The organism is Methylocystis sp. ATCC 49242 (assembly GCF_000188155.2).
Lineage (GTDB): Bacteria > Pseudomonadota > Alphaproteobacteria > Rhizobiales > Beijerinckiaceae > Methylocystis.
On the sequence record NZ_KE124774.1, the window covers coordinates 1,799,522 to 1,856,822 of the forward strand.

The 57,301-nt window shown below is 64.4% G+C and carries 50 protein-coding genes, 3 tRNA genes and 3 pseudogenes (2 of these 56 cut by a window edge); 26 read left to right on the forward strand and 30 right to left on the reverse strand.

The genetic code is table 11. The features are described 5' to 3' along the window. The 3 genes in view from MET49242_RS10985 to MET49242_RS10995 are tightly spaced (at most 17 nt apart) and all read left to right on the forward strand, a layout consistent with a single transcriptional unit that may run on beyond the window. Nucleotides 1-1,210, forward strand: the final stretch of a protein-coding gene (locus MET49242_RS10985; protein ID WP_244430788.1) for a hypothetical protein. 3,887 nt of this gene lie to the left of the window's left edge; only the last 1,210 of its 5,097 coding nucleotides appear in the window; its start codon lies off the left edge, out of view; its stop codon occupies nt 1,208-1,210. Between the two features lie 17 nt (nt 1,211-1,227). After that, nucleotides 1,228-7,059, forward strand: coding sequence for an MG2 domain-containing protein (locus MET49242_RS10990; protein WP_244430789.1), 5,832 nt, complete (start codon nt 1,228-1,230; stop codon nt 7,057-7,059). 2 nt (nt 7,060-7,061) lie between these two features. Then, nucleotides 7,062-9,287, forward strand: a complete 2,226-nt coding sequence (locus MET49242_RS10995; protein WP_036282931.1) for a transglycosylase domain-containing protein — start codon at nt 7,062-7,064, stop codon at nt 9,285-9,287. Here the strand turns inward: MET49242_RS10995 and dapE are convergent, their stop codons facing one another. The 10 genes from dapE to rpmH form a co-directional block, all read right to left on the reverse strand. Continuing rightward, nucleotides 9,288-10,448 carry a succinyl-diaminopimelate desuccinylase gene (dapE, locus tag MET49242_RS11000; protein WP_036282933.1) on the reverse strand — a complete coding sequence of 387 codons (1,161 nt, stop codon included), beginning with the start codon at nt 10,446-10,448 and terminating at the stop codon, nt 9,288-9,290. Next, complete coding sequence (locus tag MET49242_RS11005) at nt 10,445-10,924, reverse strand: hypothetical protein (protein ID WP_036282935.1); 480 nt, start codon at nt 10,922-10,924, stop codon at nt 10,445-10,447. Before MET49242_RS11005 ends, dapE begins: the two co-directional genes overlap by 4 nt. Continuing rightward, nucleotides 10,924-11,781 (reverse strand): 2,3,4,5-tetrahydropyridine-2,6-dicarboxylate N-succinyltransferase, encoded by an 858-nt coding sequence (gene dapD, locus MET49242_RS11010; protein ID WP_036282937.1) that lies wholly within the window; start codon nt 11,779-11,781, stop codon nt 10,924-10,926. The genes MET49242_RS11005 and dapD overlap by 1 nt, the downstream gene beginning before the upstream one ends. A 125-nt stretch (nt 11,782-11,906) precedes the next feature. After that, on the reverse strand, nt 11,907-12,905 hold the full coding sequence (locus MET49242_RS11015; RefSeq protein ID WP_144259588.1) for a hypothetical protein: 999 nt from the start codon (nt 12,903-12,905) through the stop codon (nt 11,907-11,909). A 182-nt stretch (nt 12,906-13,087) separates the two neighbouring features. Further along, nucleotides 13,088-13,813: a pyrimidine 5'-nucleotidase gene (locus MET49242_RS11020; RefSeq protein ID WP_051134137.1), complete on the reverse strand. Its 726-nt coding sequence runs from the start codon at nt 13,811-13,813 to the stop codon at nt 13,088-13,090. A gap of 162 nt (nt 13,814-13,975) precedes the next feature. Beyond that, entirely contained in the window at nt 13,976-14,845 is an 870-nt protein-coding gene (argB, locus tag MET49242_RS11025; RefSeq protein ID WP_036282941.1) for an acetylglutamate kinase, read from the reverse strand. A gap of 72 nt (nt 14,846-14,917) precedes the next feature. Continuing rightward, nucleotides 14,918-15,571, reverse strand: a complete 654-nt coding sequence (yihA, locus tag MET49242_RS11030; protein ID WP_036282943.1) for a ribosome biogenesis GTP-binding protein YihA/YsxC — start codon at nt 15,569-15,571, stop codon at nt 14,918-14,920. Between the two features lie 52 nt (nt 15,572-15,623). After that, nucleotides 15,624-17,399 (reverse strand): membrane protein insertase YidC, encoded by a 1,776-nt coding sequence (gene yidC, locus MET49242_RS11035; protein ID WP_036282945.1) that lies wholly within the window; start codon nt 17,397-17,399, stop codon nt 15,624-15,626. Further along, the gene (gene rnpA, locus MET49242_RS11040) at nt 17,396-17,842 is read right to left on the reverse strand and encodes a ribonuclease P protein component (protein WP_036287744.1); all 447 of its coding nucleotides are present in this window, start codon (nt 17,840-17,842) and stop codon (nt 17,396-17,398) included. Before rnpA ends, yidC begins: the two co-directional genes overlap by 4 nt. 38 nt (nt 17,843-17,880) lie before the next feature. Beyond that, entirely contained in the window at nt 17,881-18,015 is a 135-nt protein-coding gene (rpmH, locus tag MET49242_RS11045) for a 50S ribosomal protein L34 (RefSeq protein ID WP_036282947.1), read from the reverse strand. Nucleotides 18,016-18,586: 571 nt separating this feature from the next. Between rpmH and ctrA the strand changes: the two genes are divergently transcribed. Beyond that, complete coding sequence (gene ctrA / locus MET49242_RS11050) at nt 18,587-19,288, forward strand: response regulator transcription factor CtrA (protein ID WP_036282949.1); 702 nt, start codon at nt 18,587-18,589, stop codon at nt 19,286-19,288. Between the two features lie 120 nt (nt 19,289-19,408). Here ctrA and MET49242_RS11055 read toward each other — a convergent pair whose 3' ends face one another. The 5 genes from MET49242_RS11055 to chpT form a co-directional block, all read right to left on the reverse strand. Beyond that, nucleotides 19,409-20,242, reverse strand: a complete 834-nt coding sequence (locus MET49242_RS11055) for a protein-glutamate O-methyltransferase CheR (protein ID WP_036282951.1) — start codon at nt 20,240-20,242, stop codon at nt 19,409-19,411. A gap of 132 nt (nt 20,243-20,374) precedes the next feature. Then, nucleotides 20,375-20,740, reverse strand: coding sequence for a PleD family two-component system response regulator (locus tag MET49242_RS11060; protein WP_036282953.1), 366 nt, complete (start codon nt 20,738-20,740; stop codon nt 20,375-20,377). Further along, nucleotides 20,737-21,294 (reverse strand): chemotaxis protein CheW, encoded by a 558-nt coding sequence (locus MET49242_RS11065; RefSeq protein WP_036282955.1) that lies wholly within the window; start codon nt 21,292-21,294, stop codon nt 20,737-20,739. Before MET49242_RS11065 ends, MET49242_RS11060 begins: the two co-directional genes overlap by 4 nt. After that, complete coding sequence (locus tag MET49242_RS11070; RefSeq protein ID WP_036282958.1) at nt 21,291-23,873, reverse strand: hybrid sensor histidine kinase/response regulator; 2,583 nt, start codon at nt 23,871-23,873, stop codon at nt 21,291-21,293. The genes MET49242_RS11065 and MET49242_RS11070 overlap by 4 nt, the downstream gene beginning before the upstream one ends. Before the next feature lie 140 nt (nt 23,874-24,013). Continuing rightward, nucleotides 24,014-24,709 (reverse strand): histidine phosphotransferase ChpT, encoded by a 696-nt coding sequence (gene chpT / locus MET49242_RS11075; protein ID WP_036287747.1) that lies wholly within the window; start codon nt 24,707-24,709, stop codon nt 24,014-24,016. Nucleotides 24,710-24,903: 194 nt separating this feature from the next. Between chpT and cysQ the strand changes: the two genes are divergently transcribed. Both cysQ and MET49242_RS11085 read left to right on the forward strand, forming a co-directional pair. Beyond that, a complete protein-coding gene (cysQ, locus tag MET49242_RS11080; protein WP_036282960.1) occupies nt 24,904-25,749 on the forward strand; it encodes a 3'(2'),5'-bisphosphate nucleotidase CysQ in 846 nt (281 codons plus the stop codon). 129 nt (nt 25,750-25,878) lie between these two features. Continuing rightward, nucleotides 25,879-26,475, forward strand: coding sequence for an EipA family protein (locus MET49242_RS11085; protein ID WP_036282962.1), 597 nt, complete (start codon nt 25,879-25,881; stop codon nt 26,473-26,475). Nucleotides 26,476-26,521: 46 nt separating this feature from the next. Here the strand turns inward: MET49242_RS11085 and MET49242_RS23355 are convergent, their stop codons facing one another. Both MET49242_RS23355 and MET49242_RS11095 read right to left on the reverse strand, forming a co-directional pair. Further along, a complete protein-coding gene (locus MET49242_RS23355; protein ID WP_051134138.1) occupies nt 26,522-26,965 on the reverse strand; it encodes a hypothetical protein in 444 nt (147 codons plus the stop codon). Then, a complete protein-coding gene (locus MET49242_RS11095) occupies nt 26,962-27,195 on the reverse strand; it encodes a hypothetical protein (RefSeq protein WP_036282963.1) in 234 nt (77 codons plus the stop codon). Before MET49242_RS11095 ends, MET49242_RS23355 begins: the two co-directional genes overlap by 4 nt. Nucleotides 27,196-27,480: 285 nt before the next feature. Here MET49242_RS11095 and MET49242_RS23360 point away from each other — a divergent pair, with 285 nt between their 5' ends. The 4 genes from MET49242_RS23360 to MET49242_RS11115 all read left to right on the forward strand — a co-directional run bounded on the left by MET49242_RS23360 (nt 27,481) and on the right by MET49242_RS11115 (nt 30,482). Next, nucleotides 27,481-28,536: a hypothetical protein gene (locus MET49242_RS23360; RefSeq protein ID WP_244430790.1), complete on the forward strand. Its 1,056-nt coding sequence runs from the start codon at nt 27,481-27,483 to the stop codon at nt 28,534-28,536. A gap of 95 nt (nt 28,537-28,631) precedes the next feature. After that, complete coding sequence (locus MET49242_RS11105) at nt 28,632-28,913, forward strand: YciI family protein (protein ID WP_036287753.1); 282 nt, start codon at nt 28,632-28,634, stop codon at nt 28,911-28,913. After that, on the forward strand, nt 28,913-29,332 hold the full coding sequence (locus MET49242_RS11110) for an EVE domain-containing protein (protein ID WP_036282967.1): 420 nt from the start codon (nt 28,913-28,915) through the stop codon (nt 29,330-29,332). The genes MET49242_RS11105 and MET49242_RS11110 overlap by 1 nt, the downstream gene beginning before the upstream one ends. 397 nt (nt 29,333-29,729) lie before the next feature. Further along, a complete protein-coding gene (locus MET49242_RS11115) occupies nt 29,730-30,482 on the forward strand; it encodes a hypothetical protein (RefSeq protein WP_144259590.1) in 753 nt (250 codons plus the stop codon). Between the two features lie 30 nt (nt 30,483-30,512). Here MET49242_RS11115 and MET49242_RS11120 read toward each other — a convergent pair whose 3' ends face one another. The 4 genes from MET49242_RS11120 to mdh form a co-directional block, all read right to left on the reverse strand. Beyond that, nucleotides 30,513-32,288 carry a tetratricopeptide repeat protein gene (locus MET49242_RS11120; RefSeq protein ID WP_244430791.1) on the reverse strand — a complete coding sequence of 592 codons (1,776 nt, stop codon included), beginning with the start codon at nt 32,286-32,288 and terminating at the stop codon, nt 30,513-30,515. A gap of 182 nt (nt 32,289-32,470) precedes the next feature. Beyond that, complete coding sequence (sucC, locus tag MET49242_RS11125) at nt 32,471-33,667, reverse strand: ADP-forming succinate--CoA ligase subunit beta (protein ID WP_036282971.1); 1,197 nt, start codon at nt 33,665-33,667, stop codon at nt 32,471-32,473. 718 nt (nt 33,668-34,385) lie between these two features. Continuing rightward, on the reverse strand, nt 34,386-34,892 hold the full coding sequence (locus MET49242_RS11130) for a YcxB family protein (protein ID WP_036282973.1): 507 nt from the start codon (nt 34,890-34,892) through the stop codon (nt 34,386-34,388). Between the two features lie 13 nt (nt 34,893-34,905). Further along, entirely contained in the window at nt 34,906-35,868 is a 963-nt protein-coding gene (gene mdh / locus MET49242_RS11135; RefSeq protein ID WP_036282975.1) for a malate dehydrogenase, read from the reverse strand. 272 nt (nt 35,869-36,140) lie between these two features. Between mdh and MET49242_RS11140 the strand changes: the two genes are divergently transcribed. Continuing rightward, entirely contained in the window at nt 36,141-36,704 is a 564-nt protein-coding gene (locus MET49242_RS11140) for a hypothetical protein (protein WP_036282978.1), read from the forward strand. A 97-nt stretch (nt 36,705-36,801) separates the two neighbouring features. Further along, nucleotides 36,802-36,877: transfer RNA gene (locus tag MET49242_RS11145), tRNA-Lys, on the forward strand. 604 nt (nt 36,878-37,481) lie between these two features. Here MET49242_RS11145 and MET49242_RS11155 read toward each other — a convergent pair. Next, nucleotides 37,482-37,997 (reverse strand): annotated as a pseudogene (locus MET49242_RS11155) (hypothetical protein); the annotation flags it as partial. A 65-nt stretch (nt 37,998-38,062) separates the two neighbouring features. On the opposite strand from MET49242_RS11155, the gene MET49242_RS11160 reads away from it, so the two are divergent. The 3 genes and pseudogenes from MET49242_RS11160 to MET49242_RS26135 all read left to right on the forward strand — a co-directional run. After that, complete coding sequence (locus MET49242_RS11160; protein WP_036279258.1) at nt 38,063-38,875, forward strand: IS5 family transposase; 813 nt, start codon at nt 38,063-38,065, stop codon at nt 38,873-38,875. A 6-nt stretch (nt 38,876-38,881) separates the two neighbouring features. Then, nucleotides 38,882-39,532: pseudogene (locus MET49242_RS11165) on the forward strand (IS110 family transposase); the annotation flags it as partial. A 300-nt stretch (nt 39,533-39,832) separates the two neighbouring features. Further along, nucleotides 39,833-39,961: pseudogene (locus MET49242_RS26135) on the forward strand (IS630 family transposase); the annotation flags it as partial. Here the strand turns inward: MET49242_RS26135 and MET49242_RS11170 are convergent. Continuing rightward, nucleotides 39,922-40,365, reverse strand: coding sequence for a site-specific integrase (locus MET49242_RS11170; protein WP_158497289.1), 444 nt, complete (start codon nt 40,363-40,365; stop codon nt 39,922-39,924). The pseudogene MET49242_RS26135 and the gene MET49242_RS11170 sit on opposite strands and share 40 nt — an antisense overlap. Nucleotides 40,366-40,540: 175 nt before the next feature. Between MET49242_RS11170 and MET49242_RS11175 the strand changes: the two genes are divergently transcribed. The 3 genes from MET49242_RS11175 (at nt 40,541) to MET49242_RS11185 (ending at nt 43,765) form a co-directional block, all read left to right on the forward strand. Then, a complete protein-coding gene (locus MET49242_RS11175) occupies nt 40,541-40,858 on the forward strand; it encodes a hypothetical protein (protein ID WP_036282982.1) in 318 nt (105 codons plus the stop codon). 292 nt (nt 40,859-41,150) lie between these two features. Beyond that, nucleotides 41,151-42,758, forward strand: coding sequence for a carboxylesterase (locus tag MET49242_RS11180; protein ID WP_084679010.1), 1,608 nt, complete (start codon nt 41,151-41,153; stop codon nt 42,756-42,758). A 674-nt stretch (nt 42,759-43,432) separates the two neighbouring features. After that, a complete protein-coding gene (locus MET49242_RS11185; RefSeq protein ID WP_036282984.1) occupies nt 43,433-43,765 on the forward strand; it encodes a hypothetical protein in 333 nt (110 codons plus the stop codon). A gap of 98 nt (nt 43,766-43,863) precedes the next feature. On the opposite strand, the gene MET49242_RS11190 is transcribed toward MET49242_RS11185, so the two are convergent. Together MET49242_RS11190 and MET49242_RS11195 are read right to left on the reverse strand one after the other, a co-directional pair. Continuing rightward, the gene (locus MET49242_RS11190; RefSeq protein WP_036282986.1) at nt 43,864-44,907 is read right to left on the reverse strand and encodes an AI-2E family transporter; all 1,044 of its coding nucleotides are present in this window, start codon (nt 44,905-44,907) and stop codon (nt 43,864-43,866) included. A gap of 139 nt (nt 44,908-45,046) precedes the next feature. Next, nucleotides 45,047-45,123: transfer RNA gene (locus MET49242_RS11195), tRNA-Arg, on the reverse strand. Nucleotides 45,124-45,236: 113 nt separating this feature from the next. On the opposite strand from MET49242_RS11195, the gene MET49242_RS11200 reads away from it, so the two are divergent. Then, nucleotides 45,237-46,358 carry a methyltransferase gene (locus MET49242_RS11200; RefSeq protein ID WP_036282988.1) on the forward strand — a complete coding sequence of 374 codons (1,122 nt, stop codon included), beginning with the start codon at nt 45,237-45,239 and terminating at the stop codon, nt 46,356-46,358. Between the two features lie 36 nt (nt 46,359-46,394). Here the strand turns inward: MET49242_RS11200 and pgi are convergent, their stop codons facing one another. After that, a complete protein-coding gene (pgi, locus tag MET49242_RS11205) occupies nt 46,395-48,038 on the reverse strand; it encodes a glucose-6-phosphate isomerase (protein WP_036282990.1) in 1,644 nt (547 codons plus the stop codon). A 184-nt stretch (nt 48,039-48,222) separates the two neighbouring features. Here pgi and MET49242_RS11210 point away from each other — a divergent pair, with 184 nt between their 5' ends. Continuing rightward, complete coding sequence (locus MET49242_RS11210; protein ID WP_036282992.1) at nt 48,223-49,263, forward strand: hypothetical protein; 1,041 nt, start codon at nt 48,223-48,225, stop codon at nt 49,261-49,263. Here the strand turns inward: MET49242_RS11210 and MET49242_RS11215 are convergent. Together MET49242_RS11215 and MET49242_RS11220 are read right to left on the reverse strand one after the other, a co-directional pair. Continuing rightward, entirely contained in the window at nt 49,260-50,225 is a 966-nt protein-coding gene (locus MET49242_RS11215; protein WP_036287775.1) for an L-threonylcarbamoyladenylate synthase, read from the reverse strand. The two genes, MET49242_RS11210 and MET49242_RS11215, sit on opposite strands and share 4 nt — an antisense overlap. Then, nucleotides 50,222-50,974 (reverse strand): peptidase, encoded by a 753-nt coding sequence (locus MET49242_RS11220; RefSeq protein ID WP_036282994.1) that lies wholly within the window; start codon nt 50,972-50,974, stop codon nt 50,222-50,224. The genes MET49242_RS11215 and MET49242_RS11220 overlap by 4 nt, the downstream gene beginning before the upstream one ends. A gap of 110 nt (nt 50,975-51,084) precedes the next feature. On the opposite strand from MET49242_RS11220, the gene mtnA reads away from it, so the two are divergent. After that, the gene (mtnA, locus tag MET49242_RS11225; protein WP_036282996.1) at nt 51,085-52,185 is read left to right on the forward strand and encodes an S-methyl-5-thioribose-1-phosphate isomerase; all 1,101 of its coding nucleotides are present in this window, start codon (nt 51,085-51,087) and stop codon (nt 52,183-52,185) included. On the opposite strand, the gene MET49242_RS11230 is transcribed toward mtnA, so the two are convergent. Then, on the reverse strand, nt 52,182-52,832 hold the full coding sequence (locus MET49242_RS11230) for a class II aldolase/adducin family protein (RefSeq protein ID WP_036287778.1): 651 nt from the start codon (nt 52,830-52,832) through the stop codon (nt 52,182-52,184). The two genes, mtnA and MET49242_RS11230, sit on opposite strands and share 4 nt — an antisense overlap. Before the next feature lie 133 nt (nt 52,833-52,965). On the opposite strand from MET49242_RS11230, the gene MET49242_RS11235 reads away from it, so the two are divergent. The 5 genes from MET49242_RS11235 to MET49242_RS23370 all read left to right on the forward strand — a co-directional run bounded on the left by MET49242_RS11235 (nt 52,966) and on the right by MET49242_RS23370 (nt 57,299). Further along, a tRNA-Ile gene (locus tag MET49242_RS11235) sits at nt 52,966-53,041 on the forward strand. 274 nt (nt 53,042-53,315) lie between these two features. After that, nucleotides 53,316-54,050, forward strand: a complete 735-nt coding sequence (locus MET49242_RS11240) for a TetR/AcrR family transcriptional regulator (RefSeq protein ID WP_244430794.1) — start codon at nt 53,316-53,318, stop codon at nt 54,048-54,050. A 165-nt stretch (nt 54,051-54,215) separates the two neighbouring features. Further along, nucleotides 54,216-55,508 (forward strand): selenium-binding protein SBP56-related protein, encoded by a 1,293-nt coding sequence (locus tag MET49242_RS11245; RefSeq protein WP_036282998.1) that lies wholly within the window; start codon nt 54,216-54,218, stop codon nt 55,506-55,508. Between the two features lie 2 nt (nt 55,509-55,510). After that, nucleotides 55,511-56,221 (forward strand): SCO family protein, encoded by a 711-nt coding sequence (locus MET49242_RS23365; protein ID WP_051134140.1) that lies wholly within the window; start codon nt 55,511-55,513, stop codon nt 56,219-56,221. A 1-nt stretch (nt 56,222) separates the two neighbouring features. Further along, complete coding sequence (locus tag MET49242_RS23370) at nt 56,223-57,299, forward strand: cytochrome-c peroxidase (RefSeq protein ID WP_084679011.1); 1,077 nt, start codon at nt 56,223-56,225, stop codon at nt 57,297-57,299. On the opposite strand, the gene MET49242_RS11255 is transcribed toward MET49242_RS23370, so the two are convergent. Continuing rightward, nucleotides 57,294-57,301, reverse strand: the end of a protein-coding gene (locus MET49242_RS11255) for an enoyl-CoA hydratase (RefSeq protein WP_084679013.1). Its footprint extends 826 nt past the window's final position; only the last 8 of its 834 coding nucleotides appear in the window; its start codon lies off the right edge, out of view; the stop codon is at nt 57,294-57,296. The genes MET49242_RS23370 and MET49242_RS11255 overlap by 6 nt on opposite strands.

A 57,301-nucleotide genomic window follows, 5' to 3' on the forward strand; every position in this document is an offset into this window, starting at 1 on the left:
ATTGTGGAACGCTGGCGGCGCCGGCGCGATGCGCGTCGCGCTACGCGCCATCGATGTCGACACGCGCGCTCCGGTTTCCGGCGGCGCGCTCTTCTCGGGCGTCATCGCGCCAATGACCGCCCAGCCTGTCGACATCGACAAATCCGACGCGCCCCTGGCGCTCGACCTCGCGGGCGGCGTCGCCGCCTTCACCGACGCGCGCGCCATCTTCGGCGATGGCGCGGCGACCGCGCGCATCCTGCATGGCGCCGGCGCGCGCCTGTGGCTGGTCAATGTCGGCGACGCGCCCCTGCCCGCCCGGATTGCGCGCCTCCCCGACGCGGCGGCGACGTTGAACGCGAAGACCGCGTTCAAGCGCTTCTTCGGCGCCGGCGGAGAAATTTCCCTGCCGGTCGATGCGCAGAAGGGCGACCGCATGATCGTCATCGGCGCCGACGCGACCGTCGTTTCGCAAAGCGGACGCGTTGCGCGCGGCGTCGACCTCGCGCTCGACGGGCCGGGCGAGGCGATCATCAGCCACAAGCCGGGCCTCGTCGCCGTCTGGATCGAACGCGGCGGCGCCGCGCCCTGGCCGCAGCCGACGGCGCGCCCGCTCGCGCCGCCGCAGCGCGTCGCGCTCGAAGGCGCGGCGATGCGCTTCACCCTGAAAGGCGAAGCCCCCGTGATGATCGGCGCTTCGAGCAATGCGCCGGCGCTCGTCGCCTTTACGCAGAACGGAAAGCGCGAGACGCTCGCCTTCGCCTCCGGCGTCGAACTCCATCGCTACATGGCGGCGGGCGAAGCGACGCTGGACGTATACGCCCCTCATGACGGCGCCTTGTCCGGAACGCTCGACGTCTCCGCGCAACCGGTGATCGCCGTGCATGAGGGCGTGAACGATCCCGTCGCCGTTTCGCCCGGCGCGAGCGCGCTCTTCTCCTTCGAAACGACTCGCGACGGCGATATTGGAATTGGCGTGCGCGCCGCGCCCGATCGCGTCAGCGCGCGCGTGCTCGACGCAAGCGGCAAGATTCTCGGCGACGGCGTGACTCAAATGCTGAAGCTTTCGCAGGGCCGCTATTTCATCGAGGCGCGCGTTCCGCCCGACGCCGGCGCGACCACCATTCGCGCGGCGATTGTCGGCATATCGCCGCCGCCAGCGGCGCCGCCGGATGAGGTTGTGGCCGAGCTGCTCGACAAGGCCGGCATGAAAAAGACCAAAGCAAAATGAGCCCGAAAGGCGCTTCGATGAAAAAGTCTTTTCTTCTTCTCTTCTGTGCGGCGCTCTCCTTCGCGCAGCCTGTGCGCGCCGAACCGCCGCCCGTCTTCGATCGCGCGCAGCGCGCCGACGGCGCGCGTGTGACGCCGGATCGTTTCCTGCGCAGCTATGATCCCCTCACGATCTTCTTTCCCGCCGATACCGGACCGAAGGCCGTCGGCGCGGAAGACACGCCCGGCAAATATGTCGCCGTCGCGCCGCAGCCCGCGGGCGAATGGCGGTGGATCGGTCCGCGCGCCCTGCAATTTCGTCCGGCCGAAGCATGGAAGCCGCTTGCGCGCCTGAGCGTGAAACTCGGCGCCGCGGAAACGAAACTCGTCGCGCTCCTGCCGACTCCGAAATCGACAAATCCGGCCGCGGACGCCGAGCCCACGCCCGAGCTGACGCAGATTTCGCTCACATTTTCCGAGCCCGTCGACGTCGCCGCGCTGAAGCGGCTGATGACGGTCGAGCTGCGTCCTTCGCCGGGCGTGTCGCCCCAGGGCGGGCAAATGCTTAGCGCCTCGGCCTTCGACATTCGCCCGCTCGAACGCGCCGAGCGCAGCAGCGAGCAGACCTATGTCCTGCGCTTTCGCGAGCCGATCTCCGACGGCCGTGTTGCGATACTGCGCCTGAAACTCTCGGACGAGCCAGGCCTCGACGACGAAAACTACGAATTGCGCGTGCGCACCGCTCCGCCCTTCGCCGTGACGGAAACGACCTGCGGACATGGCTGGAGCGACGACAAGCTTGCGGGTGTGTTGCGCTGCCAGTCGAACGGCGACTCGCCGCCAGCACCCGAAAGCGGCGAGGAGGAAGGCGGCGACGTCGCCACTAATTATACGCCGACGAACAAACGCCGTCTTACACTAACCTTCACGACGCAGCCGGAAGCGCTCGACATTTTGCGCGCGCGCGAGGCTTTGCGCGTTACGCCGCCGGTCGACGATCTCGCGGTCGAGGTCGATCGTCAGCATCTCAAAGTTTCGGCGAAATTCCTCACCGACACGGTTTATGAACTTTCCATCGCGCCGGGCGCCATGCGCGATAATCGCGGACGCCCGCTTGCGAGCGCTTTCTCACAGCGTTTCGCCTTCACGCGCGACACGCCCGCGCTGCAATGGGACGCCGGCTACGGCGTCGTCGAACGCCTCGGCCCGCAGCTTCTGCCGCTGCGCGGACGCGGCTATGACCGCGCGGACATTCGCATCCATGCGATCGACCCGCTGTCGCGCGATTTCTGGCCCTTCCCCGAACATGGCGTCGAGACGGTCGACAGCGAGGCGCCGCCGCTGCCGGGTAACGAGCCGAAACGCTGGAGCGAGAGCGCGAATATAGAAGCCGACGCAATCAGGGAGCGCGTCAAATTCCTGGGTTCGCCGGCCGTGTCGCGCCTCGTCGAATTGCCGATCCGCCGCAATGGAATCGACGCCAAATTCGGGCTGGACCTCAAGGAAGATTTCGCGCGCGTCGCCGGACGCGAACAGCCGGGAACCTATCTCGTCGGCCTGCGCACGGTCGATGAAGACAAGCGCAAATGGCTGCGCGTGCAGGTCACCGACCTGTCGCTCTCCGCCATCGAGGAGCCGACGCGCGTGCGCTTCGCCGTCACCTCGCTCGCGACGGCGCAGCCGGTGAGCGGCGCGCAAATCCGGATCGAAGGCGTGAAGGACGACAAATTCGTAACGCTGGCGAATGGAACGACGGACTCTTCGGGCTTCTTCTCCTGGAGTCCGGGCAAGCGCGGCGACGGCGAGCTGCGTCGCGTCGTGGTGAGCAAGGGGCTCGATACGCTCGTTATCGATCCCGACAGCGCGCCTTCGGAATATTCGAAGGAAATCTGGTCGAAGCCGGAAGCGCAATGGCTGTCATGGACCAGCGACGCGGATGCGCCGCGCGCGGAGAAGCCGCGCACGCTCTGCCATGTCTTCTCCGAACGCCCGATCTACCGGCCCGAGGAGCCGGCGCACATCAAGGGCTTTGTGAGAAGCTATCGCGGCGGCGCGCTGACCCTGACGAAGACCGGCGGAACGCTCGTCGTCACCGGCCCGGGCAATCAGGAGTGGCGTATCCCCGTCAAGCTCGACGCCGCCGGAAGTTTCTATCACAAATTCGACGCGCAGACGCCCGCGACGGGCGACTACGCCGTGAAGTTCGAACCCGACGCGCCGGCGAAAAAGGCGAAGGCGGAAACGGCGAGCGATAGCGAGGAAACCTCAGAGACCGAATCCGCCGACGCCGGGCAGGAGCTCTCATGCGGGCAGTTCAGCTTCAAGAAGGAAGCCTATCGGCTGCCAACCTTCGAAGTCGTGCTCAATGCGCCGCAGACCGTCGCACTCGACGGAACCTTCGACGTCGATCTCCTGGCGCGCTATTTCGCCGGCGGGCTCGCCGCGGAGCGGCCCGTCAAATGGCGCGCGGCGCAGTTCCCGCATGTGTTCACGCCGCCGCGCCGGGAAGGCTTTCTCTTTTCGACCGACGCGCGCTTCTCCGGCGAGGGCAAGTTCAAATCCACGGCCATTCTGGAGCGCGACCAGCGCACCGACGCCGGAGGCGCCGCGCGCATGACCTTCGACACGACGATCGAACCCACCGCGCAGCCGCGCCGCTATTCGATCGAGGCGACTGTTACGGGCGACGACGGAATCGAAGTGCGAAACGTGCAGAACGTCATCGCGCTGCCGCCTTTCGTGCTCGGCGTGAAAACGCCGCGCTACGTCGAGCGTCCCGGCGCCGTGACGCCGGAGATTATCGCCGTCGACGGCAAGGGCGACGCCATCGCGGGCCTCGACATGACTTTGCGCCTCATCCGGCGCAACTGGATTTCCACGCTGCAGGCGAGCGACTTCGCGCAGGGCGCGGCGAAATATGTCACGCAGGTGCAGGACGAAACGATCCTCGAGCGCAAGGTGACGAGCGCGAAGGACGCGCAGAAAATCGAACTGGAGGCGAAGGAGGCCGGCGTCTATGACGTGCAGCTCGAAGCCTTTGACAGGCTGAAACGCCGACAGCAGGTGAGCGTCGATTTCTTCGTCGGCGGCGAGACGCCCGTGACTTTCGCGCGCCCGCCGGCTTCCTCCGCGACGGTCACGACCGACAAGGAAAAATATGCGCCCGGCGAAACGGCGACGCTGATCATTCAGTCGCCATTCCAGAACGCGCGCGCGCTGGCGATCGTCGAGCAGCCGGGCGGCGTCTATGATTACAGTTTCGTGGACATAGCCAACGGCTTCGGCCGCTATGCGCTGCCGGTGAAGAAGGAGCAGACGCCCAAACTCGCGGTCCATTTCCTCATCATGCGCGGAAGGCTGAAGGACAGCGCGCCGCAAGCCGCCGCGAATTTCGATCAGGGCAAGCCCGTCACAATCGCGGCGACGAAATGGATCGAGGTGACGCCGGTCAAGAATATCGTCAATGTGAAGCTCGAACACCCCGGCAAGGCGCGTCCGGGACAGGAAGTTGAAGTCACGCTGCGCCTCTCCGACGATGCCGGCAAGCCGGTCGCAGGCGAAGCGACGTTCTGGATGGTCGATCAGGCGGTGCTGTCGCTCGCCAAGGAGCGACCGCTCGATCCGCTGCCCGACTTCATCGTCGCGCGCGAGACAAAAATGGCGGCGCGCGATACGCGCAACATGGCCTTCGGCGTCATTCCGCTCGAAGAAATCGCCGGCGGCGACGGCGGCGAGTTGCAGGAATGGGGCGCGGAGAACAATATTTCCGTCCGCAAGAATTTCACGCCCGTTCCGATCTATCTGCCGAGTGTGAAAGTCGGTCCCGACGGCGTCGCTAAAATAAAGGTGTCGCTGCCGGACACGCTCACCGTCTTCAAGCTGCGCGCGAAGGCCGTGAGCGGGCCGGACCGTTTCGGCGCCGCGGGCGGCGAGATGCTGATCCGTCAGGAACTCGTGGCGCAGCCGGCGTTGCCGCGCTTCGTGCGGCCGGGCGACAGTTTCGACATCGGCCTCGTCGCGCGCGTCGTCGAAGGGCCCGGCGACGCCGGCAAGGCGGCGATCGCAGCGCCCGAGCTGAAACTGACGGGGGAAACGAGCCGCAAAATTGAATGGACGCAGAACAGGCCCGTGCGCGTCGATCTGCGCGCCGACGTTCCGGCGTCGGCGAAAGACAGCACGAAACTGTCCTTCCGCATCGATCGCGACGCGGACCGCGCGAGGGACGCCGTCGAAATCGACCTGCCGGTCAAGCCCGATCGCGAACCGACGCGCAAATATGAAATCGTCGAAATCGCGCCCGGCGAAACCAGGACGCTTGCCTCCGCAGGCGAAACAGCGCGCGCAAAAACATTCTCACGAGAGGTTATCGTTGCGGCGGACCCCGCATTGGTGAAGCTCGTCGCGGGGCTCAACGCTCTCGTCGAATACCCCTATGGCTGCACGGAGCAGCGCCTGTCGGTCGCGCGCGCGGGCCTTGCGCTGAAGAGCTTTTCCCCGATCCTCGCGGCTGCGGGGCTGGAAGATCGCGTGTCGGGAATTGTGAAATCGACGGCGCAGCAGATCGAGCAATCCATCGATGGCGACGGGCTGGTCGCCTTCTGGCCGCGCGCGCAGGGCAATGTCTCGCTGACCGCATGGGCGTATGCGTTTCTCGCGCAGGCGCAGCGCTCGGGCGAGACGATCGACAAGACGCTGACCGACCGGCTTGCGAATATTCTCCAACTATCGCTGCGCTCCGACTATCCGCGCCTGCTTGGCGGCGAGGAAATGCGCGAGCGCGTCGCCGCCTTATCGGCGCTTGCGGAGGGCGGCAAGCTCGACGAATCCTACGTCTCGGAATTTGCCCGGCGCGCGGATTTCCTGCCCAATGAAAGCGTCGCGGAAATGGTCGGCGCCGCCGCACGTCTGCCCAATGTCGACCAGCGAATTGTCGCCTCGCTCATCGAGACGATGTGGAGTCGCGTGAAATTCGCGAGCCGCAGAGGCGCGCAGGTCTATGCGGGACAGGCGGCGGAGAGCGCCTCGCCGGTCATTCTGCCGTCCGAGACGCGCAGCCTCGCGGAGATGCTGCGCGCCGCCGCGCTCGCCGCGCCTTCCGATCCCCGTGCGCCCGTGTTGCGCGAGGCGCTGCTGCGCCTTGGAGAAGGCGACGGCTGGGGCGCGACCAACGCCAACGCCGCGGCGATCGAAGCCTTGGCGGAAGGCTGGCGGCGTCCCGTCGCGCCGATCGGCGTCGCTTTCAGGCTCGGCGAAGCGGAGGCGCAAATCGTCACCATCGACGCCAATAATCCTGTCGCGCGTCACCTGAGCGAAGACGACGCGCCGCTGTCGATCTCCAACAACTCCAATGCGCCGCTGATCGCGCTCATCGAGACGCGTTATGTTCCCGCCGAGGCGGGCGCCGACGCGCAGGCCGCGAGCGAGGGCTTCGCGATCACGCGCCAGAGCTGGCGCGTCAAGAGCGGCGCGGCGCCGGAGAAGCTGGAGCCGACCGGCGGCGTGCTGCGCGTGACGCAGGGAGACGTCGTCGAGGAGACGGCGGAGGTCGTCAATCCCGAAGACCGCACCTATGTCGCGATATCGCTGCCGCTCGCCGCGGGTTACGAACCGCTCAATCCAAACATTGCGACCGCGCCGGCCGAGGCGCAGCCCTCCAGCGCGCCGACGCTTGCGCCGACATGGGTTTCGTTCGGCGACGATCGCGTCTTCTATGCTTACGACTCGCTGCCGAAAGGAAACTATCGTTTCGCCTTCCGCCTGCGCGCGCAGACGGCTGGCTCTTACACACAGCCGCCGGCTCTGGTCGAGACGATGTACAAGAAAGGCGTGCGCGGCGCGAGCACGGGAGCGCGCGTGGAGATCGTTAAATAGCCATGCGCCGGACAGCGCTCCTCGTCGCGCTCGCGTCGATCGCCGTGACGCTTCGCGGCGCGGCGCTGCTGCTCGACGACGCGATGCGACGCGCCGATCTCGTCGCGCCACGCGGCGGCGAGATCGTCTATGATCGCAACGGCGCCTTTCTCACGCAGATCGGCCATGTCACGCGCGAGGCGAAAGGCGGGAAACATATCGAATACGGCTATTGGCCGCTCGAAGGAATTCCCGAACGCGTCGCGCTTGCAACCCTGGCGCTGGAGGATCGGCGCTTCTATTCGCACGGCGGCGTAGACGCGCGCGCGGTCTTGCGCGCGGCGTGGAAAAATCTCTTCCGGCATGGGCGCTCCGAAGGCGCGTCGACCATCGCCATGCAGGTCGCGCGCATGCAGGAGCCGCAGCCGCGCACATTCGCCAACAAGATTCGGGAGGCGGCGACCGGCCTCGCGATCGTCGGCCGCAATGGCCATGAGGCGACGCTCGCGCATTATCTGCGTCTCGCGCCCTATGGGCTCGGCAGTCATGGCGTCGCGCACGCCGCGCGCTTTTATTTCGACAAGCCGCTCGACGATCTGTCATGGGCGCAGGTCGCATTGCTCGCCGCCATTCCGCAATCGCCGGGACGCATGAACATCGCCCGCGAGAGCGGTTTGCGGCTGGCGGCGGCGCGCGCGCGTCACGCCATCGCGCAGCTCGAAAAGGATGGCGCGCTCGACGCCGCGCAGGCGGAAATGGCGCGGCGCGAATTGAGCGCGATGCGACCCTTTGCGGCGAAGCGCCGGCCTGAGACGCTGCATCTGGCGCTGCGTTACGAGCGCCTGGCGCGCGAAGGCCGCGTGCGCGCATCCTCGCCGCGAGACCCGCGCATAAATGCGACGATCGATCTCGGCGTCGAGCGCGACGTCGCCGATCTCGCGCGGCGTTATCTCTCCACATTCCACGGGGCCGGCGCGCGGCAGGTGGCGGTGATGGTCGCGGAGCGCGGAACCAACGCCGTGATCGCCGACCTCGGCTCGTCCGACTATCGCGATCCGCGCGCCGGCGCTTTCGATTTCACGCGCGTGCAGCGTTCGCCGGGCTCGACGCTCAAGCCTTTCGTCTACGCGCTCGCCTTCGAGCGCGGCGTGCTGAAGACGACCGATTTGCTCGACGACGCCGCCGAAGGCGCCTCCGGCGTCAGCAACGCCGACGGCCAGTTTCTCGGCCCCCTGACGCCGCGCCAGGCGCTGGCCAATTCGCGCAACGTGCCGGCCACAAATCTCCTGCGCCGTGTGGGGCTGGAGGAAAATTTCCATTTCCTGCACGAACTCGGCCTGCACGATCTGGAGGCGCCCGCGGAAAGCTTCGGCGTCTCCATGGCGATCGGCGCCTTGCCGACGAGGCTCGAAGATCTGATGCGCGCCTATGGCGCGCTGGCCGACGATGGCGTGATGAATGATCTCTCCTTCGCGCGCGACGAACGGAGAAGCCCGTCCCGTCGCGTCATGTCGATCGACAGCGCGAGGCTGATCACGTCCTTCCTTTCCGATCCGCAGGCGCGGCTGCCGTCCTTCCCGCGCTATGGTCCGCTCGAATATCCTTTCGCGGTCGCGGTGAAGACCGGCACGTCGCAGAATTATCGTGACGCATGGACGCTCGCCTATTCGCACAAATACATCGTCGGGGTGTGGATGGGGCGCGGCGACGCGGGCGCGATGCGCGGAATCGGCGGCGCCGTCTCGGCGGCACGGCTGGCGCATGCCGTGATGGCGCATTTGCATGGCGCGAAAACCGGCGAGATTGCGCCCGAGGCTTTCGCGCCGCCGCCCGATCGCGTCGCCATCGATCTCTGCCGCGCCGACGCCGGCCCCGCCTGCGCCCAGACGCTGCGGGAATGGGTGAGGCCGGAGGAAGCGGCCCAAAGACCCGTTGCGCCCGCGGTCACGACGCGCGCCGCGGATATGGAGGAAACCCGGGCCGGCGCGCTCGTCATCGCCACGCCGGAACACAACATGCATATCTGGCGCAATCCGGAGCAACCGGAGCGCTTCAACAAGCTCGCGTTGAAACTGGCGAGCGGCGCGCGCGAGGCGCAAATATTGTGGATCGTGGATGGTCAGCCTTTTATGCTGGCGCGGGCCGACGAAACAGTATTCTGGCCGATGACGCCCGGTTCGCATCGCATCGAGGCGCGGCTGGCGCTCGCGCCTCTCGCCTCACGCCCCGTGCGTGTCACAATAGAATGATCAGCGCGCGAAATAGCGCGTCATGATGCGCTCATAGACCGCCGCCAGCACGTCTATGTCCTCGACGGACACATTCTCGTCGACGGCGTGGATCGTCTCGTTCGTGAGGCCGAACTCCACCACCGGGCAATAGCGCGTGATGAACCGCGCATCCGACGTTCCGCCGCTTGTCGAGAGTTCCGGCGTGACGCCGGTCATGTCCTTCACCGCATGCGAGACGAGTTCGGTGAAATCGCCGGGCTCGGTAATGAAGGAGATGGCGTTGCTTGGCAGGAACTCGACTTCCGCCTTCGTGGCGCCGGCCGCTTCCCGCACCACGGCGCTCACGTGCTCCTGCAATGCCGGAATCGTCCAGGCGTCGTTGAAGCGGATGTTGAACTGCGCGCGCGCCTCCGCCGGGATGACATTGACCGCCGGATTGCCGACGTCGATCGACGAGACCTCGAGATTGGTGCGGTCGAAATGCGTCGTGCCGCGATCGAACTCGTGCGCCGACAGCGCGGCCACGATGCGCGCGATGACGGGCACGGGATTTTCCGCGCGGTGCGGATAGGCGACATGTCCCTGCTTGCCGAGCACGCGGATCCTGCCATTGAGCGAGCCACGACGCCCGATCTTGATCGTATCGCCGAGCGCGGAGACATTTGTCGGCTCGCCGACGATGCAATGGTCGAACTTCTCGCCGCGCGCCCGCGCCCATTCGAGGAGCTTCACCGTCCCGTTGATCGAGGGGCCTTCCTCGTCGCCTGTGATGAGAAAGGAAATCGCGCCCTTCGGCGCGCCATGCTTCTCGACATAGGCGAGCGTTGCAGCGAGAAAGGCCGCGATGGCGCCCTTCATGTCGCTCGCGCCGCGCCCGTAAATCCTGCCGTCCGCAATCTCGCCCGCGAAGGGATCGCAACGCCAGCGCGCGACGTCTCCCGTCGGCACGACGTCGGTATGGCCGGCGAAGGCGAGATGCGGCGCGCCCGCGCCGATTTTCGCGAAAAGATTGTCGATGTCCGGCGTGCCGGGCTCGGAGAAGGTGAGCCGATGCGTCTCGAAACCGACGGCCTTCAGGGTCTTTTCGACCACGTCCAACGCGCCGGCGTCGGCGGGCGTGACGGAGGGGCAGCGGATGAGATCGCGGGCGAGGGAGACGGCGCGGGAAACTGCGGTCATGACGCTTGCGACTCTTTGAAACCCAGCTCGTAGACCGTCCACAGGATCACCGCGACGAGCGCGGCGTCCGCGCCCCAGACCCAATAGATCGGCATCACTTCCGCCACGCGCGGCTGCAGCCAATGCGTTGCGCCCGCGATGAGCGCGGCGAAGGGCGGTAGGCTTGCGAGGCCGAGCGGCGGGGTCCGCCCCAGATCGCGGAAACGCTTCGCCGACAGATTGACGAAACTGATCGCAACCAGCAGCACGACGAAGGCGTAGATGATCACGAACGCATATGCGACCGCGGTCATCGGCTTGAAGAACGGGTCTGTCGTGAGATCATGCTCAGTATAGGGCGAGAGCGCGGTCCAGACGAGCATGAAGGGCGCGATGACGGCGGCGAGCGCGCCCACGCCGCGCAGCCAGGTCGCGCGATCCACGCGGCCCTGGTCCGTGCGATAGAGAAAGCGGATGCGCTCGGCGTCGATCGCCATCAGTCCCTCAGCAGTTCGTTGATGCCGGTTTTCGAGCGCGTCTGCGCGTCGACGGTCTTGACGATCACGGCGCAATAGAGCGACGGGCCGGGCGTTCCGTCCGGCAGCGGCTTGCCCGGCAGGCTGCCGGAAACCACCACCGAATACGGCGGCACATAGCCCATATGGACCTTGCCCGTGGCGCGGTCGATGATCTTTGTCGAGGCGCCGATGAAGACGCCCATGGAGAGGACCGAGCCCTTGCCGACGACGACGCCCTCGACGACCTCGGAGCGCGCGCCGATGAAGCAGTCGTCCTCGATGATGGTCGGATTCGCCTGCAGCGGCTCCAGCACGCCGCCGATGCCGACGCCGCCGGAGAGATGCACGTTCTTGCCGATCTGCGCGCAGGAGCCGACCGTCACCCATGTGTCGACCATGGTCCCCGCATCGACATAGGCGCCGAGGTTGACGAAGGACGGCATCAGGATCGCGCCCGGCGCGACGAAGGCCGAATGGCGCACAATGGCGCCCGGAACGGACCGGAAGCCCGCGGCGCTATGCTCGCCGGCGCCCCAGCCCACGAATTTGGACGGAACCTTGTCCCACCACGTCGCGCCGCCGGGCCCGCCAGCGATCACCGACATGTCGTTGAGGCGGAAGGAGAGCAGCACGGCCTTCTTGAGCCACTGATTCACCTTCCACGAATCCGGGCCGTCCTTGCCCTCGATCTTCTCGGCGACGCGCAGCTTGCCGCTGTCGAGCAGCCGCAGCGCGCTGTCGACGGCGCGGCGGATGTCGCCCTGCGTCTCGGCGTTGATATTGGCGCGATCCTCGAAGGCGGCGGTGATGAGGGTCTCGAGTCCTGTGTGCGGCATGAATGTCCCGATGCTGTGTGAAGGCTGTGGCGGGTTGTAGGGGTATGGCGAGGGGAGTCAACCGGGCTTCCGAGAACCGGCCGCCCCGGCGGCGTCTGGAAGCCCGGCGCTGGCGACCCTGCGCCTCAGGTGCAATTATGCCCGATATTTGCGTAGACGACGCTGGGATCGAAGGGCGCCGGTGGCGCGATGAAGGGCGCGAGCGCGCCATTGTCCGGCGATGTGCATTGCAGATCCGTGACGATGTTCTGCAATTGCAGCCGCCTTACATTCGGCTCGGCGAAGAATTGCTGAACGACGCTGTCGCTGATCTGAATGTTGCGCACGAACTGTCCGCCATTCAGACCCGTGACCCTGATCCCTCCATCGCCTGAGCCGCCGGGCCCGCCAAGCGAGGTGATGGAGGTCAGGCGGACATTGGCGGAGTCGATGATGGCGACGTCCTGCGTATTGGCCTCGAAATGAACGCCGGTGATGTTTGAGGCAAGAAAAGTGCGATCCAGCGTGAGCGCCGTCCCGCCCCTCACGCCCTCGATCGTCCCGCCGACGATGGTGACGCTGCCCTCTCCGCCGCGCAGACATCCTGTGCAACTCGCGCGCGGCTGGTCCCGCACATAAACGCCATTTTTTCCGCCTTCGAGCGCCGGAGCGATGAATGTGTTGGCGTTGGCGGCGTAAGGATCGCGCCGCTCCGCGAAGACCCAGTAATGATTTCCTTCCAAAACAGGGGCGAAAGAGCCTCTGATGTTCACGCCGCTACGCAGGCCGTTGAAGGTGTTGAGCAGCGCTCCGGCGAGATGGACGCCGTAATAGCCGCCGAGCATCGTGACGCCGGAAATCTCGTTATGATGGCTCCTGTCCAGCTCTATGAGGCTGACCCCGGCCGCCGAGGACGCCGAGCCGAGATAAAGGTCGCGCATGACGACGCCCTTGACCTCCTTCAGCAGGAAAAGAGTCTTGTCGTTGCGTCCGTAAATCTGGCTCCCCAGACCAACGCCCTCGATCTTGATGGGTTTCGAGATCACGATCGTGTTGCTGAGGACGCAGCGGCCCGCGGGAACGGTCAGCAAGCCCCCGGCATTGACGGCGACGGCGCGGGCGAAAGCCTCTGTGTCGTCGTGCACGCCGTTGCAAAGCGCCCCAAATTGGCGGACGCTCGTCCGGCCCACCCCCTCCTGAGCGAACACAGGCGCGTATGACGCCGCAAGAAGGCCCAACAGAGCAACTGAACGAAACAAATTCATCGCTTACGCCTCCATTTTGAGCAATGGCGGCAGTTTGGCGCGGCTGCGCCCAGCGCGCAAGCTCAAGCCCGCGCCGCGATCTCCTCTAAAAACCCCACCAGATCATCCGTGACAAAATCGATATGCGGCTCGTCGCCGCTGGCGATTTCCCATGCCTCGCGCTCGACGTTCTCGCCCGCGCCCGGCAGCACCAGCACGGTCGTCATGCCGCGTGCGTGGGGCACGGCGAGATTGCGGGGCAGATCCTCGAACAGCGCGGCGCGCCTCGGGTCGACCTTCAGCTTGTCGAAGAAACGCTCATAGGCCGCCGCCTCCGGTTTCGCGATGAAATCGGCGGCGATAATGTCGAAAATGTCCTCGAAGAGATGGTCGACGCCCAATTGTTTCGCCGTCGCGATGGCGTGATGGCGCGAGCCGTTCGTGAGGATCAGCTTGCGGCCCGGCAGCGCCGCGATGGCTTCGGCGAGCGAATGATTATGTTCGAGGCAGGAGCGGTCGATGTCGTGGACATATTCGAGGTAATGTCCGGCGTCGACCTGATGCTCGACCATCAGCCCGCGCAGCGTCGTGCCGTAGCGCATGTAATAATGCTTTTGCAGCGCGCGCAGCGAGATCGCGTCGAGACCGAAGAGGCGCATCATGAAAAGCGTTATGCGCGCGTCGATCTTTGGCCAAAGGTCGGCGGTCTGCGGATAGAGCGTATTGTCGAGATCGAACACCCAGGTGTCGATGTGGGAGAAGCGTTCGTTCGCGCGTTCAGGGGTGTTCAGCATCTGTATGGCCGTCATGGCCGCCCATCTGCGCCGGCGCGCATGAAATCAGCGATGTCGCGGCGCGAGCCGGCGACTGTCCCCCATATGGGACGCGGCCGTCGCTTTTGCACCTACGGCGCAAGGTCGCGCCTGCCGCGCCATCGCCCGCAATGAGAAAGAGCGCGTCGCCGAGGAGACTCACCGCGTGATCAGCGTGCCGGCGCCGTGATCGGTGAGCAGCTCGATCAGCACCGCATGCGGCAGCTTGCCGTCGAGGATCACGACGCCTTCGACGCCCCGCTCGATGGCGTACATGCAGGTCTCGACCTTGGGGATCATCCCGCCGGTGATCGTGCCGTCGGCGATGAGGCCGGGAATGTCCGCGACGCGCAATTCCTCGATGATCTTCTTGTCCTTGTCGAGAACGCCGGGAACGTCGGTCAGGAAGATGAGGCGCTTGGCCCCGAGCGCGCCGGCGATGGCGCCGGCGAAAGTGTCGGCGTTGATGTTGAAGCTCGCGCCGCCCGGCCCCTGCGCCACCGGCGCGAGAACGGGGATCAGCTCGCGGCCCAGCACCTGATCGAGCACTGTGGTGTCGACCTTGTCCGGCTCGCCGACATAACCGAGATCGACGCCGTCCGGCCGCTCCAGCTTCTTCGCGCTGACCATGCGACCGTCCTTGCCGGTAAGGCCGATGGCGCGGCCGCCCTCCGCGTTGATGAAGCCGACGATCTGCTTGTTGATGGACCCGGCGAGCACCATTTCGACGATGCCCATCGTCTCGCCATCGGTGATGCGCAGCCCGTCGGCGAAGCGCGATTCGACGCCGAGACGCTTGAGCATGGCCCCGATCTGCGGCCCGCCGCCATGCACCACGACCGGGTTCACGCCGGATTGCTCGAGCAGCACCATGTCGCGGGAGAAGTCGCGCGCAACCTTGTCGTCGCCCATGGCGTGCCCACCATATTTCACCACGACGATCGTGTCGTCGTAGCGCAGCATGTGCGGCAGCGCCTGCATGAGAATGCGGGCCTGCTGAAGCGCGCTGTCGGCTGAGTCGATGGTCATGGGGCTGGCCTCGCAGGGAGAAGCCCGCGGGGCGTCGCGGGCGCGTCAACTAGACCGGAGTTTCTGTCGCTTTCAAGCGTTTCGTTCGGCAAGCAGCCGGGCGACGGCGCCGCGCAGCTCGGCGATCCCCTCACCCGTATGCGAGGAAGTGAAGATGATCTCGGGATAGGCCGCCGGCCGCCTCGAGAGCGCCTCGGCGGTCGCGGCGAGAACCTCGGCGCGTTCCGCGACCTTCAGTTCGTCGTGCTTGGTGAGGATGACCTGATAGGAGACCGCCGACTGGTCGAGAAGATCGAACATTTCGGCGTCCACCGGCTTCACGCCACGGCGCCCGTCGACGAGAACGAAGACGCGGGCGAGCGAGGCGCGGCCGCGCAGATAGTCGCGCATCAGCACGGACCAGCTCGCGACCTTCTCCTTGCCCACCGCCGCATAGCCGTAACCCGGCATGTCGACGAGGCGCAGGCGCTCCGCGCCCGGCGCGCCGCCGAGGGCGAAAAAATTGAGCTGTTGCGTGCGACCCGGCGTGTGCGAGACGCGCGCCAGCGTCTTGCGATTCGTCAGGGCGTTGAGGAGCGAGGATTTGCCGACGTTGGAGCGGCCGGCGAAGGCGATCTCGGGCGGGCCGAGCGGCGGGAGATCGTTCGGCTTCGCGCTGGCGAAGATGAAGTCGCAGGGGCCCGCGAAAAGAATGCGGCCATCTTCGAGGAAATCGGGCTCGGTCATGATCTTTGATAAAGCGGCGGCCGGCGCATTGCTGCGTCGGCCGCCGGAACCTTTATGCGCGGCTGAAGGTCTTGCGGAGATTATCCCACAATTCGAACTTCACGCCGGCGCGCTTCATGATGACGCCCTGCTGGACGATGGAGAGCAGATTGTTCCAGGACCAGTAGATGATGAGGCCCGAGGCGAAGCTGCCCATGGTGAAGGTGAACATCACCGGCATCCAGGCGAACATGGTCTTCTGGATCTCGTCCGTCGGCTCGGGATTCATCTTCATCTGCAGCCACATCGTCACGCCCATCACGAGCGGCCAGACGCCGAGCGCGAGATAGGGGCCGAAGATCGCCACATGAGTGGGGTCCCACGGGATGAGGCCGAAGAGATTGAAGACATTCGTCGGGTCCGGCGCCGAAAGGTCCTTGATCCAGCCGAAGAAGGGCGCGTGCCGCATCTCGATCGTGACCACGAGAACCTTGTAGAGCGAGAAGAAGACGGGGATCTGCAGCAGCACCGGAAGACATCCGCTCGCCGGATTGACCTTCTCGCGCTTGTAGAGCTCCATCTGCTCCATGTTGAACTTGTGCTTGTCGTCGCCGTATTTTTCCTTCAGCTCTTTGATCTTGGGCTGAATTTCCTTCATCTTGGCGATCGACTTGTAGCTCTTGTTGGCGAGCGGCAGGAAGGCGGCCTTCACGATGACCGTCACGGCCAGGATCGCCAGGCCGAAATTGCCGAGCACGCGGTAGAGGAAGTCGATCAGGCGGAACATCGGCCGGGTGATGAAGTAGAACCAGCCCCAGTCGATCAGCAGGTCGAAGCGCTTCAGCCCCGGATTGGCCTTGTAGGCGTCGAGCGTGTCGACTTCCTTGGCGCCGGCGAAGACATAGGTCGTCGTCGCGGTCGAGGCGTTCGGCTCGAGCGTCTTGGGCTCGCTGACCGTGTCGGCCTGATAGGTCTTCACGGGGCCGCCGCCCATCAGCATGTAACGCGCCTCCATCGGAGCGTTCTGATCCGGCGCGACGACGGCGCCCCAGTATTTGTCGGTGAAGCCGACCCAGCCGCCGACGCCCTTGAAGGTCTTGGTGGCGTTGGGCTCCTTCTCGATCTTGTCGTAGGTGAGCTCCTGGCCGGTATCGCCGATGACGCCGACGAAGCCCTCATGCAGCGCGGCGTAGCCGGCCGACGGCGGATGGCCGACGCGGCTCACGCGCGAATAGGAATAGAGGGTGACCGGCTTGCCGCCCTTGTTCTCGACGCTGTCCTTGACCGTGAGGAGATATTCGTCGTCGATCGAGATGACGCGCTTGAAGACGAGCCCCTGGCCATTGTCCCAGGAGAGCGTGACCGGCTGCGACGTGGTGAGCTTGTCCGCGTCCGCGGTCCACAGCGTCTCCGTGTTCGGCAGGACGGGGGCGTTCTCCGTCTCGGCGCTCAGATAGCCGAGCTCGGCGTAATAGGGCTCGGGCCCCTCCTCGGGCGAGAGCAGCGTGATGATCGGGCTCCTCGGGTCGACCGTCTGGTGATAATTCTTCAGCGAGACGTCGTCGACGCGGGCACCCTTCAGGGCGATGGAGCCGGAAATCGACTTGGTGTCGATCGCGACGCGGGGGCTCAGCGCAAGAGCCGCCTCGCGGCTGCGGACGACGGGCTTGGCGGCCGCGGCGGCCTTTTCAGGCGCGCCGAGCTTGGGAATCTTGGCCATCCGCTCCTGCTCGGAGAGCGCCTTCTTCTGCTTGTCCATCTCCGGAAAAGCGTAGAAATAGTCCCACAGCCCGATGAAAATCAGGGACAGCGCGGCGGCGAGGAGCATATTTTTCGTGTTTTCTGTCATGGCGCCGGAAGCCTGTCTTTCTGTTTGCGTCGAGCGCCCGCTCCGCGCTCTTCTAGCCGCGCGAATCCTTCGGCCATTTGCGAGATGATGTCGTTGAATGGCGCGGTGAGCGTTCCGCGCCGGGCCACGAAGACATAGTCGCGCCCCTCGCGCGCGCCAGAGGCGCCGCTCACCCGAAGCGCCTCCTTGAGGCGGCGGCGGATGCGGTTCCGGCCGACGGCGCCGGCGACCTTGCGGGTCACGGTGAAGCCGAACCGGGGCGGAGCCGCAGGCGCCGCGTCCTTTCCGGCCCCGTCGTCGGGCTGGCGGACCATTTGCACCGTGAACAGGCGCGCAGAAAAACGCGCGCCGGTTTTCGACGCGCGCACAAAATCTGCACGCCGACGCAGCCGCATCGGTGTCCCGGATGTCTGATCCTGATCGGCGGGGGCGTCCGTCGTCATGCTGCCGTCCGCCATTTCATCGAATCGCCGCGGCCGTCTCAGGCCGAGAGGCGCTTGCGGCCGCGCGCGCGGCGGGCCGCGATCACCTTGCGGCCGCCGACGGTCGCCATGCGGGCGCGGAAGCCGTGACGGCGCTTGCGCACGATTTTGCTGGGTTGATAGGTTCTTTTCACCGAACTACTCCGCTCGCGACGATCCGCCGCTCTCTTTATGCGCCGGCCCCGCCTTCCATTTGCCGCCCGCCCCGCGACGCTTGCGCCGCGGCCGCGATTTCGACGTCAAACGGACACAAACAGGCAAAACCGCTAAAACAGGATTGACGCCGCACCTCTCGGAGCGACGCCGCGCGAGGCATATAGGAGAAAGGGTTAGCGCAAGTCAATGACGCGACCGTCTCCCCGTCTTCCGGGGCGGCGAAGAATTTATATCGCTCGAAGCTGGATCGGCGCCGAATTTTCGCCCTCCGCTTTTCCAAAAAGCGGGTAGATTGAGGGAGCGTCGTGATTCGTCCGGCGCGCCTCGCACCTTCCTTATCGTAGCGTTCCGGCGTCTCCTCCGCGATTACCGCCCAAATTAAGACTTTGGGCAGTTTTACGGGGCCAAGTGAAGGTTTGTTAACCAATTCCGCTTACCGTTTGGGAATGAACGGAAGAGTCGCAAGGCCAAGCTTGAGCCTGCGACCGGCGTGCGCCGATGGCGGCGCGCCGTTCTTGAAGATTCGATGGAGCTCGGTGGGGAACCAACATGCGCGTTTTATTGATCGAAGACGACAGCGCGACGGCTCAAAGCATCGAGCTCATGCTCAAGTCCGAGAATTTCAATGTCTACACGACCGATCTCGGCGAGGAAGGCATCGATCTCGGAAAGCTTTACGACTACGACATCATCCTTCTTGACCTCAACCTTCCCGACATGTCGGGCTATGAGGTCCTGCGCACGCTGCGCGTCGCCAAGGTCAAGACGCCGATCCTGATTCTCTCCGGCCTCGCCGGCATCGAGGACAAGGTGAAGGGCCTCGGCTTCGGCGCCGACGACTATCTGACCAAGCCCTTCCACAAGGACGAGCTCGTCGCCCGCATCCACGCCATCGTCCGCCGCTCCAAGGGCCACGCCCAGTCGGTGATCGCGACCGGCGACCTCATCGTCAATCTCGACCAGAAGACGGTCGAGGTCGGCGGCGCCCGCGTGCATCTGACCGGCAAGGAATATCAGATGCTGGAGCTGCTCTCGCTGCGCAAGGGCACGACGCTCACCAAGGAAATGTTCCTCAACCATCTCTACGGCGGCATGGACGAGCCCGAGCTGAAGATCATCGACGTCTTCATCTGCAAGCTGCGCAAGAAGCTCGCCAACGCCAGCGACGGCCGCAACTATATCGAGACGGTTTGGGGTCGCGGCTATGTGCTGCGCGAGCCGAATGAGGCGGACGAACGCATCACGGCTTGAGCCGGGACGCAGCCGGACGAGAAAAAAGGCCATGTCGGCCGCGACATGGCCTTTTTCTTTTGCCGGGTTTCACAAGGCCTGCGAGCGGCCTCCCGCGGGAGTTCGCTCGCAGCGCATGAATCACGCCAGCCGCAGCTGCGGCGGCGCGCGGCGGCGGGGGCGCCACAGCCCGTCGGGCGAGACCTGCGTGAAGAGCGCATTGGCTTCGCTCGCCGTCTCGGACGCCCCGAGAAAGAGGTAGCCGTCGTCGTGCAGCGCCTCGCCGAGGCGCGAGAGAACGCCGCGTTTCACCTCCGACTCGAAATACATCAGCACGTTGCGGCAGAAGATCACGTCGAATCTGCCGAGATCGGAGAAATCCGACAGCAGGTTGAAGTCGCGGAAATTGATGCGCGCGCGCAGATGCTCGTTGACGCGCCAGGCCTCCTCCTGCCGGTGGAAATAGCGCAGCAGCTGGCCGGTCGAGAGGCCGCGCTGCACCTCGAACTGGCTGTAGCTGCCGGTGCGGGCCGCATCGATCGCCGAGGACGAGAGATCCGTCGCGAGTATTTCGATGCTCCAGCCGCGCAACGCCTTCGCGTCCTGATCCAGCGTCATCGCCAGCGAATAGGCCTCCTGCCCCGTCGAACAGGCGGCGCACCAGAAGCGCAGCCGCCGCTCATTCGCGCGCGAGGCGATCAGATCGGGCAGCACCCGGGAACGAAATGTCTCGAAAGGCGTACGGTCGCGAAAAAATAAAGTCTCATTAGTCGTCATGGCGTCGATCACCTCTCTGACGAGCGCTGAACGGTCGGGACGCTCCAGAGCGTCTACGAGCTGAGGAAAACCGGCGATGCCGTGTGTGCGCAGCACGGGCGCGAGGCGGCTTTCGGCGAGATATTGCTTGTCGGCGTCGAGCGAGATGCCGGTCAGCGCGGCAAGCTGCCGCCTGAAGCGCGCAAAGATGAAATTCATGCGCGCCTCCCCTGCGACGGAGGGCGGAGCTTGAATATCGACAGGCAAGCCTGTCGCAACGCGAGACTACGACACATGCGCATACGCCTTTACTTTCGCGCCGGCGATTCGCAGCCGGCGCGCGTATCGGCCTCACACGAGGCCGATTTCCTCGAACTTCGAGCGCACGATGTTCTGATCGAAGGGCTTCATGATGTATTCGTCGGCGCCCGCGTGCATGGCGCGCGCGATATGGCCGACCTCATTTTCCGTCGTGCAGAACACTACTTTCGGCGCGGCGCCGCCGGGAAGCTTGCGCAGAGCGCAGAGAAATTCGAACCCGTCCATCTCCGGCATGTTCCAGTCGAGAAGGATCGCGTCCGGCATTCCCTTTTCGCATTCGGCGAGCGCCGACTTACCGTCGCACGCCTCGCTGGTGCGAAAATGAAGACCCTCGAGAATACGGCGCGCCACCTTGCGGATCACGGCGGAATCGTCGACGACCAGGACCTGTTTCATGAGCTTGCTCCTCTGTTTGTATTTGTCGATCTGCCTTCGCGAAGCGTCGCCTCGCTCAGTTTCGACACACGGCGCAGCACGGCGCCGATGTCGAGAATGGAGAGAAAGCCGCCATTGTGGCGGTAGCATCCGGCCATCAGCTCCGCGAGACGCGGATCGATATGCGCCGGACAGCTGATGCGATCGGATTCGTCGGTGACGACGACGTCGTCGGTCTCGTCGACGAGAAGGGCGTATTCCTCGCCATTGTGTTCGATGCCGACGGCGAGGCCGTCATTGTTCGCGCCCGGCCCGGATTCGCCCAGCCACAGGCACCGGTCGAGATGCAGCGCCGTGACGATGCGTCCGCGCAGATTCGCCAGCCCCGCAACCTCTCGCGGCGCAAGCGGCACCTTCGTCAGATTTTCGACATGGAAGATCGTCTTCACGCAATCGACCGGCAGACCGATCGTCTGGCCGCGCACCCTGATCGTGAATTGCCGGCTCTGCAGCGTGGCGACGGCGGGCGCCCGCTTGCGGCTGTAGCTGAAATCGGCGAGATCGAAACCTGTCACGCAGCCATCTCCGACATGATGCGACGTTCGATTTCATCGCCCGAGGGCGCGACGCCCTTGAGCAATTCGTCGATGGCGGCGACGAGCGCGCGGCGGTCGAACTTGCCGATGACCGCGCGAATTCCACAGAGTTCTGCGGCCTCGACAGCGCTGGCCGACTTCTGCGGCGCGAGCGCGACGATCGGCAGTCTTTCCATTCCCGGCGCCTGCAACAGCTCGCGCGCGAAGGCGTAGCCGTCCATGTCCGGCATGTCGATGTCGGTGACCGCGGCATGGATGCGCAGCCCGCCCGCGACCAGCGCCAGCGCCTCGCGGCCGGAGCCGGCGGTCGAAACCTCATAGCCCGCCGCGAGCAGCACGGGGCCGAGCATGTCGCGGAAGAATTGCTTGTCGTCGACGAGCAGCACGCGCGGGCGCTGGTTGACGCCGCGCATCACCACGCTCGGATTCGCGAATTCGATGAAATAGGCGACGTCGAGAATATCGACGACGCGATTCTGGAGATTGACCGTGCCGATGACGCTCGGGTCCGCGCTCCTCGTCTGGAAGACGAGCGACTCCTCGGCGATGTCGACGATCTCCTCGACGAGCAGCGCAATCGCCTGCCCCGCGCCGGCGAGGATGAGAATCGGATAGGCGGATTTTTCGAGCCTGATGTCCCGCGCGGCGGGGATGATCGGCAGGAGCCGCCCCTCGTGCAGCATCAGATAGGAATCGCCGGAGGCGACGAAACGCTCCGTCTCCACTTCCTCGATGCGCATGACGAGAGAAAGCGGCACGGCCTTGACCGATCCTGAGCCCGCGCGCATCAGCACGACGCGGGTCTTTTCGCGCTCCGGCGCGGCGGCGGCCACGGTGAGGGCCGCGGGGGGCAACGCCTCCGCGATATTGTCGAGGCCGACGCGTTCGACGATCGCCGCAGGATCGAGGATGAGCACGACCCCGCCGTCGCCGAGGATCGTCTGGCCCGAGAAGACGCCGATGCGCGCCAGCGCGCCGACGAGCGGCTCGATGACCACTTCCTGCACGTCGGCGATCGTCTCGACGAGAAGGCCGAAGCGCACGCCGCCGACCCGCAGGATGACGACGAAACCGTCGCGCAGCGGCGCGTCGCCCGATGGCGCGAGGTCGAGCGCGGCGGCGAGATCGGCGAGCGGCAGAGCGTCGCCGCGTAACCGCAGCACCGGCGCGTCGTGGATATATTGAATCTCATGGTCGAAACCGTCGCCGACGCCGACCACCTCGACGACCGCCATCTGCGGAATGGCGAAGCGCGAGCCGCCGCTCGACAGGATCAGCGCCGGGGCAATGGCGAGGGTGAGCGGAATGCGCAGCGTGACCGTCGTGCCCTTGCCGGGCTTCGAGTTCAGCGCCACCGTGCCGCCGATCGACTGGATATTCTCGCGCACCACGTCCATGCCGACCCCGCGGCCCGACACTTTCGTCACGCTCTTGGCCGTGGAGAAGCCGGGCAGCAGGACGAACTGGAAGATGTCGGCGTCGCTCAGGCGCGCGAGCGTCTCCTGCGACGCGATCCCGCGCGCGACCGCCTTCGCCTTGATGCCGTCGAGATCGAGGCCGCGGCCGTCGTCCTTCACTTCTATTGTTATCTGGCCCGCGTCATAGGTCGCGCTGACGCGGATCAGCCCCGCCTCCGGCTTGCCGCGCGCCAGCCGCTCCACGATGGTCTCCAGCCCGTGGTCGGCGGCGTTGCGAATGATGTGGGTGAGCGGCGCGCGGATCAGCTCGATCACCTGGCGGTCGAGCTCCGTCTCGGCGCCATAGGTCACGAGTTCGATCTTCTTGCCGAGATCGATGGAGAGATCGCGCACGAGACGCGGCAGCGTCGCGAAAAGCCGTTCGACCGGCTGCATGCGCACGCGCATCACGGCGTCCTGAAGATCGCTGGTGACGCTGGAGAGATTCTGCACCGACGCCTTTACGGTCTCGTCGCCGACCGCGCCCGAAAGCTCCAGCAGCTGGTTGCGGGTCAGCACCAGCTCCGAGACTATGCCCATGAGGCGGTCGAGCACGCCCACGGAAACGCGCACCGTCTCGCCCATGCGCGCGCCGGGCGCATGAATATGCTCCGGCATGGTCGCAAGATGCGAGGGATTTACGACAGGCGCGGGCGCCGCCGGGGGCGGCTCCGGGGTCTGCGCGTCGGGTCTCGGCGCGGCGGCCTGTTCCTGCAAGGCGGCGCGCAGGGATTTCGCGCCGTTTTCGAGTTCGCGCAGCAGGTCGCCGTCGTCGCCCTCGGGCTCGGCCTCCGTGCAGCCGATGTCGATGAGCAGCGCCGACAGCCGATCGACCGCTGCGAGGATGAGTGAAACATGGGCTGGCGTCGCGGGCGCGCCGTCGCGCAAGCGGCCGATCAGCGCCTCCGTCGCATGGGTGAGACGGCCGACGCGCGGCAGGCTGAGGAAGCCGGCCGAGCCCTTGATGGTGTGAATATGCCGGAAGAGACTGGCGACCAGCGCCGGATCGGCCTGATCCTTCTCGAAACGCAGCAACTCCACCGACGCCGCGTCGATGTGCTCGGTCGCTTCGACAAGAAAATCTTTGAGCAGATCGTCCATACGCACGCCTCGAACCGCAACCGCGGCAGTGGCGACGACTATGGGCGAGACGGGTTAAAAATCCTGAAGCGCGGGCGCGCCGTTTCACCTGGTTCGCGCGCGGCGCCTCTTGGCGAGGCGCGCGCGGCGAGTGATTTCCGTCAGGCGACGGCGCTTTGCGCCTGTTCCCGCGACTCGTCGGCGGCGAGCGCCCCGGCGGCGGGCTTCGCCTCTATGGTCACGAGCTCCGGCTCGACGTTCACGGTGACGTCGAGGCCGCAGGCCTTGGCGACGAGGCCGGCGTAATAGGGCTGGATCGCGCGGGCGTCGATGGCGCCTTCCTCGGCCTCGCCGGCGAGCAGCGCCGGGATGTTGGCGGCGACGCGGGCGTTGGTCCCCTTCGCCTCGATCCGGAAGGCGATCCTGTCATCCTCGCCGGTCGAGGACACGGAAATCACGCCGCCGCGCGGAATGGCAGCGTCCGCCAGCAGGCAGAGATTGAGGAGCAGCTTCACCTTGTTCTTGGACATCAGCACGCGCGGCACGCTCCAGTTGAGCTGCGTGCGCTCGTCGGCGAGCAGCTGGCGCGTCACCAGCTCGGCGTCGCCCGTGTCGATGGAGGCGCCCTTCGATCCCGCCGCGCCGAAGGCGAGACGGCAGAACTGCAGGCGCGCGGAGGCTTCATTGGCGCTCGACTTGATCAGCGCAAGCGCATGGCCGCGCATCTCGGCGTCTTTCTCCTCCTCGAGAACCTCGAGGCCGTTGACAATTGCGCCGACGGGGGAAATGACGTCGTGACAGACGCGCGACGACAGCAAGGCGGCGAGATCGAGGGCATCGAGCGAAAACTGGGTCATGGGGCCGTCCGGATGGCGCCGCGCGGGCGCGGGCTGGTTGATCAAAGACTCGACCGATATTCCGTCATTCAGCGCAAACAGGCTGACGCGACGCGCGAATCACTGCAATCAGGCTGTGAGAAAACTAACCTTCGCCGCGCGGATTGCAAATTGCGCGCCCATTGTTCGTAAATGAGTCCTAAAGGATCGCCCCGATGAACGCTCCCACCTCCTCCGCCAATCCCAGCGCCGGCGCCGACCGCGAGCGGCTCGCCAAGCTCTTCGCCGAACTCGTCGTGGCGGCGGGCGCGCTGGCGATGGAAGTGCTCGCCCGGCCCGAGATCGAGTCGCAGCTGAAATCGGACAAGTCCCCGGTGAGCGAGGCGGACGAGCGCATCGAGGAATATCTCTGGGCGGAGCTCGCGCGCGCCCTGCCCGGCGTCCCGATCATCGCGGAGGAGGCGGCCGCGCGCGGCGAGACCATGTCGCATGGCGACGCCTTTCTGCTCATCGACCCGATCGACGGCACCCGCGAGTTTCTCGCGCGCAGCCCGGATTTCACCGTCAATCTCGGCCTGGTGATAGATAACCAGCCGACCGTCGGCGCCATCTTCGCGCCGGTGCAGGGCCGCGTATGGTTTGCGGGCGCGCATGGCTTCGCGGCGGACGCCGCTCCCGGCGGCGCGCTCCCGGCCGCGCAGGACTGGCACGCCCTGCGCACGAGGCCGCGTCCGGCGCAAGGGCTGACGGCGCTCGTCTCCAAATCGCATCTCGACGAGGAGACGAAGGAATTTCTCACGCGCTATCCGGTGTCCGAGCGCGTCGGGATGGGCTCCTCGGTCAAATTCTGCATCGTCGCGGAAGGCGCCGCCGACGTTTATCCGCGCTTCGGCCGCACCATGGAATGGGACACGGCGGCGGGCGACGCGATCCTGCGCGCGGCGGGCGGCGTCGTGCTCGACCCCACGGGCGGCCCGCTGCGCTACGGCAAGGCGGCGGACCACTACCGTAACGGCTCCTTCATCGCCTGGGGAGACCCTGCGGCGGCAACGCTTTCTTAACGACGCGGCGCGAGTCTTCGCTCCCGGCCGCCGTCGTCGCTTTCGCGACGCACGGTCGCCGCGCGCCGGTCAAAATCGGCGTCGAGAAATCGACGGTCGACGCGGTCGGCGCCATTGGAGCAAGCGATCATGAGCGTAACGAAATCTTCCGCCGCGTCTCGCCGCGATCTCTTCCGCCTCGCCACAGGCGCCGCCTGCGCCATCGCCGCGCCCTCGCAAATGGCGCGCGCGGCCCAGCGGCCGGAGGCTTATTCGAGCGGCGAGATCGTCGAAAACGGCCATCGCTTCTTCGGTTCGATCTCCCGCGGTCTCGCCGAAGGGCTGGAGACGGCCAACAGGAAATGGGGACGCCCCAACGCCTATATTCTCGGACAGGAGGCGAGCGGCGCCTTCGTGGGCGGCCTGCGTTATGGCGAAGGCACGATGTATACGCGCAACGCCGGGCAGAAGCGCGTTTACTGGCAAGGTCCATCGATTGGTTTCGACGCCGGCGCCGACGGCGACCGCACGATGATGCTGGTCTACAACCTGCCGGAAGTCGGCTCGATCTACCGGCGCTACGCAGGCGTCAACGGCTCGGCCTATCTCGTCGGCGGTCTCGGCTTCACCGCGCTGAACAATGAGGAAGTGATCGTCATGCCGGTCCGCGCCGGGCTCGGCGCGCGTCTGGGGCTGAACCTCGGCTATCTGAAATTCACGCCGGACTCGACCTGGAATCCGTTCTGACGAGAGACGCCGGCCCAAAGGCCGGCGCTTCCGTGGTCCGCCAAAGTCACACGACGAGGCGCGCCGTCTCGAGCGCGCCCTGCATTTCCACGCCGCCTTCGATGACGTCGTCGCGCGTTTCGGTAATGACGAAACTGCAAACGCTGCAGGCCTCGTCACCGCTTTGCAGACGCCACCTGCACCCGGCGCGGATCGTGCAGGGGTGAGAACCGACCGACGCCACCGGCGCGCCCGCCTCCACGAGACGCTGCGTGATGCGTCCGATCAATCCGCACTCCTTGCCGGTCCATTGCGCGCAGCCGCCCTCGGCGCATGGCGTAGAGAAGCGAAAACGGCGCTCGGGCGCGCCCTGCCGTCGCGCGGCGGCGAGAAAGGACTCGCTCGCGACGAGAGTGGTGGCGAAATGCGCAACGCGCCCATCTTCGCCGACCGCCCCGATGACGACCGCGCCGCTCGTCGCCGGCGCGCTGGGGCAGCGCGTTTGGCTCATCGGCCGCGCAACGCGAATTTGCCGATTTCAGCAACCGAATCCCCCAGCTCCTCGAAACGCTCGCGGATGATCAGACCCAGCCACTCCGGCGGAAAATATGTCGGGCGCCTCGGCCTGTCGCCGATCTCTCCCAGATGCGACATCACGACGTCCTGAATGGAGGCCTCGATGGACTGTTTCTGTTCGTCGGAAAGCTTGAGGTTGCCGAGATCAACAACGAAACGGGTCATAATTTCTCTCCTTCAAAGCAACTGACCGAAAGCCCGGCTCACGCCTGCCAAATCTCGAAAAAACTGAATTAATCACAGATGACGGCGCGAGGAACGAACCCGTCAGGCTCCTGTAACTGGTTCGACGCCGGCTCGCGTCAATGCTTCGCCTCCTGCGGGAGGAGCGCAAACTCCATTCAAGATTCTCCGAAAGGTTGTCCGCGCTTTGATTTCGCGGCCCGGACGTGGCAGTCTCCCGCCTGTTCCGCCCGCGAAAGGCGCGAGGCGGCGCGGGATTGTGACGTCTTGATCGAACAGGCGATGTATTTCGCGCTCGGCTTCCTCGTCGCCGGGCTGTTCACTTTGATGTTCCTGCCGGCCTTCTGGCGGCGCGCGCTGCGGTTGTCGATGCGGCGGCTGCAGATGCTCGCCCCCATGTCGATGGAGGAGGTCATCGCCGAGCGCGACCTGCTGCGCGCGGAATTCGCGGTGCGCGAGCGGCGGCTCGAACAGGAAATGGAGGCGGTGAAGGCCTCCAAGGCCTTCGACCTCGCCGCCGTGGGCCGCCACGCCGCGCGCGTCGCGGAGCTCGACGCCCGCCTGAAGCAGTCGGAGGCGGCCCAGCGCGACATGGATCTGCAATTGCGCGAGGCCCAGAAAATCGTCGAGGAGCGCACCGACCTGCTGCGCTCCACCGAACTCGCCTTGCACGAAATGACCGAGCGCGCCGACCGCGGCGTCGAACGCCTTCGGCTGCTCGAATCCGACAAGGAGGAGCTTGGCCGCGAGAAGGACGCCCAATACAGCCGCGTCGTCGCCCATGAGGCGAAGATCGGCGCGATGCACGAACAGAACACGCAGTTGCAGCGCGCACTGGAGGCATTGCGCGAGGATTTCGCGCGCGTCTCGAAGGAGGCGGCGCGCGTTCCCAAGCTTCAGGACGAGCTGATCAGCACGATCGACGCGCTGGAGGCGACGAACAGGGAGCGCGAAACCTATCTGACGGAGCGCGACGACCTGCGCGCGAAGCTGAAGGCGGCACTGGACCGTCACCACAATGAGGTCGAGCACTTCGAGAATGCGCTGCGCGTCGCCCGCTCGGAGGCCCGCGACTACGCCGACAAGCTGGAGACCGCGCGCGCCGACAACGCCATGCTGCATGGCGCCGTCGAGGCGCTCCGCGCCGACCGGGCGCATGCGCGTCGCGGCAATGGCGCGGATGCGGCGCCGGCGGCCGCCCCGTCGCCACCCGAGGCGGAGATCGTCGCCCTGCGCGAGGCCGTCGTCGGTTTCGGCGAGCGCGTGGCGCAGATGAACGAAGCGGAGAAGGAAGCGCCCGCCCCCGCCCAGCGCGCCCTTTGACGCGCGTCGCTGCGGCTTGACCGCGCCAGCGCCCTTTGGGAGAAGTGCGCGAAGTCGCAGCTCATGCGCAAAAGCTCTGTTTCACGAGGCCCGCCTTGCTCTTCGCCGTTCTATGCTACGACAAGCCCGACCATCTCGATCTGCGCATGTCGACCCGCGCCGCCCATCTCGCCTATCTCGACAGGCACGCGGCGCATGTGAAGCTCGGCGGCCCCTTCCTCGACGGCGAGAAGCCCATCGGCTCGATGCTCATTCTCGATTGCGCGGATGAGGCGGCGGCGCGCGCCCTGCTGGCGGAAGACCCCTATGCGCAGGCCGGCCTCTTCGAGCGCGTCGAACTGCGGGCATGGAAGCGCGTGGTCGGAGCCGAACTCTGATGGCCCATTGGCTGCTGAAAAGCGAGCCCTCGACCTGGTCATGGGATCAGCAGGTCGCGGCTGGCGCAAAGGGCACTTTCTGGAACGGCGTGCGCAACCATCTCGCCAAGAAGCATCTGATGGTGATGCAGAAGGGCGAACGCGGCTTCTTCTATCATTCCAACGAAGAGCGCGCGATCGTCGGGATCGTCGAGATCATCAAGACCTATTACCCCGACCACACCGACGAGACCGGAAAGTTCGGCATGGTCGACGTGAAGGCGGTGAAGCCGCTGAAACAACCGGTGACGCTTGGCGACATAAAGGCCGAGCCGCGCCTCGCCGACATGGTGCTGGTGAACAACTCACGGCTATCCGTGCAGCCTGTGACGGATGCGGAATGGGCGGTGATTATGGAGATGGCGGGGGAGAAGCCCTGACCCGGCTGAAGTGTCGCGCGGTGCGCGACACTTCAGCCGATATTCATTCTTCGTTTACGCCGACCCGCGCGCCAATCTGCCGCCACGCTTGCGAAACCAGTTCCCCGGGCCGAATATCAACAGGAACCTGGTTCATCCGCACTCCGGCCGGACATTGCGAACATATTCATAGTCTTGACGGCCGCGTTTCCGATCCTGACCGCTGAGTGCCGGACCAACCATCGTTCAATCATTGGGGCTGGGCGACATGTGGTGGATGGCTGTGATCGGCGTCTTTTGGCTGCTGATGTCTGGAGACGTTTCCTTGGCTCAGAGCCGGAGCTGCTCGAATGGGGCGGGTTGCGGATCGGGGCTCCAATGCGCTGCTGACGGAAAATCCTGTATCCCGGAAGGATATGTGGAATGCGCCACCGGCTCTCTTTGTCCGGCGGGAAAGAAATGCTCGGCGGACGGAAAGCGCTGTCTTCCCAAGGAAATGGTCGATTGCGGAACCTATTCCTGCGGACCGGGCAAGACCTGCGGCGCCGACAACAAATGCGTGGCGAAAAACACCCCGCCCGTTCAGCGCCCAACGACGCCGGACACCCGCCAGAAAGACGCGCGCAACGTGAGACGCGCCCCCGCCAGGCCACAACAAACGCCTGAAGACGAGCGATCCCATATAGCCTTTCGCGAATTCATCGAGGCGAAAACGGGCGCGGCGCAGACGGAATCGCCGTCCCTCCACCCCGTCGCGGCGATGCAGTCCATTGGGCCGAAGATCAGGCCCGACCCCGCGCCGGTCGTCGAGCCGCCGAACCCCCCTGCGAAAATGATCGAGGAAGAACGCGACGCGACGCCCACCGCGGCCGCAATCACACAATTGCAGGCCGAAATCCGGAAAGCGGAGGAAAACAGGCGAAGCCTCGAGCAGGAAATAACGAAGCTGCAGGCGAAAATGCAGGCGCTGTCGCTCAAGAAATGGCAGGAACAGGCCAATCAGTACAAGGAGGATTCGAGTGGGGGCCCACTCGCTTTCACCTCCGCGTCGGGCAACATGAAGCTGAGCTGCAGGATCGTTGACGCGACGATTGGCAATGCGAACAAGATTCGGCTCGATTGCGAGCGGCAGCTGGCAACGAATGACGCGCCGCCGTCCGCGCCGAAATGATCTCGTGCGGCGCGGCCGCCGAGAAGGGCGTCAGCCGCCCCTCTTCCCGCTCTCGCCCGCGAGCGCCGGCTTGTCGGTCATGCCGTTCCTGATCTTGTCGAGGATCTTCGGCAGCTCTTCCGGGTCCGGACCCAGGTCGCGCGCATGGTTCCACTGGAACTGCGCCTCGAGCTTGCGGCCGACGCGCCAGTAGGCGTCGCCGAGGTGGTCGTTGATGACCGGGTCGGAGGGCTTCAGATCGATGGCCTTTTCCAGCTCGCGCACGGCGTCGTCGTAGCGGCCGAGGCGGTAATAGGCCCAGCCCAGACTGTCGACGACATAGCCGTCGCGCTGGCGCAGATCGACCGCGCGGCGCAGCATCCTGAAGGCGTCGTCCAGATTGACGCCCTGATCCACCCAGCTGTAGCCGAGATAATTCAGCACCAGCGGCTGGTCGGGATTGAGCTCCAGCGCCTTCTTGAGATCCGCCTCCGCCTGCGGCCAGTTCTTGCGGCGCTCATTGGCGATGCCGCGATAGTAATAGATGAGCCACTGGCTCTTCTCGCTCTTGGGCTGCAGGGCGAGCACGCGGGAATAGGTGTCGGCGGCCTCGTTGAACATCTTGCGCGAGCGCTGCAGATTGCCGAGCGCCGTCAGCGCCTCCTGATTTTTCGGATTCGCCGCGACGACAGCCGCGAGATGCTCTGTCGCCTCCTTGGACTTGCCGAGCGTCTCCAGCAGCAAGGCCGCCTGCACGTCGGCGTTGACGCGCAGCGGACTGTCCTCCGGCACGCTGTCATAGAGGTCGATCGCCGTCTCTTCCTGCTTCATGCGCTCATAGACGTCGCCGAGCGTGACGATCGCGAGCGCATTCTCGGGCGCGAGGTAAAGGGACAGGCGCAGATAGATGAGCGAGGCGAGTTCGTCGCCCTGACGGCCGCCGACGGCGCCGAGGCCATAAAGCGCCTCGGCTGCGCCCTCCTCCGCAGTGCGCACGAAGGGCGGCAGGGCCTTGCCGCCTTCCAGCGCGGCGATGCCCGCCATCACGATCGGATGATTGGGCGCGACCTCGTCGAAGCCCTTGTATATTTTCAGCGCCTCGTCGAGCTGTCCGCGCGTCGCGAGGAAGCGGGCGTAGGCGTCGACGAGACGCAGCGTGTTCTTCTCGGCGGAATAGGCGTTCCTGAAGCGCTTTTCCGCCTCCGCCTTGTCGCCGCCGAGGTCGGCGATCAGTCCGGCGTGATAGTCGCGGAAGACGATGAAGGCTTCGTCGTTCAGCGTGTCGAGCGTCTGGAGCGCCTTGCGCGTGTCCTTGGCGCCCGCATAGCTCCAGGCGACAAGCAGCGTCGAGGTGATGTCGCGCCGGCGGTCGCCGCCGCCCTTGCCGAGCTCCGCGCGCGCCGCGGCATATTTGCGATTCTTGAGAAGATCGACGCCACGCGCGAGATGGGCGAGGCTGTTGCCGCGGTCATGCGCCACGACCCGGCCCGCGAGCGGGATCGCCTCCGGCATATTGCCATTGGCGAGCGCGGCGACGAAGGCGCGGTCGACGAGATCCTCGTTGCGGGGATCGTCGCGCAGCGCCTCGCGGAAGAAGGTGGAGGCGGCGAAAGTGTCGCGCGCCGAGCCTGCGACGATGGCCGCGAGATAATTGCCGGAGAGGCTCGTGCCGACCTCGAAGGGGCGCGCCACCGAAAGACTCTCGCGCGCTGCGAGGCTCGAATCGACGGGAAGCGCGAGCCAGACGGCCGTTGCGGCGACGAGTGTTGCGCTGGCGCGCGCGGCAAAGCTTTTGCTGCGAGCGGTCAGTCGAGCGGAGTTTGGCACAGGCGCGTTCCTATTGAGGTCGCGGGTCTCGCTGGCGCTCGATCGCGCAGCGACCCGGCTGGATGGACGAAGTGGCCGTTGGTCCATCGTCGGGCGTAAAGATGGCCCTTTTGCGCCGGGCCCGCAAGCAAAACTGCGTCTAAAAAACAAAGGGGGAGGTCGCCCTCCCCCGCTTCGGCAAATCAGGCCGCCTTGATCGCGCCGACGATCTTCTGCGCGGCGTCGTCGAGGTCGTCGGCCGGGATCACATTGAGCCCCGACTCGTTGATGATCTTCTTGCCCAGATCGACATTCGTGCCTTCGAGGCGCACGACCAGCGGCACCTTCAGGCCGACTTCCTTCACCGCCGCGATCACGCCTTCCGCGATGGTGTCGCAGCGCATGATGCCGCCGAAGATGTTGACCAGAATGCCCTTCACATTCGGGTCGGCGGTGATGATCTTGAAAGCCGCCGTCACCTTCTCGGTCGTGGCACCGCCGCCGACGTCGAGGAAGTTCGCCGGGAAGGCGCCGTAGAGCTTGATGATGTCCATCGTCGCCATGGCGAGGCCGGCGCCGTTGACCATGCAGCCGATGTTGCCGTCGAGCGAAATATAGGCGAGGTCGTGCTTGGAGGCCTCGATCTCCTTCTCGTCCTCCTCCGAGAGGTCGCGCAGTTCGGCGACGTCGGGGTGACGGTAGAGGGCGTTGTTCTCGAAACTCACCTTGGCGTCGAGGCAGCGCAGCTTGCCGTCCTTGGTGACGATCAGCGGGTTGATCTCGAGCAGCTCCATGTCCTTGGCGACGAATGCCGCATAGAGCTTCTCGGCCAGGTCGCCCGCCTGCTTGGCGAGGTCGCCCTTGAGGCCCAGCGCGTCGGCGATGTGGCGGCCGTGGTGCGGCATCAGTCCCGTGGCCGGATCGACCGAGAAAGTCACGATCTTCTCGGGCGTGTCATGGGCCACCTTCTCGATGTCCATGCCGCCTTCCGTCGAGACGACGAAGGCGATGCGCGAGGTGGCGCGGTCGATGAGCATCGACAGATAGAATTCCTTGTCGATCGCGGCGCCGTCCTCGATGTAGAGGCGGTTGACCTGCTTGCCGGCGTCGCCGGTCTGCAGCGTCACGAGCGTCGCGCCGAGCATCTGCTTCGCAAAGGCCTCGGCCTCCTCGATCGACTTGGCGATGCGCACGCCGCCCTGCGGGCCGGCCGAATCTTCCTTGAACTTGCCCTTGCCGCGCCCGCCGGCGTGGATCTGCGCCTTCACGACATAAACCGGACCCGGAAGCTGGCGCGCGGCGGCGGCAGCTTCCTCGGCCTTGAGCACGGGGACGCCCATGGCGACCGGCGCGCCGAATTCACGCAAAATGGCCTTGGCCTGGTATTCATGGATATTCATGCCGAAGTCTCTCCTCGCAATAAACGGCGCGCCGCGCGGGCTTGGAGCCTAATGGCCACGGACGGGGCGGATTCGTCAAGCGGGCGAGGCGTCGCGGGGCGGATCACGCATCGCCCGCTGTGAACACCCTTTAGGGGACGGTGGAGGGATCGCCATTTTCGACCCAGGCCGGCAAGCTTGACAATTACTGAATAAATTCCTATATCCTCGTCGCCCCCTCCAACCGCAAGGGGCGCTCCCGATGGGTCCGGGGCGCTGGCGGGGGTGCGGATCCGGCGGGGGCGGCGACCCTCGTTCCCGTCGGCGGCGCGTCGCCGGCTTTGGGCTTCTCCTTCGTGCGGAGCGCCTGTGAGGCTTTCGGCCTCATGGGCGAAAAATGAGCCCGGCCGCAATATCCGAGGTTGGCGCGGGAGCCGATTACCCGAACGGGGAAAAGCAACCTGGACCCGGAGGCGGCGAGAGAGACGCGATCCGCGTCCGGGACGATTTCGCGGCCCGATGACTTTTTTGCGCCACGGCCGGACGGGCCAGCGGCGCCCCGGACGCCTTGCCCCGCGCCGAAACCGGCGGCGGGAAATTTCGCGCGGGCGATAATCCGCAGCCTTCATCCTGAGGAGCAGCCGCAGGCTGCGTCTCGAAGGATGAGCCATTTGGCGCGACTCGCGCGGCTCTCCACCCTTCGAGCCTCCTCGGCGAGAGGCCGCGGATCAATCCGCCCTCAAGGCTGCGACGGCTCCTCCGCCACATGCGCCTCGAGAAAATCCAGGGCCTCCTTCGGCGCGCCAGCGAGCGGCAGGGCGACGAAATGATTCGTCGCGAGAATGAGCAGCCATACGCCCTCGAACCGCCAGATCGCCCTGATCGCCGGCCATTCGAGCAGCGAGGCGGGACCGGGACCGTCGATGACGACGCCGTCGTCGCGCAGACGGGCCATCGCCCAGCGCCCGCGCATGGCCTCGATCTTCCCGCGCATCATGCGCCAGTGCATGCGCCAGCCGGAGAAAACGAAGATGGCGAGAATGGCCACGGCGGCGATGAAAAGCTCGACCGCGAGCTCATGGTCACCCGAGAAATACAGCCCGGCGCAGGCGACGAGAATCGCCGCGAGCGGCAGGAAGGTCTTGAGAGGCGCCTCGCGAAACAGCGCGCGGGTCACGAATCCCGTGACCGCCGACCGCATCAGCTTCTCGTCGTAACGCAACGGGAAAACATAGCGGTCGGTCATGGGGAAAAACCCGTCAGGCGAAAGCCGGATTGAGCTTCTTCGCCGCCTCGATCAGCGAACGCACCGAGGCGACGGACTTCTCGAACATCGCCCTCTCGGCTGCGTCGAGCTTGATCTCCATCACCCGCTCGACGCCATTGGCGCCGATCACGGTCGGCACGCCGACATAAAGATCCTTCACGCCATATTCGCCCGAGAGATAGGCGGCGCAGGGCAGCACGCGGCGCTTGTCGCGCAGATAGCTCTCGGCCATGGCGATCGCCGCCGTGGCGGGCGCATAATAGGCCGAGCCGGTCTTCAGCAGGCCCACGATCTCGCCGCCGCCCTTGCGGGTGCGGTCAACGATGGCGTCGATGCGCTCCTGCGTCGTCCAGCCCATGGCGATGAGGTCGGGCAGCGGCACGCCCGCGACAGTCGAGTAGCGGACCGATGGAACCATGTCGTCGCCATGGCCGCCGAGCACGAAGGCGCTGACGTCCTCGACCGAAACTTTGAACTCCTCCGCGAGGAAATAGCGGAAGCGCGAGGAATCGAGCACGCCCGCCATGCCGACGATGCGATTGGTCGGCAGGCCCGAGACCTTCTGCAGCGCCCAGACCATCACGTCTAGCGGATTGGTGATGCAGATCACGAAGGCGTCGGGCGCATATTGCCGGATGCCCTCGCCGACCTTTGTCATGACGCCGAGATTGACGCTCAGGAGGTCGTCGCGGCTCATGCCCGGCTGGCGCGGCACGCCGGCGGTGACGATGACGACGTCCGCGCCCGCGATGGCGGAATAATCCGAGGCGCCGGCGAGGGCCGCGTCGAATCCCGCGACGGGCGAAGCCTGCGCGAGATCCAGCGCCTTGCCTTGCGGCACGCCGTCGACAATATCGAAGAGGACGATGTCGCCAAGTTCCTTGAGGCCGGCGAGATGGGCAAGCGTGCCGCCGATATGGCCGGCGCCGATCAAAGCGACTTTATTTCGCGACATAATTTATCTCATGCTGGACTTCAGATGAAACTGCTACCCCGGTTTCGCGCCGGATGGAAGACGCAAGGGCGGCTTTTTCACGCCGCGAATCCCCAATCGGAACAGAGCGGCTCCATCGCCCAAAAGCCCGGCGCCTCGCAGCGGGCGCCTGAATCCTGCGCAACACTCCCGCCGGAACGGGGCGCGCAAATGTCGCAGCGGATTGCGCGGGCGGGCCAGGCTTCCTACCTCACCGGACAGTCGCCGTTCCGGCGATCGGAAAGGGTGAAAACATGGGCAAGCAATTTGCGCAGGGCCGTTTCGGCGCCCTCGTCGCTGCGGCGGCCGCGGTTTTTCTTGCGGGCGGCGCGATGGCGGCGGAGGACGCCGACGAAGCGGAACTGCTGAAATACTTTGAGAAAGTTGACGTCTGGCATTTCCCGGTCGACACGACCGTTCGCTACAACAACCAGGACGCCGTGGTCACGCGCGAGCTGGTCTTTCAGCCCCCGGCGAGCGGCGAGCTTTGCTACGTCCGTTTCGACGTCGTAAAGGGCGAGGGCGATTACGGCTTCGGCCTCAAGCCCGCGACCGCCGCCGGCCCCCGCAAGAACACCGAATGGGGAATCAACGTCCTCAAACGAGGGACGGTTCTGAACCAGTGGTATTCGGCGCTGCGGATGAACGTCATCTATTTTTTCGTCGAGGGTCCGAAGGCCGAAGGCGCGAAGGAAATCTGCGCCCGCAAGCAGGCGGCCCCCACGGCGCAGGCCGGAAACGCCTATCAGGGCCCCTGGTCCGACCTCGTGACCAAGGCCAAGGCGATCCACGGCTGGCCGGCGACGGGCTCCAGGTGACAGAAATCTGACGGCGAGCGAATTACGGCGCTGGACATGGCGAGGCGCATTTGTTATTCGCTCGCTCGTTCCGGGGGCGCTGCGTCGCCCTACGGACGGGCGCATAGCTCAGTTGGTAGAGCAGCTGACTCTTAATCAGCGGGTCCAAGGTTCGAGCCCTTGTGCGCCCACCAATAAAATCAACGGGTTAAGTTGGTTTTTGGCCGCTGGAAACTCCCCGGAAAAAAGTTGTAAACAGGCGTAAACTTTTCGAGCCCTCAACCGGGCGCGGAAGGGTGCCAGTCTCCAGGCCGAGGACGCTCCAATGAAGTTCGCAGTCGCCTTGGCGCTGCTTTTCTCACTCACGAGCGTTTCCCTCCCCGACGCGGCGGATGCTCGGCCGGGGCGAACTCAGTCCTCCGCTGAACGCCGGAAGCCCAAAGTCAAAGCGGGCGATATCAGCGGGGTAGAGACGATCAAGCCTCAGGAGCCCCCCTCAAAAGATCGCGAAAGCGGGCGCGGCTGGAACGGCGCTTACGTCGGCGTCAACGCGGGGGCGGGGTTTGGAACGACGGCTGGGACAAACGTCGTGGTTCCAATTGGAACCGCCAGTCAGGCGGGCAAATAAGAGAGCAGAGAGCGGGGCCATTTAGTTGCCGCCCCTCCCCCATTTCATTTGTCCGACGTCGCAGTAGCCGGAGACGCTTGGGACGGATGTTGCGGGGTCCGTGAGGGCCGACTGCGCCCAAGTTCAATTTTGAACCGGCGTCGACCTCGGCCCATCTCTTTCTCGCAAAACTATCTCGCCTTTGGATGTGGCGCGCCGAGGTATGGGAACTCGTTCAGGATATCTGTGTGCGGCTTAAGCCCATCGGGCGGGATATCGCCCTTGGACAGGAAAGCGAGACGGTGATTGATGACATCGTCGGCAAAAACACGGCCGTTGGGGTATCCCGCGGGCTGCGAAGGATCGTAGCTTAGCATGTCGGGCAGGATGGCATGAGCATCGATGGCATCGATCGCTTCGTCGCGGGTGTAGTTGCCAGTATGTCCCATCAGGTGGATAAATTGCTCAAGCCAGCGCTGACGATCGTTGACCGGTTCGCTGGCGTTATATTCCTCCTGGGTCTCATCAGTGTTGAAGAAGCTGCTGACCGACGGGTGACCGGCGCGATCGACATGAACGAGTTCACCGTCCCGCCGCACGCTGCATCGTCCCCAAATGCGGATCGCAGGATTGCCGCCAAGTTCACTTGTCGGCAATTCGATCACAGTCGAGAGCACATTGGCTTCCGTGTTCGAATCCTTGCCAGTCCAGGGAGACTTGCCGCCTAGAGGGTGTTATGTACTTTGGTGATTGATTGTCTTAGTAGAATCGGATGTCTCCGATTCGCAAACCTTATCCGTCTGACGTCAGCGACGAAGAATGGTCGCTGGTTGCGCCTTATCTGACGCTCATGGACGAAGGCGCGCCGCAGCGTCAACATTCGCTGCGCGAGCTGTTCAACGGCCTGCGTTACGTGCTGCGCTACGGCATCGCCTGGCGCGCCATGCCCAACGATCTGCCGCCATGGTTCGCCGTGTATCAGCAATCGCAGCGCTGGCTGTCGGCGGGCGTGTTCGAGGCGCTTGCGCAGGATCTGCGCGCCCAGTTGCGCGTCGCTTCCGGGCGGGCGGCGGAGCCGACGGCGGCGATCATCGACAGCCGCACCTTGCGCTCGACCCCTGAGAGCGGCCCACGAGCGGGCTATGACGGCGCGAAGCGAAAGCGCGGCTCGAAGCTGCACATGGCAGTCGACACATTGGGCCATTTGCTGGCGTTGCATGTCACGCCGGCGAATGTCGATGACCGCGCCGAGGTCGGCAAGCTCATCGCAGCCGTGCAGGATGTGACAGGCGAAAGCGTCGAACTCGTTTATGTCGATCAGGGCTACACCGGCGAAAAGGCGTCCGAGGCCGCAAAGGCGCAGGGCGCCGAGCTTTGCGTCGTCAAACTCGCCGAGGCCAAAAAAGGCTTCGTGTTGCTGCCCAAGCGCTGGGTGGTCGAGCGTTCATTCGCCTGGGCGACGCGATGCAGGCGGCTCGTCAAAGACTACGAGCGCTATGCTCAGACCCTCGCAGGACTCCACGTCGTCGCCTTCGCATGTCTCATGCTCAAGCGCGCAGCAGATTTCATGATCCAAGGTGCATAACACCCTCTAGTCGCCAATAGGGTTAGACTTGTGAACCAGATCCGCGGCCTACTCGGCGAGCACGGCGTCGTTATTGCGCAGACCATCGGCAATCTTCGGCGCGCTTTGCCGCGGATCGTCGACGAGGAAAGCAACGGTCTGAACAGCATTGTTCGGGAGTTGATCGGCGAATTGCGGGAGGAATTGATCGACCTTGATAGGCGGGTCGCAATTTACGATCGCAAAATCCGGGAATTGTATCGAACAAGCGCAGCATGTCAGCGCCTCGGCATGGTCGAAGGAATTGGACCTATTACTGCGACAGCGCTGGTCGCAGCGGCTGGCGATGCAAAATGCTTCAAGAATGGACGGCAGTTCGCGGCATGGATCGGACTTGTCCCGAGACAACGATCGAGTGGCGGCCGATCGCGGCTGCTCGGCATCAGCAAACGCGGCGACCGATATCTTCGTACCTTGCTTATCCACGGCGCACGCGCCGCCTTGGGCCGGATACGAGGGAAGCAGGATCCGAGAAGCCTTTGGCTGCTCAAAGCGCGCGAACGCCATCATCCAAATGTCGTCGCCGTCGCGCTCGCCAACAAGAACGCGCGGATCGCATGGAGCTTGCTCGCCAGCGGCATGAGCTACGATCAGCGTCTAACCGTCAGCTCGGCCTAACCGCAGCTAAGCATCCGGGAAACAGACAACCAACGAGATTCCCACCAGCAATTGCAACGATTGGCAGTGATGGCGAAACGGTCACTCCGTCGATTCCCGAACCTGATGTGTGGACCGGCATGGCGAGAGCCAATGCCTTGGGGGCATTGAGGTGGAAGCGCGCGAAAATCCATCGAGGCTCGCGGCAAGAACTTTTTCGGCCGCATCATGAAGCCGGATATACGTCAGCAGTTGTGACCGAAAGTCGGAACTGTCAAAGCCGTTGCAATCGGGCGGGGTCCATATACGTCCACCCCATCAGTTCAACAGGCGCAGCAGCGAACCATCGATGAAACCTGGCGACAGATCGGACGCCTCGCAAAAGACATCCAGCCACAAGAATGCAGCAACTACTTCACAAACGCAGGATACGCTTCCGTCAAAATATGAAACCGTCTAATGTGATTCACCACACGCTCGATTATTGGCAAGGCGACGTCGAGCCGCGCCATGCCACTGAGGGCCGTGCGCCGAAGATCGTGCAACGCGAACGGCGGCATGGCGTCATCGCCCGACGCCTTCGCCATGGCCGCCAAGGCGTCGTCTAACCGCCGCTTCGCCCGCGAAAAGCCCGACGGCGGCGTGTCGCCCGAAGAAAACAGAAAGCCCTGCCCGCCGCCGAAACGCGGCAATGCTGCGATGATTTGCAGGGCTTGCGGCGACAATGGAACGCGATGTTCAAGGCCATTCTTCGAACGCGCGGCGGGAATCGTCCACAGCGCCGACGCAAGGTCGACGTCGGCCCAAGTCATGCCCGCGACTTCGCTACGCCGCTGGCCCGTCAACGCCAGCAATTGAAATATCAGCGGGTCCTAGGTTCGATCCCTAGTGTGCCCACCAATAAAATCATAGATTTATGTTGGCTTTTCGGCCGCTGGAAATTCCCCGTAAAAGCGTTAAACAGTTATAAGCTTTCCGAGCCTTCGATCGGGCTTCGACGGACGCCTTTTACATTTCGGGGACGATCCAATGAACCTCGCCGTCACCCTGGCGCTTCTTTTCTCACTTACCAGCGTTTCCATTCCCGACGTGGCGGATGCCCAGCCGGCGCACCCTCGCCCCTTCGCTGGTAATCAGACGCCCCGTTCCGCGCGCGCCAAAGTCAAAGCGAGCCGCGTCGGCGGCGTCGAGACGATCAAGCCTCAGGAACCCCCGTCGAAAGATCGCGAAAGCGGGAGCGGCTGGAACGGCGCTTACGTCGGCGTCAACGCCGGAGCGGGGTTCGGCGCGACAGCCGGGACCAACGTCGTGCTTCCTTTCGGAGCTTCAGGACAGCCGGAGAGATAGGATAGCCGAGTATCGACAGCGGCTCGGTCTCGACGAGTCCCGGCAAAAATGCGAGGCTTGGCGCAGAGGCCAAATTGGGCTGCGTTCGCGTAGCTCGATCTGGAACGAGACGCCGACGGAGCATCATTTTCCCAAGACAGACCCGGCCGGCCGCCACGGGTGAAACCGGGACTTCCCGAAAATGTCGGTCGAATCTCGGGGACGGATTCAAACGACCAATTGCCGTCCATGAAGATGGGCTCGTCGATGCGGCTGACCAAAATCGACCGGGCAGCGGATGAGGACCCAATACATGCTAAGCGCGGCGTTCAATATCGTAAAATGGTCCTTGGCGCTGCTGAGTCTTGTCGCAATTATATTTCTCGGCGTTCGGATTTATGATTCTCAACGCGGCCTGCCTCTCGACGTGTGGCATACCTACGCGCCCGACGAACTGAACGTCGAGGAAATGGAAAAGGCGGATTGGCGCGACTACCTCGCAAACGAGGAGAAAATATTCGATTTGATGCGTGTCAACGTCAGCAGGAAACTTACCCCCGACGAACAAGTCCCCTTCAATCGATACTTCGAAGGTAGTCCTGTCTATCCGGCAAATTTCCTGCGGGACTGGAATCGCTCCTATACTTTGGAGCCTTCAGGACCGCCGTCAGGCGCCGTCGTGTTGCTGCACGGATTGACGGATTCTCCTTACAGCCTGCGTCACATTGCTTCTTATTATCGAGATCGGGGTTTTTTTGCTGTCGCCATCAGATTGCCCGCGCACGGTACAACGCCCGCAGCCTTGACGACCGTCGAATGGCGATCATGGGTGGCGGCCACCCGGCTGGCTGTGAGAGAGGCGCGACGACGGGCGCCCGCTCCTTTGCCAATCCACATCGTCGGCTTCTCGAATGGCGGATCGCTTGCCCTGAAATATGCGCTGGACGCCATAGAGAACAAAGATTTGGCGCGAGCCGACCGGCTGATACTGATTTCGCCAATGGTCGGCGTCACCCGTTTCGCGCGCTTCGCGGGTTTCGCGGGGCTTCCGGCAATGTTTCCAGCCTTCGCCAAGGCCGCCTGGCTCAGCGTGATGCCGGAATTCAATCCGTTCAAATATAATTCCTTTCCCGTAAACGGCGCGCGTCAATCCTATCTGCTGACAGATTCGCTTCGAACGCAGATCGCCGCGCTTCAACGTGACCGACGATTGGGGGATCTGCCGCCAATTCTCACTTTTCAGTCCGTGATGGATTTCACGGTCAGCACGCCGGCGGTCCTTTCGGGGCTTTACGATCATCTTCCCGCCAATGGCAGCGAACTGGTCCTGTTCGACGTGAATCGTAACGTCAAGTTCGGACCGCTGCTTCGAGAAACTGCCGATACAAAACTTTCAAGGATCGTGCCGCCCTGGGTCAGAAACTACCGCCTGACAATCATCACCAACGCTGGCGAGGGAACCGACGAGGCGTCGGAGCAGGTGGTGGAGGTGGGCGCGGTGGAGGAGCACAGCCGCAGGCTTGGCATTGACTATCCAAAAGGCGTCTTTTCGCTCTCGCATGTTGCATTACCGTTCCCGCTTAGCGACTCGCTTTATGGCCTGACGCCCGATAACTCCGAGGACTTCGGCGTCCACCTGGGATCTCTCGCCCCGCGCGGCGAGCGGGGCACGCTGATCGTCAGTCTCGACGCCCTCCTGCGCATGTCGTCAAATCCGTTCTTCCCTTATCTGGTCGAGAGGATCGGAGCGCAGATTCCGGTCTCTCCGACCCGAAAGGTTCTCGAGCCCGTCGGAACGGCGCCTGTTCCAGAACGGCGGGAAGAATTTGTTCCCTCCCCGCCTGCTGCTGCTCCAGCGCAAAACCATAACCGCTCGCCGGCGAAGGGCGACAGCACGACGAGAAGTCGGCGCTCCCGCTAAAAACATCCGCACGACACGCCAAAAAAACCGCCCAAGGTCAAGGCTGGCTATGGAGAGCGGCGCTGCGACGGGACGCCCGCCGACCACTGTCGTCATCTTGACGGCGGCCAAATTTAGGAGGAACATGAGTGCTGTAATATTAACGATTTCGGGGAGGACACAAAAAGTGGACGTCGAAGCTGAAAAAGACAAAACAATCTCTCGGCGGTCATTCGTCGCCGCATTGCTCGGCGCTGCGCTGGTAATTCCGGCCGTTACTCTTGCGCCCTCGGACGCGGAAGCCCAGGAGTCTCAGGAGCGGCAATTCACCAGTTTTCGTCACAAGCCGCGAACGACGCGGCCCCGGAGCCATACGAGAGGATCACGTCGCCATCGGCGCGTCGCCCGCGTGCGACACACCGGGCGCCCGCAGCCGCGCCCTGACGTTCCCCAGCAATAAGTCGGGTCTCGTCCCGGACCGCGTCGCTCCTGAAATAAATCGGGGCGACGCGTTTTCCTGCGTTATGACGGAACCGGCGACTACCTCAATTTTTTGTTTGTAAATTCTTCGGAATTTACCAAGCGCCGCGCTAAAATCGAGCGCTCGAGCCAAGCCCCTGCAGTCTCGCGAACCCATGACAGGCAGGCGCCTGAAGAAATCGCCGAGAAAGTTGAAACGGCACGGAGAGATTTAAATGCTTTGGCTGATCCGGTTCACAGGCCTCCTCGGCAAAGCAGTCGTGCTCGAATTTGTCCACGTATTTGGATTGATAGTGTTTCTGATCGCGATTCTGCTCGGTTATTTCCGCAGTTACTGGTGGACCGTGCCTGCGCTCGCCATAGTAACAGGATTTATCGCCGATAATTTTATCGACCACGTCTATCTGACGGACATACTCGAAAGGGCAGTTTCCGCGAACAGACGCGGCGCTTTCGTGATCATCGTCTATTTTGCGATCACAATCAGCGGATACCTCGCCGGAATTATCGGTCGCATTCTCTTTAATCGGCGGAGACGCGCCAGTTAAGATCGCTTACACGTCGCTTCCAAAGATATCGAAATGCTCTGGCCCGACTGATGAATTTGGTCTGCAGGTAACGCTCCCCTTGTGCGTGTTTGTGAAAGTCACGCCTCCAATTCACCGGCGGCGGCGCGGCCGCCGGACAATATGTCGGCGATCCAGCGCGTCGAGGGGAACTCCTCGAAAAGCGTCAGCGCAGCGATCATGAGTGGAACGCCCAGAAAGGCGCCGAGAGCGCCCCACAGGAATGTCCACAATACGATCGAGAAAAGCACCAATGGAGGCGAGATCGACAAGGCCGAGCCCGAAAAAACCGGTTCGAGATAGCTGCCGATGACGGCCTGGATGAAAGATATGCCTAACAAAACAAGCAATGGGGTCTCGAATGATCCGAACTGAACGAAGGCAAAGAGCGGCAGAGCGGCCGTGACGATCAGCGATCCGATGTACGGTAGGTAATTGAGCGCGAACGCCAGCACGCCCCACGCGCCCGCCATCTCCAGATGCAGCAAGACGGCGAACCCCCAAACTGCCAGGCCCGTTGCAATACTGGCGACTGTCCGCACCAACATATAAGTGCGAAATTTCACCCCGATCTTTCTGCCCGCCGCGATCAGACGTCGGCTGGCATCCTGATTCTTCAGCGTCGCGATACGCCCGGTCAAGATGTCCGCTTCGCCAAGGCCGAGGACAACATAGATCAATACGATGACCGCGAAGGCCATGATGGTGTTGGCGCGTATCGCCATTGCATGGATCATTCTAACGACTGTAGCAGGGTCGAAGTGATCCGAGAGAAGCGCGAAGACGAAAATGTCATGTTCTTCGAGCCAGGCGGTCGACGAAATCAGCGACTCCTGAATGCGATCGAGATTCCCGCCGACCCACTCCGCCACCTGGCGGCCGCCCCAGACGATAACGGAAAGAAGCGCCAGGGCGAGGGTAGCCGTCACCACGACCGTCAAAGCCAATGCCATCGCCTTCCCTATTTTCGACCTCAGCGTCTTCTGCATCGGCCAGGCGATCTCGATGATGAAGATCGCGAATACGACTGGCTCCAGCACAGCCTGGCCGACCTTACATGCTGCGAGGATGAGAAGGACGGCCACGATAACGGAGGTCGATTCAATTACATTTCCGCCGCCCATGATGATTCTTCCGTCGTTAGACTCGCCACACGGCAGCGAGTGGACCCGTTCGGGGCCGTCGCATTTTATGAATCCGGGGCCGGGCGTGCGCGGGTGACGCCTGCGAAACTTTGATGCGAACCGATTCCCTTGATTTCGCTGGCGCGCCCGAAAGGATTCGAACCTTTGACCTCTGCCTTCGGAGGGCAGCACTCTATCCAGCTGAGCTACGGGCGCCCTTTGCGCTTGGGCGTCACTTTTCTACAGGAAGGAATACGCTCCTGCAACGCCATCGAGGCTTCGCCTCGTCCGGGCGGCGTGCTATCGGGAGAAAAATTCGGAGAAACGGCGTGGCGGCGTTTTTTGAGGAATGGATCGACCGGCTGCGGGCGGCGCGCGACAGGCTTATCGCCGATCCTGCGTTCCAGCGCTGGTCGCTGGCCAATCCGCTGACCCGCGCCATCGCCCGCCGCCGCGCCCGGGCGGCGCTCGATCTCACCGCGGGCTTCGTCTATTCGCAGGTGCTTTTCGCCTGCGCGCGGCTCAAGCTTTTCGACCAGCTGATCGACGGCCCCCTGACTTCGGGGGAGATCGCCTCGCGACTCGCGCTTTCCGAAGACGCGACGCGGCGACTGCTCGACGCCGCCGCCTCGCTCGATCTTGCGGAGCGGCGCTCCGGCGGACGCTATGGACTCGGCCAGCTCGGCGCGGCCTTTGCGGGTAATCGCGCCGCGCTGTCGCTCGTCGAGCATCAGCCCCTGCTTTACGCCGATCTCGCCGATCCGGTGGCGTTGTTGCGCGGCGAGCGGCGCGCCCGGCTCGCCGACTACTGGCCCTATTCGGACCTGACGCAACCGAAGTCGCTCGGCGACGAACAGGTCGCGCCGTACAGCGCGCTGATGGCCGCCTCGCAGCCGATGGTGGCACAAGAGGCGCTCGACGCTTACGACATCACGCAACACAGCCGCCTGATGGATGTCGGCGGCGGAGAAGGCGTGTTTCTCGCCGCGGCCGCCGAGCGGGCGCCGCAACTGCAACTGACGCTGTTCGACCTGCCTGCGGTCGCGGAACGCGCGCGGGCGCGCCTCGGCGCGGCGGGCCTGCTGTCCCGGGCCGAAATATCCGGCGGCGATTTCCTGCGTGATGCGCTGCCGCAAGGCGCCGACGTCGTCACGCTGATCCGCATCGTGCACGACCATGACGACGAATCGGCGCTGGCGCTGTTGCGAAATGTGCGCAAGGCGCTCGCGCCCGGCGCGACGCTGCTGATCATCGAGGCGATGTCGGGCGTGAAGGGCACCGAGCCGCTCGACGCCTATTACGGTTTTTATACGCTGGCCATGGGCCGCGGCGAGCCGCGCAGGGTCGAGGAAATCGAGGCGTTGCTCACGCAGGCGGGCTTTGGCGAGTTCCGTCTGCTACAAAATGCCCTGCCGACGCTGACGAGCATTCTGGTCGCGAAGGCGGCGTAGAGGAGGCGCCGCGAGTCTGGCGCATTGCAAAGCCCTTCAGCTCGTCGCCGACCGCCGCCAGGCGATGAGACCCGCCGTCGAGGCGTCGAGGCCCTCGGTCGAGGCGCCACCGTTTTCGACGATCGGCGCCAGACGGCTCGCAAGCTCCTTGCCGAGCTCCACGCCCCACTGGTCGAAGGGGTTGATGTCCCAGATCACCGACTGCACGAACACCTTGTGCTCGTAAAGCGCGACGAGACGCCCGAGCGTGCGCGGGTCGAGACGGCGATAAAGCATGACGCTCGACGGACGGTCGCCCGGAAAGACCTTGTGCGGCGCAAGGGCGTCGACTTCGTCCTCGTTCAGGCCCTGTGCGCGCAATTGGGCCTTGGCCTCCTCCAGCGTGCGCCCGCGCATGAAAGCCTCGGCCTGGGCAAGACAATTGGAGAAAAGCAGCGCGTAATGATGCGCGTCGGCCGCCGTCGGCACAGCCGCGACGAGGAAGTCGATGGGCGTGACGTCGGTTCCCTGATGCAGCAACTGAAAGAACGCGTGCTGGCCATTGGTGCCGGGCTCGCCGAAAATCACCGGCCCGGTCTGATGCGTGGCGAGCCCGCCGTCGCGCGTGACGGACTTGCCGTTCGATTCCATGTCGAGCTGCTGCAGATAGGCGGGGAAGCGCGCGAGACGCTGATCGTAGGGGATCACCGCATGCGCGCCGCGTTTCATGACGTTGCGATGCCATACGCCGAGCAGGCCCATCAGCGCAGGGATGTTTTTGTCGAGCGGCGCGGAACGGAAATGTTCGTCGATGTCGTAGCCGCCCTGAAGGAACTGCGTGAAATTCTCGGGCCCGACGCTGAGCACGAGCGCAAGTCCGATCGAGGACCACAGCGAATATCGGCCGCCGACCCAGTCCCAGAATCCAAATACGCGGGAGGCGTCGATGCCGAAGGCCGCGACCTTGTCGAGCTTCGTCGACACGGCGGCGAAATGCTTGGCGACTGCATCCTCGCCGAGCGCAGCGACGAGGCGCGCGCGTGCGCTCGCCGCATTGGCCATCGTTTCCTGCGTCGTAAAAGTCTTCGAGGAGACGATGAAAAGCGTGCGCGAAAGATCGAGCGTGGCGAGCGTGTCGGCGAGATCGGCGCCATCGACATTCGAGACGAAATGCGCGCGCGGACCCTCCGAGCCATAAGGCGAAAGCGCGCGCGCCGCCATCGCGGGGCCGAGGTCGGAGCCGCCGATGCCGATATTCACGACATCCGTGAAAGACAGGCCCGTCGCGCCTTTGGCCTCGCCGCTGCGCACGGCGCGCGCGAAGGCGAAGACCTTCTCCCGCTCCGCCTCGATCAGCGGCCGGACATTCTCGCCTCCGATCATGAGCGGACGCGTCGAAAGATCGCGCAAGGCCATGTGCATCGCGGCGCGATTTTCAGTGTTGTTCACCGCTTCGCCTGAAAACAGCGCGTCGCGGCGCGAATCGAGATTGCGGGCCTTTGCGAGCGCGACGAGCAGATCGAGCGTCCCGCGCGTAATCTTGTGCTTGGAGAAATCGAACAGAAAATCGTCGTCGAGCGCGACGCTGAACTTCTCGAAACGCGACGGGTCCGTCGCGAAGAGATCGCGCGTGCGCGTGTCTTCAAGCGTTGGCGCATGTGTCTCGAGGGCGAGGAAGGCGGCGGCGACGGCGTGGGACATATTGGTCTCGGACAGGGATAGAGCGGCCGAATCGGCTGCGAAGCACGGCGTTGTTTATATCAGAACCGCCTGAATCCGCTCGTGTTGCGTTGCAGCGACAGCTGTCCGAGATTTCACTGTATTGTGACAGAGGGATGTGAAAACCATATCGGTTCAATGACGCTTTTCTGACAGAAGGACGACGATGAACCCGATCCCTTTCCTCGACGTGCGCGACGGCGGACCCGTGGCCCATGCGCAGGCGCGGGTCGACGCCGCAGTCGCCTTGCGCGACGCCTGTCTCGGCGTCGTGGCCCCGCTCGGGCGCTTCTGCCTGTCGCCGATCGACCGCGTCGCCGCCAACTGGCTGCGACGTTCGGGGTCCGCCTATCGCGCCGAGCTGGAGCATGTCGCCGCTATTCTCGGCTTCCCCGGCGCCATGACGCTCAACATGTCCTATCTCTTCGCCTGCACGACGCAGGCTTATGAGGGGGTGGACGGCCTGCCGCGCATTCGCCGCACGCTCGATTGGCCCTTCCACGGCCTCGGCAGGGCGGTCGAGATCGCTTGGCAATCTGGACCGGCCGGCGACTTCTACAACGCCACCTGGCCGGGCGCGGTCGGGGTTCTCAGCGCCATGGCGCCGGGACGCTTCTGCGCGGTCATCAATCAGGCGCCGATGCAGCGGCGCACCAGCAGCGTCCTCGGCTTTCCTTATGACGCCGCGGTCAATCTCCGCAATGCGCTCAAGAGCGAGGGCGACTGGCCGCCGGATCATCTGCTGCGCTACGCCTTCGAAACCTGCGAAACTTTCGAGGAGGCGGTGCGGCTGATCGCCCGCGAACCGCTGTCGCGCCCCACCCTGTTCACGCTCGCGGGCGTGAAGCGCGGCGAGATGGCGCTGATCGAGCGCACCGAGCGCGAGGCGCGCATCATTCGCGGTCCCGTGATCGTCGCCAACGACTGGCAGGAGCCACGGCCCGGCTGGCAGGCGCGCATGAACCAGGAGAACAACGAGCATCGCAAGGCGGCGATGCACAAGGTGACGCCGGACGCGCCGCTGTTTTCCTGGGTCGAGACGCCTGTGCTCAACAAGCTGACGCGGCTGGCGGTCGAAATGCGCTCGGCGGGCGCCGGCGATCTCGTCGCGCGCGGATATGAGTGCCCCTATCTGAGAGGCGAGCCGCTGGCCGCAACGGAGGATTTCCACCTTCGCGCGGCGACGCCGACGGCGCTGGCCGCCTAATCCAGCCTCGGCGCGCTGGCTCGGCGCAGGCGATCATTGATCGCCTCTCCCAGCCCGCGCTCAGGGATATGCGCCACGGCGACGCTGCGCACCCCGCGCGCGTCGAATTCGCGCAAATAGGCGAAAAGATTGGCCGCCGCCTCGACGAGATCGCCAACCGGCGAAAGATCGAGCACGGTCGCGCCCGGGGGCGCCAGCGCCGTCAGCCGGCCGCCGAAATCCAGCGCCCCTTCCCCGGGCTCCAGCTCATGCGCCTCCAGCCGCAGCCGCGCGTCGGGGGCGTAATGCGAGGCGGTCATGCCCGGCGCGAGCACCTCCGCCCGGGCGGGCGCCGCGAGTTTCTCGCCGAGAACCTTCTCGATCGCCTCGCGCGAGATGGCGCCCGGGCGCAGCAGGATCGGAGTCGCCTCGCAAAAGGAGACGATGGTCGATTCGAGCCCCGCCGTCGTGCGGCCGCCGTCGAGGATCATTTCCACCCGGCCGGAGAGATCTTCCGCCACATGAGCCGCCGTCACGGGGCTGACATGGCCGGAGCGATTGGCGGAGGGGGCCGCGATCGGCCGCCCCAGCGCCGCGATCAGCGCCTGCGCGACCGGATGATCCGGGATGCGCAGGGCGACGCTCGGCAATCCGGCGCGCGCGAGTTCGCAGACCGACCCGCCCGGGGCGACGGGCGCCACGATTGTCAACGGCCCCGGCCAGAAGGCTTCAGCGAGACGCAGCGCCGCTTCGGGCAGCAGCGCCTCGCGCCGCGCAGACTCAATATCCGCGATATGAGCGATGAGCGGGTTGAAGGATGGCCGCCCCTTGGCGTCATAGATGCGCGCGACCGCCCAGGCGTTTGTGGCGTCGGCGCCGAGACCGTAGACCGTCTCGGTGGGGAAAGCGACGAGCCCGCCCTCCCGCAGCGTGGCCGCCGCCCGAGCGATCGCGGCGGCATCCGCCCCGGCGAGAACCGTCACGATCCGCGGCCGCGATAGGGCGGCGCCGGGATCGCCATATGAGCGGCGCGCAAGGCCTGTGACCAACGTTCGCGCAGATCGCGGAAATATTCGTCACTGGCGTCGATGCGCGTCGACACCTCCAGACGCAGCGCGTCGCGCCGCATCATGGCGATGTCGATCGGCAGGCCAACCGACAGATTGGAGCGGATCGTCGAATCCATCGAGATCAGGCCAATCTTCAGCGCGTCATACAGGTCGGAATCGAAATTGACGGCGCGGTCCAATATCGGCTTGCCGTATTTGTGCTCGCCGATCTGGAGGTAATTGGTGTCCGGCGTGCATTCGATGCTGTTGCCGGCGGTGTAGATCATGAACAGCCGCGGCGCGCCGGCGCCGATCTGGCCGCCGAGCAACAGCGAAACGTCGAAACTCACGCCCGCCGCCTGCTCTACCGAACTATGAGCCTCCTTGCGCGCGCGCCGCACCGCGCGGCCGATCAGTTGCGCGGCCTGCAGCATGTTGGTCGCGGTCATGATGCTCTCGGTCTCGCCCGTCTCCGGGTTCTCGAATCCATCGGCGATGAAGTTCACCACGCCCTGCGTCACGGAGAGATTGCCGGCAGTGGCGAGCATGAGCGCGCGCTCGCCCGGCTTCTCGAAAATGTGAAGCTTGCGAAAGGTCGCTATATTGTCGAGGCCTGCGTTGGTGCGCGTGTCGGCGACCATCACAAGTCCGTCGCGCACCATGATGCCGCAGCAATAGGTCATAGAAGCTCCCCGAGCCGAGCGCGCCGCCCTGGCTCGCGCTCGCCCCGGTTTACAAGTTCCGGGCCAGAAGGCACAAGTGTTGGAAGGCTCCCCGCGAACAATGTTTCTCCATGCGCATAAATGGTCGCGACTACAGGACGATCTGGATCGATGACGACGGCCGCAGGGTCCATGTCATCGATCAGACCCGCCTACCCCATTGTTTCGAGACCCACACGCTCGACGATAGCGACGCCGCCGCGCGCGCGATCAAGGAGATGGTCGTGCGCGGCGCGCCGCTGATCGGCGTCACGGGCGCCTATGGGCTTGCTCTTGCGGCAGCGCGGGATCCCGACGACGCGGCGATCGAGGCAGCGCATAAAAAGCTTCTCGCGACGCGCCCGACGGCGGTGAATTTGCGCTGGGCGCTGGACCGTTCCCGCGACCTGCTGCTGGCGGCGGCGCCGGAATTGCGAGCCGATCTCGCCTATGCCGAGGCCGGGAGAATCGCCGAGGAGGACGTCGCCTCCTGTGCGGCCATTGGCGATTTCGGCGCCGATCTGATCCGCGCGGCGGCGGAGAAGAATCCCGGACGGCCAGTGAATATCCTCACCCATTGCAACGCCGGCTGGCTCGCGACGGTCGACTGGGGCACGGCGCTGGCGCCGATCTACAAGGCGGCTCGGGCCGGAATCCCCCTCCATGTCTGGGTCGACGAGACGCGCCCGCGCAATCAGGGGGCCAGCCTCACGGCCTATGAGCTTCTGGGCGAGGGGATTTCGCATACAGTCATCGCCGACAACGCCGGCGGCCATCTGATGCAGCATGGGCTTGTCGATCTCGTCATCGTGGGGAGCGACCGCACCACCCGCGCGGGCGACGTCTGCAACAAGATCGGCACCTATCTGAAGGCGCTCGCGGCCCACCATAATGACGTCCCCTTCTATGTCGCCCTGCCGAGCTCCACCATAGACTGGCGCATCGCCGACGGCGTCGCGGACATTCCGATCGAGGAGCGCGAGCCGCGCGAGGTCACGCACATCATCGGCCGCGCGGGCGACGGGTCGATCGTCGAAGCCCAGCTCACGCCCGACGGCTCGCCCGCGCGCAACTACGCCTTCGACGTCACGCCCGCGCGTTTCGTAACGGGCCTCATCACCGAGCGAGGCGTATGCGCGGCGACGGAACGGGGGCTGAAGGAGCTGTTCCCCGACCTCGCGGACGCCGCCTAACGCTCCCGCGGCCCGTAGGATTTGAAGCGCTCGACGGTGCGGTAAATCTCGTTGTCCGGCAGGATCACCGGCTCGCCGGCGATCGAGCCGAGATAAAACACCTGCGCGAGCGCCTCCAGCTCCACCGCGCGCCAAAGCGTCTTGCGCATATCGGCGCCGGTGACGATGGCGCCATGATTGGCGAGCAGCACGCCGTCCCGGTCCTTCAGCCCTGCGACAACAAGGCGCGACAGCTTCTCCGTTCCATAGGGCGCATAGTCGACGCATCGCACGGTCGGCCCGCCGAAAGCCGCGATCATGTAATGCACGGCGGGAATCTCGCGCCGCAGCGTCGCGAGGGTCGTCGCATAGGTCGAATGCATGTGCACGACGGCGTTCACATCCGGTCGGGCGCGATAGATGTCGAGATGAAAGCGCCATTCGCTCGATGGCGGCAGCGGCCCGTCATAGGCGCCGTCATGGCTGTCGAACTTCATGCAAGCGATCGACCCGGGGGCGAGTTCGCGACTGGGCACGCCGCTCGGTGTGACCAGCGCCGAATCGCCGTCGCGCATCGAGAGATTGCCGGCAGAACCATGGTTCAGCCCGAGCCGCTCGAGCTCCTGCGCCGCGGCCACGATCGCCGCACGCTTGTCGCTTTCCCTCATCGAAGTCCCCTTGCCCGTCGCAACCCGTCCGCAACCGCCCGCCACGCGCGTCGCCGGCGCGGCGGCCCCGCACGCAATGATATTGCCCCCGGCGTCGATTGCGGTATAGGACGGTTCGTCCCCCGCGACGGCGGGGCCGGTAGCTCAATGGTTAGAGCCGGCCGCTCATAACGGTCTGGTTGCAGGTTCGAGTCCTGCCCGGCCCACCAATAAAATCAACATCCCGGCGCACTTTTCAGCCAGATGGCGCCTCGCGCCCATTGCCGGTCCGCGACGCCCGATCATTGTGGTCGATATGCTGGGAAATTCCGCCGCCTTGCGAATCACGGCGTTCTCACGGACCGGTGGGGCGGCGGTCGCCTGAAACGATGATTCAGGCCGAAACGATCGAGTCGAGCCAGCAATAGACAAAGCGATGGCCTGCACCCGCTTCCGTCACGGCAATTTTCCGAGAATTCGCGCGAATTTTGGCGGTCGCCCCGCGTGACGGGCGAGGAATTCGGGAAGGTCGATCTGCTTGGGCGTCACCGTCACGGACGCGGCGCCAATTTTTCGATCGGCCGAAAACTGAACATCCCCCTTTCCGGCTTGCCAAATGAGACGACCGGTCGTATTCTGTCCACCATGAGCAAGCGCGACATCAAGGAACTTCGGGAAAAGCTTCTGGACCAGGGCGTCGCCCTCCTGATGGAGCAGGGCTATCACGGCACCGGCCTGCAGGAACTGGTGCAGAAGGTCGGCGTGCCGAAAGGGTCCTTCTACAATTACTTTCCCAGCAAGGAGGCATTCAGCGCCGAGGTCGTCAAGCATTACATCGACCCTTTCATCCGTCAGCTCGACGCGCACCTTCAGCGCAGCGACGTGAAAGCGGAGGCGGCGCTGAAAGCCTATTTTCGGGAGTTGATCGAAGAGACGGAGCGACGTGATTTCAAGGGCGGCTGTCTGCTCGGAAATCTCATCGGCGAGATCGGCGACACCAGCGACGCCTGCCAGACATCGCTCCGCGAGGCCGTGCATCGCTATCGCGACAAGCTGCGCGAGGGTCTCTCCCGCGCACAGCAGGAGGGCAGTTTCCGCAAGGACATGGACGCTAAGGAAATGGCGGATTTTCTCGTCAATGTCTGGCAAGGCGCGCTCCTGCGCATGAAGATCGAGAAATCGGTGCGCCCCCTCGTCCAGTTCTGTGACTTCCTGCTCAATGACTATTTCAAGGCGTGAACCTCATTTGACCATTTTTAAGACGACCGGTCATCTCATTTTGGCGCCTCGAAAAAAGTCCCGACCGCAGCAAATGACTCTGAAGAAAAACAGGAGTTCGATATGAAACGCCCGACAACAAACCCGCCAAATATTTGCGCCTTCTTGAACGGAAGGCCGCCGAACATGTCGCAGCTCGTCAGCGGCGCAGTCGTCGCATGCAGTCTCGCTTTCCTTCTGTCAGGCGCGGGGCTCTCCGCCCGCGCGGACGAGACCTGCAATTCGCCCTTCATGACAGGGCTCATCAAGGGGCAGGAACAATATCTCCACGTCTGGACGCTCGGCGAAAAAGGCGTGGGCGACGAGTCCGACAAGCTCGTGACGGTCGATGTCGTTCCCGGCTCGCCGACTTACGGAAAAGTCATCAACACGATTTCGGTCGGCGGCCGTGGCGAGGCGCATCACATGGGCTTCACCGATGATCGTAAATATCTCTGGGCCGGCCGTCTCGACGACAGCAAGATCTTCATCTTCGACGTCGGTTCCGATCCGTCGAAGCCGAAACTCGTGCGGATCATCGACGATCTCGCGGAAAAAAGCGGCTACGTCGGCCCGCATACTTTCTACGCCCTGCCCGGCCGCATGCTCGTGCAGGCATTGTCGAACAAGAAGGACCACGGCGGCGCGACGGGCCTCATCACCTACAACAATGCGGGCGAGCAAATTGCGACGACGCCCATGCCGCTCGACAACGGCGGCGACGGCTATGGTTACGACATCGCGATCAATCCCGGCCAGAACCGGATGCTGACGTCGAGCTTCACCGGCTGGACGAATTACATGATGGATCTGTCGCAATTGATCCAGGACAGCGCCGCCATGAAGAATTTCGGCAACACGATGGTGCTGTGGGACCTGAAGGCCATGAAGCCCGAGAACGTCTTTTCCGTTCCCGGCGCGCCGCTCGAAATCCGCTGGGCGCTGAAACCCGGCGCCGACTGGGCGGTCACGGCAAGCGCGCTGACGTCGAAACTATGGCTCGTCAAGCAGGACGAGAACGGTCAATGGCAGGCGAAGGCTGTTGCGGACATCGGCGATCCGTCGAAGATTCCGCTGCCGGTCGACATCTCGATTTCGTCGGACGCTTCCCGCCTCTGGGTCAACACATTCATGGATGGCTCGACGCGCCTCTTCGATCTTTCAAATCCCGAGGCGCCGAAGGAAATCTACTCGAAGAAGATCGGCGCGCAGGTCAACATGGTCTCGCAAAGCTGGGACGGCAAGCGCGTTTACTACACGACCTCTCTTCTCGCCAATTGGGACAAGAAAGGCGCCGACAACGAACAGTTCCTGAAAGGCTATTCCTGGGACGGAAAGGAGCTGAAGCTCGATTTCGCGATCGATTTCACCAAGGAAGGTCTCGGCCGCGCGCATCACATGAAATTCACGGCGCGCCAGCAGAAGGCCGAGTTGCGGTGAGAATGACGGGCATGAAAATGAAAGGCGCGCGCGCGCCTTTCACCGCCGGCGTTGTCGCGACTCTCTGGATCGCGACGGCGTCGGGGCTTTGCGCCGAGCCTGTGCCCCCGAGCGTTGCAAATCTTCCCGCGCCCGGGAGCTACAGTCTCAATCGCATCCAGCGCGTTCCCGAAGCGCAATTGCTGGACGCGGACGGCAAGCCTGCGCAGCTCGCCAGCTTCACGCGCGGCGCAGTGACGGCGCTCGGCTTTTTCTACGGCCATTGCGCGGATCCCGCAGGGTGCCCGGTCGCCTGGTCGGCGTTCGAATCCCTGAGGCGCGAGGCGAGCAGCGACCCGCTGTTGATGAACAAACTGAGACTGATATTTGTCAGCATTGATCCGGCGCATGACACGCCCGCGACGATGCGGCTCCTGCAAAAAGCGGAAAGTGGGGCAGATGCAACTATTCCATGGACATTTCTGACGAGCAGTTCGGAAGACGATCTCGCGCCCCTGCTTCGGGAGATGGGTCAGGATATTTCATTCGAAACCGACGCAGACGGCAAGCGCACGGGCGTCGTCAACCACATGCTGAAAGTCTTCCTCATCGACCCGAACGGCTGGGTGCGAGAGATTTACACTACGGCCTTTCTTGCGCCGGAGAACCTTCTCAACGACGCGCGCACGCTCGCCATCGTCCATTCCGAGGCGAACAATCGTGGAGCGCCCTGACATGTCGCATCCGATGCTGCGGGCTTTGAAATGCGTCGCTGTGACGATCGCGCTCGTCATCTGCGTGACGGCGGCAGACGCCGAAGAACGCAAGCCGCTGCTCGGCCTGCCCGCCGTTCCGTCAATGACCGCAGGCTCGGAGGCGATGCGCAAGCTGGGCGAGCGTCTCTTTTTCGACCGAAGCCTCTCCGCCAACGGCACATTGTCCTGCGCGATGTGTCACATCCCCGCGCAGGCCTATGCGTCGAACCAGAGCGCGCTTTCGATCGGAATGGAAGGCCGATCGTTACGCCGGAACGCGCCGTCGCTTTACAATGTCGTATTCAAGAAATTCCTGTTCCACGACGGACGCGAGACGGACCTCGCCGCGCAGGTCTGGGGACCGCTCCTTGCTGCGGATGAAATGGGCAACCCCGCCATCGGACCACTTCTCGATCGGCTGCGTAATGATCCCGCATATGGCGCGGCCTTCAGCGCCGCCTTTCCGGGCGAAGGCGTCACGATGATCACGCTCGGCCGCGCGATCGCCGCCTTCGAGGCGACATTGCTTATCGGCGACGACCGCATCGATCACGCATTGTTTGGCGGCGAAAAGAGCGCGCTCACGCCGCAGGAATGGCGCGGCTACGACATATTCGTCACGAAAGGCGGCTGCGTCTCATGCCACGTGATCGGCGACAAAATTGCGCTCTTCACGGATCAGTCATGGCACAATACGGGCGTGGCGTTCGCGAAGCGCAATCCGGTCACGACTCGCGTCGAGCTGGCACCCGGCGTCTTTCAGGACGTGCAGCTTTCGGCGATCGGGCTCGACAAGGCGGAAGTCAGGCATGACGTCGGTCGCTTCGAAATCTCGCGCAACCCCGACGATCGCTGGGCCTATACGACGCCCATGCTGCGCGGCGCGAAGAATTCATGGCCCTACATGCATGACGGAAGCTTGAGGACCCTTGCAGAGGTTGTCGAATTCTACGACCGGGGCGGCGGCGCCAATCCGGCGCTCGATCCGAGGATCAGGCGGCTCGGCCTGACGGAGGAGGAGAAAGCTGCGCTGGTCGCCTTTCTCGAGTCGCTATGACG

Coding starts and splice junctions, on each gene's coding strand:
- mdh (WP_036282975.1), bottom strand. CDS start 35,868: ATGTCGCGAAATAAAGTCGCTTTGATCGGCGCCGGCCATATCGGCGGC.
- ctrA (WP_036282949.1), top strand. CDS start 18,587: ATGCGCGTTTTATTGATCGAAGACGACAGCGCGACGGCTCAAAGCATC.
- MET49242_RS11085 (WP_036282962.1), top strand. CDS start 25,879: ATGAGCGTAACGAAATCTTCCGCCGCGTCTCGCCGCGATCTCTTCCGC.
- MET49242_RS11060 (WP_036282953.1), bottom strand. CDS start 20,740: ATGAAACAGGTCCTGGTCGTCGACGATTCCGCCGTGATCCGCAAGGTG.
- MET49242_RS11130 (WP_036282973.1), bottom strand. CDS start 34,892: ATGACCGACCGCTATGTTTTCCCGTTGCGTTACGACGAGAAGCTGATG.
- MET49242_RS10990 (WP_244430789.1), top strand. CDS start 1,228: ATGAAAAAGTCTTTTCTTCTTCTCTTCTGTGCGGCGCTCTCCTTCGCG.
- MET49242_RS11005 (WP_036282935.1), bottom strand. CDS start 10,924: ATGGCGATCGACGCCGAGCGCATCCGCTTTCTCTATCGCACGGACCAG.
- chpT (WP_036287747.1), bottom strand. CDS start 24,709: ATGACCCAGTTTTCGCTCGATGCCCTCGATCTCGCCGCCTTGCTGTCG.
- MET49242_RS11245 (WP_036282998.1), top strand. CDS start 54,216: ATGTCGCAGCTCGTCAGCGGCGCAGTCGTCGCATGCAGTCTCGCTTTC.
- MET49242_RS23365 (WP_051134140.1), top strand. CDS start 55,511: ATGACGGGCATGAAAATGAAAGGCGCGCGCGCGCCTTTCACCGCCGGC.
- cysQ (WP_036282960.1), top strand. CDS start 24,904: ATGAACGCTCCCACCTCCTCCGCCAATCCCAGCGCCGGCGCCGACCGC.
- rnpA (WP_036287744.1), bottom strand. CDS start 17,842: ATGACGACGGACGCCCCCGCCGATCAGGATCAGACATCCGGGACACCG.
- sucC (WP_036282971.1), bottom strand. CDS start 33,667: ATGAATATCCATGAATACCAGGCCAAGGCCATTTTGCGTGAATTCGGC.
- MET49242_RS11185 (WP_036282984.1), top strand. CDS start 43,433: ATGCTTTGGCTGATCCGGTTCACAGGCCTCCTCGGCAAAGCAGTCGTG.
- MET49242_RS11070 (WP_036282958.1), bottom strand. CDS start 23,873: ATGGACGATCTGCTCAAAGATTTTCTTGTCGAAGCGACCGAGCACATC.
- pgi (WP_036282990.1), bottom strand. CDS start 48,038: ATGTCCCACGCCGTCGCCGCCGCCTTCCTCGCCCTCGAGACACATGCG.
- yidC (WP_036282945.1), bottom strand. CDS start 17,399: ATGACAGAAAACACGAAAAATATGCTCCTCGCCGCCGCGCTGTCCCTG.
- MET49242_RS23370 (WP_084679011.1), top strand. CDS start 56,223: ATGTCGCATCCGATGCTGCGGGCTTTGAAATGCGTCGCTGTGACGATC.
- MET49242_RS11190 (WP_036282986.1), bottom strand. CDS start 44,907: ATGGGCGGCGGAAATGTAATTGAATCGACCTCCGTTATCGTGGCCGTC.
- MET49242_RS11230 (WP_036287778.1), bottom strand. CDS start 52,832: ATGAGGGAAAGCGACAAGCGTGCGGCGATCGTGGCCGCGGCGCAGGAG.
- MET49242_RS11175 (WP_036282982.1), top strand. CDS start 40,541: ATGAACCTCGCCGTCACCCTGGCGCTTCTTTTCTCACTTACCAGCGTT.
- MET49242_RS11220 (WP_036282994.1), bottom strand. CDS start 50,974: ATGACCTATTGCTGCGGCATCATGGTGCGCGACGGACTTGTGATGGTC.
- MET49242_RS11210 (WP_036282992.1), top strand. CDS start 48,223: ATGAACCCGATCCCTTTCCTCGACGTGCGCGACGGCGGACCCGTGGCC.
- dapE (WP_036282933.1), bottom strand. CDS start 10,448: ATGACCGCAGTTTCCCGCGCCGTCTCCCTCGCCCGCGATCTCATCCGC.
- MET49242_RS11180 (WP_084679010.1), top strand. CDS start 41,151: ATGCTAAGCGCGGCGTTCAATATCGTAAAATGGTCCTTGGCGCTGCTG.
- MET49242_RS11160 (WP_036279258.1), top strand. CDS start 38,063: ATGTCTCCGATTCGCAAACCTTATCCGTCTGACGTCAGCGACGAAGAA.
- MET49242_RS11140 (WP_036282978.1), top strand. CDS start 36,141: ATGGGCAAGCAATTTGCGCAGGGCCGTTTCGGCGCCCTCGTCGCTGCG.
- argB (WP_036282941.1), bottom strand. CDS start 14,845: ATGACCATCGACTCAGCCGACAGCGCGCTTCAGCAGGCCCGCATTCTC.
- mtnA (WP_036282996.1), top strand. CDS start 51,085: ATGCGCATAAATGGTCGCGACTACAGGACGATCTGGATCGATGACGAC.
- dapD (WP_036282937.1), bottom strand. CDS start 11,781: ATGCCGCACACAGGACTCGAGACCCTCATCACCGCCGCCTTCGAGGAT.
- MET49242_RS11095 (WP_036282963.1), bottom strand. CDS start 27,195: ATGACCCGTTTCGTTGTTGATCTCGGCAACCTCAAGCTTTCCGACGAA.
- MET49242_RS11110 (WP_036282967.1), top strand. CDS start 28,913: ATGGCCCATTGGCTGCTGAAAAGCGAGCCCTCGACCTGGTCATGGGAT.
- yihA (WP_036282943.1), bottom strand. CDS start 15,571: ATGACCGAGCCCGATTTCCTCGAAGATGGCCGCATTCTTTTCGCGGGC.
- MET49242_RS11020 (WP_051134137.1), bottom strand. CDS start 13,813: ATGACGGCCATACAGATGCTGAACACCCCTGAACGCGCGAACGAACGC.
- MET49242_RS23355 (WP_051134138.1), bottom strand. CDS start 26,965: ATGAGCCAAACGCGCTGCCCCAGCGCGCCGGCGACGAGCGGCGCGGTC.
- MET49242_RS11055 (WP_036282951.1), bottom strand. CDS start 20,242: ATGAATTTCATCTTTGCGCGCTTCAGGCGGCAGCTTGCCGCGCTGACC.
- MET49242_RS10995 (WP_036282931.1), top strand. CDS start 7,062: ATGCGCCGGACAGCGCTCCTCGTCGCGCTCGCGTCGATCGCCGTGACG.